At 73.5% G+C, this 54851-nt stretch carries 45 protein-coding genes, 1 rRNA gene and 2 riboswitches; of the genes, 28 read left to right on the top strand and 18 right to left on the bottom strand.

Features of this window, described 5'->3' with window-relative positions; translation table 11 throughout:
• From rrf to ACFVU7_RS20975, 12 genes are all read left to right on the top strand, one after another.
• A 5S ribosomal RNA gene (gene rrf, locus ACFVU7_RS21030) occupies nt 1-87 on the top strand; the annotation flags it as partial.
• 100 nt (nt 88-187) lie between these two features.
• The gene (locus ACFVU7_RS21025; RefSeq protein WP_049653270.1) at nt 188-808 is read left to right on the top strand and encodes a CDP-alcohol phosphatidyltransferase family protein; all 621 of its coding nucleotides are present in this window, start codon (nt 188-190) and stop codon (nt 806-808) included.
• Between the two features lie 124 nt (nt 809-932).
• On the top strand, nt 933-3428 hold the full coding sequence (locus tag ACFVU7_RS21020) for a mannose-1-phosphate guanyltransferase (RefSeq protein WP_049653268.1): 2496 nt from the start codon (nt 933-935) through the stop codon (nt 3426-3428).
• Nucleotides 3429-3624: 196 nt separating this feature from the next.
• Entirely contained in the window at nt 3625-4704 is a 1080-nt protein-coding gene (locus ACFVU7_RS21015; protein ID WP_380780574.1) for a DUF881 domain-containing protein, read from the top strand.
• Nucleotides 4701-5033, top strand: a complete 333-nt coding sequence (locus tag ACFVU7_RS21010; RefSeq protein ID WP_030062488.1) for a small basic family protein — start codon at nt 4701-4703, stop codon at nt 5031-5033. Before ACFVU7_RS21015 ends, ACFVU7_RS21010 begins: the two co-directional genes overlap by 4 nt.
• Before the next feature lie 280 nt (nt 5034-5313).
• Nucleotides 5314-6219: a DUF881 domain-containing protein gene (locus tag ACFVU7_RS21005; protein ID WP_388046411.1), complete on the top strand. Its 906-nt coding sequence runs from the start codon at nt 5314-5316 to the stop codon at nt 6217-6219.
• Nucleotides 6220-6787: 568 nt separating this feature from the next.
• Complete coding sequence (locus ACFVU7_RS21000) at nt 6788-7330, top strand: FHA domain-containing protein (RefSeq protein ID WP_049653265.1); 543 nt, start codon at nt 6788-6790, stop codon at nt 7328-7330.
• 179 nt (nt 7331-7509) lie between these two features.
• Nucleotides 7510-8205 carry a MerR family transcriptional regulator gene (locus tag ACFVU7_RS20995; RefSeq protein WP_198959445.1) on the top strand — a complete coding sequence of 232 codons (696 nt, stop codon included), beginning with the start codon at nt 7510-7512 and terminating at the stop codon, nt 8203-8205.
• Between the two features lie 97 nt (nt 8206-8302).
• The gene (locus tag ACFVU7_RS20990) at nt 8303-8779 is read left to right on the top strand and encodes a bifunctional nuclease family protein (protein ID WP_030303568.1); all 477 of its coding nucleotides are present in this window, start codon (nt 8303-8305) and stop codon (nt 8777-8779) included.
• Nucleotides 8780-9002: 223 nt separating this feature from the next.
• Nucleotides 9003-9647 carry a MerR family transcriptional regulator gene (locus tag ACFVU7_RS20985; RefSeq protein WP_049653260.1) on the top strand — a complete coding sequence of 215 codons (645 nt, stop codon included), beginning with the start codon at nt 9003-9005 and terminating at the stop codon, nt 9645-9647.
• A 94-nt stretch (nt 9648-9741) separates the two neighbouring features.
• Nucleotides 9742-10464 (top strand): vancomycin high temperature exclusion protein, encoded by a 723-nt coding sequence (locus ACFVU7_RS20980; protein ID WP_388046396.1) that lies wholly within the window; start codon nt 9742-9744, stop codon nt 10462-10464.
• 72 nt (nt 10465-10536) lie between these two features.
• Complete coding sequence (locus ACFVU7_RS20975; protein WP_388046394.1) at nt 10537-11964, top strand: DNA polymerase IV; 1428 nt, start codon at nt 10537-10539, stop codon at nt 11962-11964.
• 141 nt (nt 11965-12105) lie between these two features.
• Here the strand turns inward: ACFVU7_RS20975 and ACFVU7_RS20970 are convergent, their stop codons facing one another.
• Entirely contained in the window at nt 12106-13602 is a 1497-nt protein-coding gene (locus ACFVU7_RS20970) for an MFS transporter (protein ID WP_063780197.1), read from the bottom strand.
• A gap of 215 nt (nt 13603-13817) precedes the next feature.
• Nucleotides 13818-15098, bottom strand: a complete 1281-nt coding sequence (locus tag ACFVU7_RS20965; protein ID WP_388046392.1) for a PRC and DUF2382 domain-containing protein — start codon at nt 15096-15098, stop codon at nt 13818-13820.
• Nucleotides 15099-15249: 151 nt separating this feature from the next.
• Nucleotides 15250-15353: riboswitch (glycine riboswitch) on the top strand.
• Nucleotides 15354-15590: 237 nt separating this feature from the next.
• Between ACFVU7_RS20965 and gcvP the strand changes: the two genes are divergently transcribed.
• Nucleotides 15591-18491, top strand: coding sequence for an aminomethyl-transferring glycine dehydrogenase (gene gcvP, locus ACFVU7_RS20960; RefSeq protein WP_074004467.1), 2901 nt, complete (start codon nt 15591-15593; stop codon nt 18489-18491).
• Nucleotides 18492-18609: 118 nt separating this feature from the next.
• On the opposite strand, the gene ACFVU7_RS20955 is transcribed toward gcvP, so the two are convergent.
• Together ACFVU7_RS20955 and ACFVU7_RS20950 are read right to left on the bottom strand one after the other, a co-directional pair.
• Nucleotides 18610-18801, bottom strand: a complete 192-nt coding sequence (locus ACFVU7_RS20955; RefSeq protein WP_049659119.1) for a DUF5999 family protein — start codon at nt 18799-18801, stop codon at nt 18610-18612.
• Nucleotides 18802-19213: 412 nt separating this feature from the next.
• Nucleotides 19214-19786, bottom strand: a complete 573-nt coding sequence (locus tag ACFVU7_RS20950; RefSeq protein ID WP_074004468.1) for a hypothetical protein — start codon at nt 19784-19786, stop codon at nt 19214-19216.
• Nucleotides 19787-20164: 378 nt separating this feature from the next.
• On the opposite strand from ACFVU7_RS20950, the gene ACFVU7_RS20945 reads away from it, so the two are divergent.
• Both ACFVU7_RS20945 and ACFVU7_RS20940 read left to right on the top strand, forming a co-directional pair.
• Nucleotides 20165-21670: a glutamate--cysteine ligase gene (locus tag ACFVU7_RS20945; RefSeq protein WP_049655516.1), complete on the top strand. Its 1506-nt coding sequence runs from the start codon at nt 20165-20167 to the stop codon at nt 21668-21670.
• Nucleotides 21671-21765: 95 nt separating this feature from the next.
• Nucleotides 21766-22554 (top strand): CPBP family intramembrane glutamic endopeptidase, encoded by a 789-nt coding sequence (locus tag ACFVU7_RS20940; protein WP_049655508.1) that lies wholly within the window; start codon nt 21766-21768, stop codon nt 22552-22554.
• Here ACFVU7_RS20940 and ACFVU7_RS20935 read toward each other — a convergent pair.
• The 6 genes from ACFVU7_RS20935 to ACFVU7_RS20910 form a co-directional block, all read right to left on the bottom strand.
• The gene (locus tag ACFVU7_RS20935; RefSeq protein WP_375875370.1) at nt 22532-23059 is read right to left on the bottom strand and encodes an HAD domain-containing protein; all 528 of its coding nucleotides are present in this window, start codon (nt 23057-23059) and stop codon (nt 22532-22534) included. The genes ACFVU7_RS20940 and ACFVU7_RS20935 overlap by 23 nt on opposite strands.
• Nucleotides 23060-23159: 100 nt before the next feature.
• Nucleotides 23160-24422: an MFS transporter gene (locus tag ACFVU7_RS20930; protein WP_388046390.1), complete on the bottom strand. Its 1263-nt coding sequence runs from the start codon at nt 24420-24422 to the stop codon at nt 23160-23162.
• Between the two features lie 163 nt (nt 24423-24585).
• Nucleotides 24586-25287 carry a dienelactone hydrolase family protein gene (locus ACFVU7_RS20925; RefSeq protein ID WP_049655503.1) on the bottom strand — a complete coding sequence of 234 codons (702 nt, stop codon included), beginning with the start codon at nt 25285-25287 and terminating at the stop codon, nt 24586-24588.
• A gap of 57 nt (nt 25288-25344) precedes the next feature.
• Nucleotides 25345-26757, bottom strand: coding sequence for a sugar porter family MFS transporter (locus ACFVU7_RS20920; RefSeq protein ID WP_074004470.1), 1413 nt, complete (start codon nt 26755-26757; stop codon nt 25345-25347).
• A 117-nt stretch (nt 26758-26874) separates the two neighbouring features.
• Nucleotides 26875-27612 (bottom strand): FMN-binding negative transcriptional regulator, encoded by a 738-nt coding sequence (locus ACFVU7_RS20915; RefSeq protein ID WP_388046388.1) that lies wholly within the window; start codon nt 27610-27612, stop codon nt 26875-26877.
• A 14-nt stretch (nt 27613-27626) separates the two neighbouring features.
• Nucleotides 27627-28298 carry a pyridoxamine 5'-phosphate oxidase family protein gene (locus ACFVU7_RS20910; RefSeq protein WP_049655499.1) on the bottom strand — a complete coding sequence of 224 codons (672 nt, stop codon included), beginning with the start codon at nt 28296-28298 and terminating at the stop codon, nt 27627-27629.
• Nucleotides 28299-28332: 34 nt separating this feature from the next.
• On the opposite strand from ACFVU7_RS20910, the gene ACFVU7_RS20905 reads away from it, so the two are divergent.
• Together ACFVU7_RS20905 and ACFVU7_RS20900 are read left to right on the top strand one after the other, a co-directional pair.
• Entirely contained in the window at nt 28333-29670 is a 1338-nt protein-coding gene (locus tag ACFVU7_RS20905; RefSeq protein WP_380744731.1) for an aminotransferase class I/II-fold pyridoxal phosphate-dependent enzyme, read from the top strand.
• A 254-nt stretch (nt 29671-29924) separates the two neighbouring features.
• The gene (locus ACFVU7_RS20900; protein ID WP_388046387.1) at nt 29925-31154 is read left to right on the top strand and encodes a GDSL-type esterase/lipase family protein; all 1230 of its coding nucleotides are present in this window, start codon (nt 29925-29927) and stop codon (nt 31152-31154) included.
• A gap of 63 nt (nt 31155-31217) precedes the next feature.
• Here the strand turns inward: ACFVU7_RS20900 and ACFVU7_RS20895 are convergent, their stop codons facing one another.
• Nucleotides 31218-32576, bottom strand: a complete 1359-nt coding sequence (locus ACFVU7_RS20895; protein WP_049652402.1) for an NAD(P)/FAD-dependent oxidoreductase — start codon at nt 32574-32576, stop codon at nt 31218-31220.
• A gap of 191 nt (nt 32577-32767) precedes the next feature.
• Between ACFVU7_RS20895 and ACFVU7_RS20890 the strand changes: the two genes are divergently transcribed.
• From ACFVU7_RS20890 to ACFVU7_RS20880, 3 genes are all read left to right on the top strand, one after another.
• Entirely contained in the window at nt 32768-33523 is a 756-nt protein-coding gene (locus ACFVU7_RS20890) for a HipA family kinase (protein WP_049652400.1), read from the top strand.
• Entirely contained in the window at nt 33520-33936 is a 417-nt protein-coding gene (locus tag ACFVU7_RS20885; RefSeq protein WP_049652398.1) for a DUF3037 domain-containing protein, read from the top strand. The genes ACFVU7_RS20890 and ACFVU7_RS20885 overlap by 4 nt, the downstream gene beginning before the upstream one ends.
• An 84-nt stretch (nt 33937-34020) precedes the next feature.
• Nucleotides 34021-34476, top strand: coding sequence for a MarR family winged helix-turn-helix transcriptional regulator (locus tag ACFVU7_RS20880; RefSeq protein WP_049652396.1), 456 nt, complete (start codon nt 34021-34023; stop codon nt 34474-34476).
• A 40-nt stretch (nt 34477-34516) separates the two neighbouring features.
• Here the strand turns inward: ACFVU7_RS20880 and ACFVU7_RS20875 are convergent, their stop codons facing one another.
• Nucleotides 34517-36643 carry a HelD family protein gene (locus ACFVU7_RS20875; RefSeq protein WP_388046386.1) on the bottom strand — a complete coding sequence of 709 codons (2127 nt, stop codon included), beginning with the start codon at nt 36641-36643 and terminating at the stop codon, nt 34517-34519.
• A 119-nt stretch (nt 36644-36762) separates the two neighbouring features.
• Between ACFVU7_RS20875 and purB the strand changes: the two genes are divergently transcribed.
• Entirely contained in the window at nt 36763-38193 is a 1431-nt protein-coding gene (purB, locus tag ACFVU7_RS20870) for an adenylosuccinate lyase (RefSeq protein ID WP_049652391.1), read from the top strand.
• A 7-nt stretch (nt 38194-38200) separates the two neighbouring features.
• Here the strand turns inward: purB and ACFVU7_RS20865 are convergent, their stop codons facing one another.
• A complete protein-coding gene (locus ACFVU7_RS20865; RefSeq protein ID WP_387828839.1) occupies nt 38201-39682 on the bottom strand; it encodes an MFS transporter in 1482 nt (493 codons plus the stop codon).
• Nucleotides 39683-40033: 351 nt separating this feature from the next.
• A riboswitch (cyclic di-AMP (ydaO/yuaA leader) is annotated at nt 40034-40234 on the top strand.
• Between the two features lie 2 nt (nt 40235-40236).
• Between ACFVU7_RS20865 and ACFVU7_RS20860 the strand changes: the two genes are divergently transcribed.
• Together ACFVU7_RS20860 and ACFVU7_RS20855 are read left to right on the top strand one after the other, a co-directional pair.
• Nucleotides 40237-41217 carry a peptidoglycan DD-metalloendopeptidase family protein gene (locus ACFVU7_RS20860; RefSeq protein WP_388046385.1) on the top strand — a complete coding sequence of 327 codons (981 nt, stop codon included), beginning with the start codon at nt 40237-40239 and terminating at the stop codon, nt 41215-41217.
• A 352-nt stretch (nt 41218-41569) separates the two neighbouring features.
• Nucleotides 41570-43120 carry an APC family permease gene (locus tag ACFVU7_RS20855; RefSeq protein WP_388046384.1) on the top strand — a complete coding sequence of 517 codons (1551 nt, stop codon included), beginning with the start codon at nt 41570-41572 and terminating at the stop codon, nt 43118-43120.
• A gap of 81 nt (nt 43121-43201) precedes the next feature.
• Here ACFVU7_RS20855 and ACFVU7_RS20850 read toward each other — a convergent pair whose 3' ends face one another.
• The 4 genes from ACFVU7_RS20850 to ACFVU7_RS20835 all read right to left on the bottom strand — a co-directional run bounded on the left by ACFVU7_RS20850 (nt 43202) and on the right by ACFVU7_RS20835 (nt 46465).
• Nucleotides 43202-43921 (bottom strand): DUF2470 domain-containing protein, encoded by a 720-nt coding sequence (locus tag ACFVU7_RS20850; RefSeq protein ID WP_388046383.1) that lies wholly within the window; start codon nt 43919-43921, stop codon nt 43202-43204.
• A 166-nt stretch (nt 43922-44087) separates the two neighbouring features.
• Nucleotides 44088-44516 (bottom strand): RidA family protein, encoded by a 429-nt coding sequence (locus tag ACFVU7_RS20845; protein WP_380667869.1) that lies wholly within the window; start codon nt 44514-44516, stop codon nt 44088-44090.
• Between the two features lie 28 nt (nt 44517-44544).
• Nucleotides 44545-45294 (bottom strand): IclR family transcriptional regulator, encoded by a 750-nt coding sequence (locus tag ACFVU7_RS20840; RefSeq protein ID WP_380741340.1) that lies wholly within the window; start codon nt 45292-45294, stop codon nt 44545-44547.
• Nucleotides 45295-45325: 31 nt separating this feature from the next.
• The gene (locus ACFVU7_RS20835; protein WP_388046381.1) at nt 45326-46465 is read right to left on the bottom strand and encodes a sugar kinase; all 1140 of its coding nucleotides are present in this window, start codon (nt 46463-46465) and stop codon (nt 45326-45328) included.
• Nucleotides 46466-46707: 242 nt separating this feature from the next.
• Between ACFVU7_RS20835 and ACFVU7_RS20830 the strand changes: the two genes are divergently transcribed.
• The 5 genes from ACFVU7_RS20830 (at nt 46708) to ACFVU7_RS20810 (ending at nt 53419) form a co-directional block, all read left to right on the top strand.
• Complete coding sequence (locus ACFVU7_RS20830; protein ID WP_241853052.1) at nt 46708-48009, top strand: alanine racemase; 1302 nt, start codon at nt 46708-46710, stop codon at nt 48007-48009.
• Nucleotides 48009-49682 carry an amidohydrolase family protein gene (locus ACFVU7_RS20825; protein WP_388046379.1) on the top strand — a complete coding sequence of 558 codons (1674 nt, stop codon included), beginning with the start codon at nt 48009-48011 and terminating at the stop codon, nt 49680-49682. Before ACFVU7_RS20830 ends, ACFVU7_RS20825 begins: the two co-directional genes overlap by 1 nt.
• Complete coding sequence (locus ACFVU7_RS20820) at nt 49679-50356, top strand: bifunctional 4-hydroxy-2-oxoglutarate aldolase/2-dehydro-3-deoxy-phosphogluconate aldolase (protein WP_388046377.1); 678 nt, start codon at nt 49679-49681, stop codon at nt 50354-50356. The genes ACFVU7_RS20825 and ACFVU7_RS20820 overlap by 4 nt, the downstream gene beginning before the upstream one ends.
• 193 nt (nt 50357-50549) lie before the next feature.
• Nucleotides 50550-52154: an alpha-amylase family glycosyl hydrolase gene (locus ACFVU7_RS20815; protein ID WP_388046375.1), complete on the top strand. Its 1605-nt coding sequence runs from the start codon at nt 50550-50552 to the stop codon at nt 52152-52154.
• A 212-nt stretch (nt 52155-52366) separates the two neighbouring features.
• Nucleotides 52367-53419: a hypothetical protein gene (locus ACFVU7_RS20810; protein ID WP_387976182.1), complete on the top strand. Its 1053-nt coding sequence runs from the start codon at nt 52367-52369 to the stop codon at nt 53417-53419.
• 224 nt (nt 53420-53643) lie between these two features.
• Here ACFVU7_RS20810 and ACFVU7_RS20805 read toward each other — a convergent pair whose 3' ends face one another.
• Complete coding sequence (locus ACFVU7_RS20805) at nt 53644-54783, bottom strand: CaiB/BaiF CoA transferase family protein (protein WP_388046409.1); 1140 nt, start codon at nt 54781-54783, stop codon at nt 53644-53646.
• Nucleotides 54784-54851: the final 68 nt, after the last annotated feature.

The following is a 54851-nucleotide window of genomic DNA, read 5'->3' as shown; positions in this document are numbered from 1 at the left end:
GGTTACATTCCGAACCCGGAAGCTAAGCCTTACAGCGCCGATGGTACTGCAGGGGGGACCCTGTGGGAGAGTAGGACGCCGCCGAACAATTCTTCTAGAGAAGCCCCCGCCGGGTGAACCGGTCGGGGGCTTCTCTGTTGTAGGGTCAACATGCAATTGTCGTCACACGGGACAGGAGGCCCCCCGGGTGGAGGTCCAGGAGACGCGGGTCCAGACCGATCGCGTCCTCACCATCCCCAATATGCTGAGCATGGGCCGGCTGGTCGGTGTTCCGCTCTTCCTCTGGCTCATCCTGTGGCCGGTCTTCGACGGGCCCAACAATGACGGTTGGGCACTGCTGATCCTGATGTTGAGCGGGATCAGCGACTACCTGGACGGGAAGCTCGCCCGCCGGTGGGGGCAGATCAGCCGGGTGGGGCAGCTGCTCGATCCGCTGGCCGACCGGCTGTACGTGCTGTCCACGCTGGTCGGGTTGACGTGGCGTGGGATTCTGCCGTGGTGGCTCACCGCGATCCTGTTGGCCCGTGAGGCATTCATCGCCGGCCTGCTGCCGATTCTGGCCCGGCGCGGTTACGGACCGCTCCAGACGAGTTTCCTGGGGAAGGCCGCGACCTTCAATCTGATGTACGCGTTTCCGCTTCTGCTGCTCGGCAGTGTCGACAGCTGGATCGCCCGGCCGGCCGAGGTGGTGAGCTGGGCGTTCATCTGGTGGGGGACGACCTTGTACTGGTGGGCCGCGATTCTTTACGCAGTCCAGGCGCGGCAGATCGTCCGGGGGAGCACCGCGGGCCCGGCGTCCACAGTCTGAGACGTGATCTGAGAGAAGCCCCACGCCTCCTCGGTGCGTCGGACGATACCTTCCGGGTAGAGAACCTTCTGGAACGCTTTGATGGACCTGCCGGTCCACCACCGCGAAGGAGGACGCACCCGTAATGAAAGCCGTTGTAATGGCAGGGGGCGAGGGCACCCGACTCCGCCCGATGACCTCCAGCATGCCGAAGCCGCTGCTTCCGGTCGCCAATAGGCCGATCATGGAGCACGTGCTTCGGCTGCTGAAGCGGCACGGCCTCTCCGACACCGTCGTCACCGTGCAGTTCCTGGCGTCGCTGGTCAAGAACTATTTCGGTGACGGCGAAGAGCTGGGCATGCATCTGACCTATGCCCACGAGGAGACGCCACTGGGCACTGCGGGGAGTGTCAAGAACGCCGAGGACGCGCTCAAGGACGATTCCTTTCTGGTGATCTCCGGTGACGCGTTGACCGACTTCAATCTCTCGGAATTGATCGACTTTCACCGCAGTAAGAACGCTCTGGTCACCGTCTGTCTCACGAGGGTGCCGAATCCGCTGGAGTTCGGCATCACGATCACGGACGAGGAGGGGAGGGTCGAGCGGTTCCTGGAGAAGCCGACCTGGGGGCAGGTCTTCTCCGACACGGTGAACACCGGTATCTACGTGATGGAACCCGAGGTCTTCGACTACGTCGCGGCGGGCGAGTCCGTCGACTGGTCGAGTGACGTCTTCCCCCAGCTCCTGAAGGAGGGCAAGCGGGTCTACGGGTACGTCGCCGAGGGCTACTGGGAGGACGTGGGCACCCACGAGAGCTACGGCAAGGCCCAGGCGGACGTCCTGGAGGGCAAGGTCGACGTCGAGCTCGACGGGTTCGAGATCTCCCCGGGGGTCTGGGTCGCCGAGGGCGCCGAGGTGGACCCGGAGGCGGTGCTGCGCGGGCCGCTGTACATCGGGGACTACGCCAAGGTCGAGGCCGGCGTGGAGATCCGCGAGCACACCGTGCTGGGCAGCAACGTGGTCGTCAAGCGCGGCGCGTTCCTGCACAGGGCGGTGGTGCACGACAACGTGTACGTCGGGCCGCAGAGCAATCTGCGGGGCTGCGTGGTCGGCAAGAACACCGACGTGATGCGGGCCGCGCGGATCGAGGACGGCGCGGTGATCGGGGACGAGTGCCTGGTCGGCGAGGAGTCGATCATCGGAGCGAACGTCCGGGTCTACCCGTTCAAGACCATCGAGGCCGGCGCCGTCGTCAACACCTCGGTGATCTGGGAGTCGCGCGGCCAGGAGCACCTGTTCGGGGTCCGAGGCGTCTCGGGCATCCTGAACGTCGAGATCACCCCGGAGCTGGCCGTCCGGCTGGCGGGGGCGTACGCGACGACGCTGAAGAAGGGTGCCACCGTCACCATCGCGCGTGACCACTCGCGTGGTGCGCGTGCGCTCAAACGGGCGATGATCTCGGCGCTCCAGACCTCCGCGATCGACGTCCGCGACCTCGAGAACGTGCCCATGCCGGTGGCCCGGCAGCACACGGCGAGGGGGAGCGCGGGCGGGATCTTCCTGCGGACCACGCCGGGTGTGCCGGACTCGCTGGACATCCTCTTCTTCGACGAGCGCGGGGCGGACCTCTCGCAGGCCGGCCAGCGCAAGCTCGACCGCGTCTACGCGCGCCAGGAGTTCCGGCGGGCCTTCCCCGGTGAGATCGGGGACCTGACCTTCCCCTCCAGCGTCTTCGACTCCTACGCGGGAAACCTGCTGCGGACGGTGGACACGACCGGAGTGCGGGAGGCCGGGCTGAAGGTGGTCGTGGACACCGCGCACGGCAGCGCGGGCCTCGTCCTGCCGAGCATCCTGGGCCGACTCGGGGTCGAGGCGCTCACCGTCTCCAGCGGGCTGGACGAGGCGCGGCCGACCGAGGACGCGGAAACGCGGCGGGCCGGCCTGGCCAGGCTCGGTGAGCTGGTCGCCTCCTCGCGGGCGGCCTTCGGGGTGCGGTTCGACCCGGTGGGCGAGCGCGTCGCGTTCGTGGACGAGCTCGGGCGGGTGATCGACGACGACCGGGCCCTGCTGGTGCTGCTGGACCTGGTCGCCGCCGAGCGGCGCAGCGGGCAGGTGGCACTGCCGGTGACCACCACCCGGATCGCCGAGCAGGTCGCCGCGTACCACGGCACCCAGGTCATCTGGACCACGACGACGCCGGACGACCTCGCGAAGGCGGCCTCCGCCGAGGGCACGGTGTTCGGCGGGGACGGGCGCGGCGGCTTCGTGGTGCCCGAGTTCAGCGGGGTGCTGGACGGCGCCGCGGCGTTCGTCCGGCTGGTCGGCCTGGTGGCGCGGACCCAGCTCACGCTGAGCCAGATCGACGCCCGGATCCCGCAGGCGCACATCCGGCGCCGGGACATCGCGACGCCGTGGGCCGCCAAGGGCATGGTCATGCGCTCGGTGGTGGAGGCGGCCGGCAGCCGTCGGCTGGACACCACCGACGGCGTCCGGGTGGTCGAGGCGGACGGGCGCTGGACGCTGGTGCTCCCGGACCCGGCCGAGGCGGTCACCCACCTCTGGGCGGAGGGCCCCGATGACGAGGCCACCGAGGCGCTGCTGGACGAGTGGGCGGCCGTGGTCGACGGAGCGGGACGGTGACGAACCGGGACTGAGCACGATCAGGAGCTGAGCTCGGAACCGCCTCGGACGGCGGGGCGCGCGGTGTGACCCGCGCGCCCCTCTGTCCGTTTTCACATCATTCGGAATATTCCGTCACATTCCGTCATGTGTGCAGCGTGTGTGCAGCTCAGGGGCCGTGCACGGGCCCCCTCGACGACATGGGACGATGGTCTCCATGCCAGCGACGCCGACGCCGAGTGCCCCGAACGGACGGTACAACCGCCCGGACGCCTCGATGTCCTTGCTGACCAACGTGATGGACCACAGCCTGGACGAGGGCTACGCGGAGGCGGCCGCCGCGCGCGGCGGTGCCCGCGACAGCCGGATACCCGGGACCCTGCCGGGGCTGCTGACGCTCGGGGCGGGGCTGGCGCTGGTCGGCGCGGTGGTGACGGTGGGCGCGGTGAACGCGCACAAGGCCGAGCCCTCGCTGGCCAAGGAACGGGACGCGCTGATCCACCGGATCAACGACAGCAACACCTCGGCCGACCGGTTGCAGAAGCAGGTGCAGGAGCTGCGGCTCAAGGTCGACAGCACGCAGCAGCAGGCGCTCGCCTCGGGCGACGCCGATCCCGGCGGGGTGAGCGGGGCCGTGGGCCTGGGCCAGGTCACCGGGCCGGGCGTGAAGCTGGTCCTGGAGGACGCCGCGGGCACGGGCAGCGGCGGCAACGTCGACCCGAGGGCCGGGCAGGGCTTCTCCAACAGCGGCCGGCTGCGGGACCGCGACCTGCAGCTGGTGGTGAACGGCCTCTGGGGATCCGGGGCCGAGGCGATCGCGATCAATGGCCAGCGGCTGACCGCGCTGTCCGCGATCCGGGCCGCGGGCGAGGCGGTGCTGGTGGACAACCGGCCGCTGGTGCCGCCGTACAACATCCAGGCGATCGGGGACGGCTCGAAGCTCCTCACCGCCTTCGAGAAGGACATGGCCGGGCAGTACCTGCGGCTGCTCCAGGAGCAGTACGGCATCAAGTCGACGCTCTCCGTGCAGAAGAACCTGACGCTGCCGGCGGCGGTGGGGGTGACGCTGCGGACCGCGCAGCCGGTGACGCCCGAGGCCTCGCCCCCGGCGACCGCGGGCGCAACGGCGCCGGCCGGAGCCGGAACCCAGGAGAGCCCCGGCGCGTCCGTCTCACCGTCGGCCTCGCCTTCCGCTTCCGCCTCGTCGGCCCCGACCAGCGGTGCTTCCACCGCCAAGCGGCGTCCGCCGACCGGAACCACCAAGACCACGACAGGGACAGGAGCAGCCAGACCGTGATTGCCGTACTGGGTCTTGTGATCGGGGTGGTCGTCGGCCTCTTCGTCCAACCCGAGGTGCCGGACGCCGTCGTGCCGTACCTGCCGATCGCGGTGGTGGCGGCGCTGGACGCCGTGTTCGGCGGCGTCCGGGCGATGCTCGACGGGATCTTCAACGACAAGGTGTTCATCGTCTCGTTCCTGTCGAACGTGGTGGTCGCGGCACTGATCGTCTTCCTCGGTGACCAGCTGGGCGTCGGCTCGCAGCTGTCCACCGGCGTGGTCGTCGTCCTCGGCATCCGCATCTTCTCCAACGCGGCCGCGATCCGGCGCCATGTCTTCCGTGCCTGAGCCGGGCCGCGAGCCCGCGGCGGAGGACGGGCGGGAGGCGGCGGTGGCCGGGCCGGCCGCCGGGAAACCGGCTGGAGAGCCGGGCGGGAAAGCGGTCGAGAAGGCGGTTTCGAAGCCCGTCCGGGAGGTCGTGGACGCACCTCGGACGGACGGTGCGGCGGACGCGGACGAGGCTGCCGGGACGGCCGGGGAGACCGCCGAGGCCGTGGAGCCCGTCGTCGCCTCGGCGGAGAAGTCTGACGCTAAGGCTGAGCTTGAGGCCGGTTCGGTGCCCGAGCCGATGCTGCGGCTCACGAAGGTCACCGCGCCGGCCCCCGGGGCCGAGCCGAAGACCGGGGCGAAGCCGGAGTCCGCGCCTGCCGCTGAGCCCGAGCCCACGCCCGAGCCCGTGCCGGACCCGGAGCCCGCACCGGAAGCGGAGTCCGAGCCGGAACCCGAGCCCGAGCCCGTCGCGGACCGGAGTGCCGGCCGGCGGCGCCTGAAGGCGGCGCTCTGGCCGCCGCGGCTGTCGCGCGGGCAGCTGGTGGTGGCGCTGCTGCTGTTCTCGCTCGGCCTGGGGCTGGCGATCCAGGTGCGGTCGACCAACGACCACCACAGTCAGCTCCGCGGGGCCCGCCAGGAGGACCTGGTGCGGATCCTCGATGAACTGGACAGCCGTCAGCAACGTCTTCAGCAGGAGAAGGCGGAGTTGGAGCAGTCCCTGGCGAAGTTGGAGAACAGCTCCAACCAGGCCAAGGAGGCCCAGGAGCAGACCAGGAAGAAGGCGACGGAGCTCGGCGTGCTCGCCGGCACCGTCAAAGCCACTGGTCCGGGCATCGTACTCACGGTCGATGATCCCCAAGGGCAGGTGAAGGCAGATATGCTGCTGGACACCCTGCAAGAACTTCGAGCGGCGGGGGCGGAGGCGATTCAGATCAACGATGTGCGCGTGGTGGTCAACACCTACTTCACCGACCTGTCGGCCGGTGGGGTGCAGATCGACGGGAAGAAGGTCTCGCAGCCCTACCGCTTCACGGTCGTGGGGAACCCGCAGGATCTGACACCCGCGCTGAACATCCCGGGAGGTGTCGTCCGCACGCTGGAGAGCCACCAGGCGCGGGCGACGATCGCCCAGCAGCAGAAGGTGGTCGTCGACGCCCTCGTGGACCCGAAGTCGCCGCAGTACGCCAAGCCGGCTTCGAAGTGACGGGGCGCCCGGCGAACGGCCCGTCAAGGGCGGGCGGCACCCGCTGCGGGGCGCCGCCGTCACATGGGCGAGACTGGTTCGCACCAGTACGCTCCGGAGCAACAACCGCAGTACCAACCGCCGGAGTACCACTCCAGCGGGCCCGAGCCGCAACGACCGGGCCCGCAGCATGTCCGAGGTTCTCACCCTGCCCCGCGGGCGGGTCTGTCACACGCAAGGGGATTCGCCCGTGAGTTTCTTCTCGAAGTTGTTCGGTCGTAACAAGGGCCGTGACGCCGCCGCCGTCGAGGCGCCCACCGCGCGTCACCGCCGACCGGAGGACGAGCCCGCAGTGCCGGGCATGCGCCCGGCCCCCGAGGCCGCGCCGTACGCAGGTCAGCAGCTGTACCGGGACGGCGGCGCCGCCCAGTACGCGGGGAATCAGGCGGGCTACGGCGCGTCGGTTGACCCCTCCGGCGAGCCGCGCATAGGTTTCCCGTCAGGACCCTCAACCTCTGGTGGAGGGTTTGCCCCGGATCCGTACGCCGGGCACAACCCGTCGGGTGTGCCGCGCCAGGAGGCTGTGAACATGGCTGGCCCCACTCCGTGCCCCAGGTGCGGCAACCGGAACCCGGCCGCGGCCCGGTTCTGTTCCAACTGCGGCACGGCGCTGCGCGGCGGCCTGCTTCCGGAGGGGGCGGCGGAGACCACGTCGACCATCTCCATCTCCGGCCTGGAGTCGTACGACCCCACCACCACGACCGGCACCGGCGCCACGCCGGCCCTGTCGGCCGAGGTGCTGTCGGCGATCGACGCGCTGCCGCCGGGCTCGGCCCTGCTGATCGTGCAGCGCGGTCCGAACTCCGGCAGCCGGTTCCTGCTGGACTCGGACGTCACCACGGCGGGTCGCCACCCGCAGGGTGACATCTTCCTCGACGACGTCACGGTCTCGCGCCGCCACGTGGAGTTCCGCCGCACCCCGGCCGGCTTCAGCGTCGCGGACGTGGGCAGCCTCAACGGCACCTACGTGAACCGGGAGCGGATCGACGAGGTGCCGCTGAACAACGGCGACGAGGTGCAGATCGGGAAGTACCGGCTGGTGTTCTTCGCCGGCCACAACCGGGGGTACTGAAAACGACGTCGGCAGGAGCCCGAGTGAATACGAATACCCCTTCCTCTTCTCTCGGGGCGGCCACCCCAACCCCGCCCGGTCCGCAGGCGGACCGCGGCGGACGCGGGGTGGTCGCGGGCCCGCGGCAGCCGGTCCGGGCCGAGCGGCCCGCCGGCCGTCGGCGCGGCGGTGACGAGCTGCTGAGCATCGGCGCGGTGCTGGCCTTCCTGCGCGACGACTTCCCCGAGGTCACCATCTCCAAGATCCGCTTCCTGGAGGCGGAGGGACTGGTCGAGCCGCAGCGCACGCCCTCGGGGTACCGCAAGTTCAGCCCGGCCGACGTCGAGCGGCTGGCCTACGTCCTGCGCATGCAGCGGGACCACTACCTGCCGCTGCGGGTGATCCGGGAGCACCTGGACGCCATCGAGCGCGGTGAGAACCCGCCCGCGCTGCCCTCCGCCGCCGACACCCGGCCCGGTCCGCTGGAGGAGGCGGACCGGGAGCTGGTGGCCGGCGGAGAGGTGCCCTCCGGCGTCCGGCTGGGGCGCGCCGAACTGCTCGCGGCGGCTGAGGCCGGGGAGCCGGAACTGGCCGAGTGGGAGTCCTACGGGCTCGTCGCCCCGGGACCGGACGGCGGCTACGACGGCGAGGCGCTCCAGGTGGCCCGGCTGGTCGCGGAGCTCGGCCGGTACGGGCTGGAGCCCCGGCACCTTCGCGCCATGAAGGCCGCGGCGGACCGCGAGATCGCGCTGGTGGAACAGGTGGTGGCGCCGTTGCGCCGGCACCGGAACCCGCAGACCAGGGCGCACGCGGAGGCCACCGCCCGGGAGCTCGCGACGCTGTCCGTACGGCTGCACGCGGCCATGGTCCAGGCCGGGATGCGGACGCGCGGATAGCGCGTGCCGCCCGCGGCGCGCCCTGGCCGCACCGCGCTGACCAGCGGCGTCGGCCCTGCGCTTTCATATCCGGGAGCGGAGCCATAGGGTTGCCTGTGTGAATGAGCTCGACGTCGTGGGTGTCCGAGTGGAGATGCCTTCCAACCAGCCGATCGTGCTGCTGCGGGAGGTCGGGGGAGATCGCTATCTGCCGATCTGGATCGGCCCCGGCGAGGCGACCGCGATCGCCTTCGCCCAGCAGGGCATGACGCCGGTGCGCCCGCTGACGCACGACCTCTTCAAGGACGTCCTGGAGGCGCTCGGTCAGCAGCTCACCGAGGTCCGGATCACCGACCTGCGGGAGGGCGTGTTCTACGCCGAGCTGGTGTTCGCCGGCGGGGTCGAGGTGAGCGCGCGGCCGTCCGACGCCATAGCGCTGGCGCTGCGCACCGGCACGCCGATCTACGGGAGCGAGGAGGTGCTCGCCGAGGCGGGCATCGCGATCCCGGACGAGCAGGAGGACGAGGTCGAGAAGTTCCGCGAGTTCCTCGACCAGGTGTCGCCCGAGGACTTCGGCGGCAGCGGCCCGCAGTAGCGGGGCCCGACCGTGCGGCCTTTCGGCCCATCGTTTTGCCAAAATCCGTCCATCTACCCACACTAGGGGCACGAAAAACCACTCTCCTGAGTGAAGTGGTTTGTCTGGCCCGGCGTGGCGATCGTTGACGGGTCATAGGGGACTGCCTACCGTCAGGAGTGGCTGTCCGGGTGGCCGATGCCCGCAGTCGGGTTGCCCGCAGCACAAGTGGACGGAGGCAGGCATGAGCAGCACCGGCGATGACGCGGCCGTGGGAGGCCGGTGCGCCGTGCACATGCCGCGCACCGCTCGCACCGTCACGGATTTCCCCCGGGTCGGCAGGTTCCCGGCCGTACAGGCGGGCCAGCCGGCCATCGAACGGCTGGCCCCGACGTCCGACCTGCTCGGCTTCCGGGGCCCGACGGCCTGTGCGGCGGCCGGCATCACCTACCGTCAGCTGGACTACTGGGCCCGCACCGGACTGCTGGAGCCCAGCGTCCGCACCGCGTACCCGTCGACCAGCCAGCGGCTCTACAGCTTCCGCGACATCCTGCTGCTGAAGATCGTGAAGCGGCTGCTCGACGCGGGTGTCTCGCTGCAGAACATCCGGGTGGCGGTCGCCCACCTCCAGGCCGCCGACCAGGCCGACCTGGCGGGGATGACGCTGATGTGCGACGGCGCGACGGTGTACGAGTGCACGACGCCGCAGCAGGTGGTGGACCTGCTGAAGGGCGGTCAGGGGGTCTTCGGCATCGCGGTCGGAGCGGTCTGGCAGGAGCTGGAGCTCACCCTCGGGCGGCTGCACGCCGAGCGCACCGACACCGGCGAGACGATGGTCGGGCACGACCCGGCCGACGAGCTGGCCCAGCGGCGCAACCGGGCGGTCTGAGCAGGCGTTCGACGGGGCCGCGGGCCCGGACGGGGAACCGTTCGGACCCGCGGCCCCGTCGTGTTCCCCGGTTGACGTGATCGAGGGAGGGCACGTGGGAGTCGGTACCGGTATATCGGGGCTGCTGCGGCGCAGGGCCGGACTGCTGGGGGCCCGGCTGCGGCAGCGGCGGACGCAGCGCAGGGTGTTCCAGGTCGGAACGGTGCTCTGCTCGCTGGCGCTGGCGCCGAGCGCCTGGGTGTGGTTCGCCGCGGGGGACCGGGTGGGCACCGTGGAGAGCGCGCCCGCCGCGCCGGTCGCGGTGGTCTTCGGGGCCGGCCTGTACCAGGGCAAGCCCTCCCCGTACCTGGAGCACCGGCTGGTCGCGGCGGTGGACCTGTACCGGGAGGGGAAGGTGCAGGCGATCCTGGTGACCGGGGACAACGGGCGGGTCGAGTACTCCGAGCCCGACGCGATGTACGACTACCTGACCCGGAACGGCGTTCCCGAGGACCGGGTGGTGCGGGACTACGCGGGCTTCGACACCTGGGACTCCTGCACCCGGGCGCGCCGGATCTTCGGGGTGGACCACGCGGTGCTGGTCAGCCAGGACTTCCACGTCCGCCGGGCGCTGGCGCTGTGCGAGGCGGCGGGCATCCGCTCGTACGCGGTCGGGGTGCCGGAACTGCACGACGCGACCTGGCTGTACGGCGGGCTGCGGGAGGTCGCCGGGGCGGGCAAGGCGGCGGCCAACGCCTGGCTGCGGCCGGACCCGGTGTTCCTCGGGCCCCGGGAGGACGGCATTCCGAAGGCGCTGGCGGAGGCCGCGAAGCAGTAGCGACGGGGGCCGGGAGCGGGGCCTCCGGCCCGGTTCGTACGCACTGTCGGACCCGTACGCGATGATCGGCGGGTGCGATCTCTGCCGAGCATCATCCACCTCGACATGGACGCCTTCTTCGCGGCGGTGGAGCAGGCGGCCAAGCCCAGCCTGCGTGGCAAGCCGGTGGTCGTCGGCGGGCTCGGCGGACGCGGGGTGGTCTCCACGGCCTCGTACGAGGCGCGCAGGTTCGGGGTGCACTCGGCGATGCCGATGGCGCAGGCGCGCCGGCTCTGCCCCAACGCGGCCTTCCTGGCGGGGCGGTTCGAGGCCTACCGGCAGAACAGCGAGATCGTGATGGGGCTGCTGCGGCAGCTGTCCCCGCTGGTGCAGCCGCTCAGCCTGGACGAGGCCTTCGTGGACCTGGAGGCAGGCCCGTACGGACCGGCGCTGCTGGAGGCGGACCACGAGACCGGCGAGCGGCTGGTCCTCGCGCTCGCAGAGGACCTACGGGCGGACATCCAGCGGGCGACCGGCCTGACCGGCTCGGTCGGGGCGGCCGGGTCCAAGCTGATGGCCAAGATCGCCTCCGAGCAGGCCAAGCCGGACGGACTGGTCATGATCGAGCCCGGGCAGGAGCGGGCCGTGCTCGGCCCGATGCCGGTGCGGGCGCTGCCCGGGATCGGGCCGGCCACCGAACAGGTGCTGCGCCGGGCCGGGCTGAGCACGGTGGCCGACCTCGCGGAGGCGGGGGAGGCGGAGCTGGTGCAGCTGGTCGGGCGGGCGCACGGCGCCGGGATCTTCCAGATGTCCATAGGGCTGGACGAGCGGCCGGTGATCGCCGACCAGGACGCCAAGTCCGTGTCGGTGGAGGACACCTACGAGGTGGACCTGGCCGACCGGGAACGGGTGCTGCGCGAGGTGGAGGCCCTGGCCGGCCGGTGCGTACGGCGGCTGCGGGCGGCCGGGCGCTCGGGGCGGACGGTGGTGCTCAAGGTCCGGCGGTTCGACTTCTCGACGCTGACCCGCTCGGAGACGCTCGGCGGGCCCACCGACGACGAGGCGGTGATCACCGCGACCGCGCGCCGGCTGGCCGAGCAGGTGGAGATCACCGGCGGGGTCCGGCTGCTCGGCGTGGGCGTCGCCCAACTCGCCGACTACACCCAGGAGGACCTGTTCGCCCAGGCGCTGCGGGAGGAGGCCGCGGAGCACGCGGAGGCGGCGGCCGAGGCCGAGGAGGCCGAGGCGGAGCCGGAGGCGGTCGTGGTGCGGCGGTGGGTGCCCGGACAGGACGTCCGGCACGAGGAGTTCGGTCCGGGCTGGGTGCAGGGCAGCGGCGTCGGGAGGGTCACCGTACGGTTCGAGACGCCGTGGGACGGGCCGGGGCGGGTACGGACCTTCGCGGTGGACGACCCGGCGCTCGAACCGTCCCGGCCGCTGCCGCTGCGCCGGGACGAGGGGCCGGACGAGGGGCCGGACGGTGTGTCGGAGGGGAACGGCGGGCCGGGGGAAGGAGCCTGAAACGCGAAGCGGCCCCACCCGGTGGGGGAGTACCGGGTGGGGCCGATCACCGTGCCGGACCCCGTGCGTTCGTGATGCCCTCACGATGTACGGGGACCGGGCCCCGCGCCCTGTCCCTGAGCGCGGGGGCCGGACGCCTCGTCAGGCGTCGGTCTTGACCAGCTCGGGGCTGGAGTCCTGCTGGGCCGAGCCGCCGACGACCGTCGCGGTGGCGGCCGACTTGGTGCCGCGGATCAGGAACGGGACGACGCCGGCGACGACGCAGACCACGGCCGCGGTCCAGAACGCGTGCTTGTAGGCGTCCAGGGTGGGCAGCGACAGCGGGATCTGCGGCGGCAGCTTCATGGTGTCGCCGGTCAGGATGGCGGCCATGACGGCGGTGCCGATCGCGCCACCGACCGTGCGCAGCACGGAGTTCATGCCGTTGGCGATACCGCTCTGCTCGACCGGGACGGCGCCGTTGATGTAGGCCGGCATCGCGGCGAAGGCGAGGCCCACGCCGAGACCGAAGATCGCCGAGGCGGTGTAGATGTCGCCCTCGTGCCCGTGGCGCACGGCCAGGTAGGCCATCGCGATGGCGCCGAGGACGCCACCGAGGACCAGCGGCAGGCGCGGGCCGCGACGGGCGATCAGCAGGGCGCCGACCGGGGCGGCGACCATCGAGCCGATCGCGGACGGCAGCAGCAGGAGGCCGGCGTGCAGCACGCTGGCGGTGAAGCCGTAGTGGGTCAGCTTCTCCGGGGTCTGGGCGAAGTTGCTGATGACCATGAAGGAGCCGTACATGCCGAAGCCGATGAGCAGGCCGGCCACGTTGGTGAAGGCGACGGCCGGACGGGCCATCATCTTCATGTCCACCAGCGGGTGCGCGACCTTGGTCTCGATGATCCCCCAGATCAGGGCGACCACGGCGGCGACGGCGAACAGGCCGAGCGTCTTGTTGGAGGTCCAGCCCCAGTGGTTGCCCTGGCTGACCGCGACCAGCAGCGCGGAGAGCCAGCCGGCCAGGGTGAGGGCACCCAGCGGGTCGGCGCCGCCCTCCTTGTCGGTCACCGGGTCGGTCGGGACGCGGAAGGCGACCAGGGCGATCGCGATCAGGCCGAAGACCAGGCCCATCCAGAAGATCGACTTGTAGTTCCAGTGCTCCAGCAGGAGACCGGTCGCGACCAGGCCGAGGCCGGAGCCGACGCCCATCGAGGCGCTGATGGCGGCGACGCCGCCGGTCACCTTCTGCTTGGGCAGCTCGTCACGGACGATGCTGATCGCCAGCGGCAGGACGCCACCGCCGGCGCCCTGGAGGACACGGGCGACGACCAGCCAGGTGAAGGAGTGGGTGCTGACCGCCAGCGCCGAACCGGCGACCAGGCCGGCCAGCGAGATCAGCAGCATCGGCTTGCGGCCCCGGAGGTCGCCGAAGCGGCCCAGGAGGGGAGTCAGCACGGCTGCGGAGAGCAGGTTGGCGGTCATCAGCCAGGTGACGCTGGACGCGGAGACGTGCAGTTCCTTGGCCAGCGAGGGCAGGATCGGGACGACCGCGGTCTGCACCACGCTGAACGACAGCATCGCCAGGATGAGGGCCGGCAGGACCCGGGCGCTGCTCTGCTTCTCGGCCGCGGTGGTGGGCTGTGGTGCCTCACTCACGGTTGCTTCCTCCCGTACATAGTGAATGAACTGAAGTAACCATGCAGGGAGATACTTCAGAGTGTCAAATATCGAGTGGTTAAGTTTTGGCAAAGGTGAACGGTCGGGTACGTGACAAGGGCCGTGGTGGGGGTGGCGGGGGCGGGGAGGGGCGCCTGCAGTGGGTGTGCGAGAGGGCCCCGGACGGTGTCCGGGGCCCCTCTTCGCGGGTGGTGTCAGACGAGCGGGCGCAGTGCGGCCGGGCGGGGTGAGTCGGTGGCGGGGGGTGAGGCGGGGGGCGGGGTCGAGCCGGCCGGGGAGGTGTTCTGGGTGGCGGTGGTGTCGTGGACCTCGACGTGCTCGCGGCGGAGCTCCTCCCGGACCACCTCCTCCGTCGTGTAGCGCTCGACGACCAGGCGGACCCGCTCGACGGGCGCGAGGTACTTGCGGACCACCGCGCGCTCCTCGCGGAGGGTGACCTCCTCGACGGCCTCGGCGATGTCCTTCTCGCTGAGCGTGGCGCGCTCGGCGTCGCTGACCGGCATCCGCTCGACCCGGACGCGCTCGTGGACCACGGGGATGCGGCGCTCGACCTGTTCGGTCGTCACGTACTTGCGCAGCTTCGCGGTGCCGAGGGTGTGCCACTCGGTGGTGACCTCCAGCCGCTCCTCGCGGCAGGTGATCTCGACCGGGCCGCTGGGGGCGGACGGGGCGCCGTCGGCGTGCGCGGCGCTGACGGTCGCCGCCGGGGCGGGCGTAGACGCGGGCGCGGGCGCGGGGGCGGGCTGCGACTGCGGCCTCGGCTCCACGGTGGGTGCGACGGGCGCGGCCGCCGGGGTGGCGGTGGTGGCCTCGGGGGTGCTGAGCATCCGCATGTCGGCCTCCGGGGCGGTTCTGGTGCTGTCGGCGACCGCGGCGGTGACGGCGGCGGTGGGCGGGGCGGTGGCGACGGGGGCTCTGGCCGGGGCGGGCTCGGGAACGGGCTCGGGGGAGCGCTCGGGGGTGTGGAAGGTGAGCGACTTCGCCGGGGCCGCCGCGGTCGTCGTGGCGGCGGCGGCCGCCGCCGTGGTGCCGAAGTCGAGGTCGGCCTGCTTGGGCCGGCTCCCGTTCTCGTGGCTCGGGCGGCCGTCCATCGGGGTGTCGAGCCCGTAGTAGCGGTACAGCTGGAGCTCCTGGGCGGGGGACAGGTGCTGGCCGACGCCGAAGTCCGGCGACTCCTTCACCAGCGACTTGTCGTACGGCACCCGGAGCTCGTCGCCGGCGAACTCGCTCGTGGTCAGCGGGACGAAGGCGTCCCGGCCGAAGATGCCGGTCCGGACCGCGGCCCACTCGGGCCGGCCGGTGGCGTCGTCCAGGTAGACCTCGTCGACCGTGCCGATCTTGTCTCCGTTGCGGTCGACGGCCTTGTGACCGATGAGGTCCCGGGGGTCGATGTCGGTCTGCACTCTTTCCTCCCGTGCGCTGAGCTTGCGGAACTCCCGCAGGAAGGCGGCCGGAGCACCCGTTCCGTCCGCCACTTCACACCAAAAGCCATGAATCGGACGGACGCGAGCGGGGTGCGCCGGACGGGCTGCGCGCTGGACCGTCCGGGGGACGCGCGTAGACCCCGAACGACCTGACGCACCCGTGATCGGGGGGCCTCCCGCTGGTACCCTGGGCGACGACCGCAGAGCCCGCTCGGGAGAGTCTCCGACTGCGAAAGCCGCTGGTCGGAGCGCCGAAGGAGCAACTCCTCCCCGGAATCTCTCAGGCATCCGTACCGTGTGGGGTAGGTCACTCTGGAAAGCAGGGCAGGAGCGTCGGCGCGGAAGCCGGCGATCACCACCCTCACCGACGGTGCAAGCCGACGGAGCGCCCACAGCGCCCCGTGCGGGTGAAGCTCTCAGGTCCCGATGACAGAGGGGGAGGCCTGTCGGGTCCGCCCGCCCAGGTTCGTCCGCTGTCCGCAGCGGCGAGGCCGGCCGGCGTGCGTACCCCCGCCGGTCCGTGACCAGGAGGCCTCGACCACCATGAACGCCCAGCCGAACGCGGGACGCCCCACCGGCGCCTCGACCCTCACCGAGCTTGAGCTGGCCAGCCCCTTCGAGAACCGCCACATCGGCCCCGACGCCGCCGCGCAGGAGAAGATGCTGGCGTCCGTCGGCTACGGCTCGCTGGACGAGCTCGCCGCCACCGCGGTGCCCGAGGCGATCCGCTCCATCACCGCCCTGGACCTGCCCGCGGGCCGGACCGAGGCCCAGGTCCTCGCCGAGCTGCGCGAGCTGGCCGGCCGCAACCAGGTGCTCCAGCCGATGATCGGCCTGGGCTACTACGGCACCTTCACCCCGCCGGTGATCCTGCGCAACGTCATGGAGAACCCGGCCTGGTACACCGCCTACACCCCGTACCAGCCGGAGATCTCGCAGGGCCGCCTGGAGGCGCTGCTCAACTTCCAGACCCTGGTCTCCGACCTGACCGGCCTGCCGACCTCCGGCTCCTCGCTGCTGGACGAGGGCACCGCGGCCGCCGAGGCGATGGCGCTGGCCCGCCGCGTCACCAAGGTCAAGGGCGGCGTCTTCCTGGTCGACGCCGAGACCCTGCCGCAGACCGTCGCGGTGATCAACACCCGTGCCGTGCCGACCGGTGTCGAGGTCGTCGTCGCCGACCTGTCCGAGGGCATCCCGGCCGAGATCGTCGAGCGCGGCGTCTTCGGTGTGCTGCTCCAGTACCCGGGCGCCACCGGTGTGGTCCGCGACCTCACCGCGGTGATCGAGCAGGCGCACGGCCTAGGCGCGATCGTCGCCGTCGCCGCCGACCTGCTCGCGCTGACCCTGCTCAAGTCCCCGGGTTCGCTGGGCGCCGACATCGCCTGCGGCACCTCGCAGCGCTTCGGCGTGCCGATGGGCTTCGGCGGTCCGCACGCCGGCTACCTGTCGGTGCGCGCCGAGTTCGCCCGCTCGCTGCCCGGCCGCCTGGTCGGCGTCTCCGTCGACGTCGACGGCAACCGCGCCTACCGCCTGGCGCTGCAGACCCGCGAGCAGCACATCCGCCGCGAGAAGGCCACCAGCAACATCTGCACCGCCCAGGTGCTGCTCGCCGTGATGGCCTCGATGTACGCCGTCTACCACGGCCCCGACGGCCTGGCCGACATCGCCCGCCGCACCCACCGCTACGCCGCGGCCCTCGCCGAGGGCCTGCGGGCCGGCGGCGTCGAGCTGCTGCACGGCGAGTTCTTCGACACCGTCACCGCCGTCGTCCCGGGCCGCGCCGCCGAGATCGCCGCCGCCGCCCGCGCCAACGGCATCAACGTCCACCAGGACGGCGCGGACCGGATCTCCGTCTCCACCGACGAGACCACCACCCGCGAGCACCTGGCCGGCGTCTGGGCCGCGTTCGGCGTCCCCGCCGTCGAGGTCGCCGAGGCCGCCGACGCGCTGCCCGCCGCGCTGCTGCGCGAGGACGAGTACCTGACCCACCCGGTCTTCCACAGCCACCGCTCGGAGACCGCCATGCTGCGCTACCTGCGCCGCCTGTCGGACCGGGACTACGCGCTGGACCGCGGCATGATCCCGCTGGGCTCCTGCACCATGAAGCTCAACGCGACCACCGAGATGGAGGCGGTGACCTGGCCGGAGTTCGGCCAGCTGCACCCCTTCGCGCCGATCGACCAGGCCCAGGGCTTCCTGACCCTGATCCGCCAGCTGGAGCAGCAGCTGGTCGAGGTGACCGGCTACGACGCCGTGTCGATCCAGCCGAACGCGGGCTCGCAGGGCGAGCTGGCCGGTCTGCTGGCCGTGCGCGCCTACCACCACGCCAACGGCGACACCCAGCGCGACGTCTGCCTGATCCCGTCCTCGGCGCACGGCACCAACGCGGCCTCCGCGGTGATGGCCGGCATGCGCGTGGTCGTGGTGAAGACCCTGGTCGACGGCGACGTGGACGTCGAGGACCTGAAGGCGAAGATCGAGCAGCACCGCGACAACCTCGCCGTGCTGATGGTCACCTACCCGTCCACCCACGGCGTGTACGAGACCCAGATCACCGACATCTGCGCCCTGGTGCACGAGGCCGGCGGCCAGGTGTACGTGGACGGCGCCAACCTGAACGCCCTGGTCGGCCTGGCCAAGCCGGGCAAGTTCGGCGCGGACGTCTCGCACCTGAACCTGCACAAGACCTTCTGCATCCCGCACGGCGGTGGCGGCCCGGGCGTCGGCCCGGTCGCGGTGCGCGCCCACCTGGCGCCGTACCTGCCGAACCACCCGCTGCAGCCGGAGGCCGGCCCGGCCACCGGCGTGGGCCCGATCTCGGCCGCGCCGTGGGGCTCGGCGGCCATCCTGCCGATCTCCTGGGCGTACGTCCGGCTGATGGGCGGCGAGGGCCTCAAGCACGCGACCCAGGTCGCGGTGCTGAACGCCAACTACATCGCCAAGCGCCTGGCGCCGCACTTCCCGGTGCTCTACACCGGCCCGGGCGGGCTGGTCGCGCACGAGTGCATCATCGACCTGCGCCCGCTGACCAAGGAGACGGGCGTGACGGTGGACGACATCGCCAAGCGCCTGATCGACTACGGCTTCCACGCGCCGACGATGTCCTTCCCGGTGGCCGGCACGCTGATGATCGAGCCGACCGAGTCCGAGGACCTGCACGAGATCGACCGCTTCTGCGACGCGATGATCACCATCCGGGCCGAGGTCGACAAGGTCGGCTCGGGCGAGTGGGCGGCCGACGACAACCCGCTGCGCAACGCCCCGCACACCGCCGCCACGCTGGCCGGCGACTGGGCGCACGGCTACTCGCGGCAGGAGGCGGTCTTCCCGGCGGGCGTGAACCCGGCGGACAAGTACTGGCCGCCGGTGAGCCGGATCGACGGCGCGTACGGCGACCGCAACCTGGTCTGCTCCTGCCCGCCGCTGGACGAGTACGGCGTCTGACCCGACCGGGCCCAGGAGGTCCGGGTCGGACGGCAGGGCCCCGGCGGAGTTCTCCGCCGGGGCCCTGCCCGTCTGCGCTGGTCGGCGGCTGCCCCCGCCGTACGGTCGGACCGGGTGGTCAGGCCGCGTGGGCGACGGGGCGGCGCGGGGCGATCACCCGGCCGTCGGGCAGCAGTTCGCCGGTGTCCTCGAACAGGACGACGCCGTTGCAGAGCAGGCTCCAGCCCTGCTCCGGGTGACGGGCCACCGATACGGCCGCCTCGCGGTCCTCGGACTCGGCCGTCGGGCACTCAGGACGGTGCTGGCACATGCGTACCCTCGCTTCGCTCTGCGATCCTCCCCGTGGTGCGGTCGCCGGAGGTGGTGCCGTCCGGGGCCGCCGCGGTGGTCGGATCCTGTCCGCGCGCCGGCCAAGTGTGGGCCGGCGCCCAAGTGGGTAGGACAGGGGGTCCTTCCACGCTGGTTCCCAGTGTCGGCATCCCGGGAGCCGCGCGCAGGGATTTCGTGACATGCGCCACAACTCCCGGGTAGAGATCACCCGTTCAGGTGGGGCCGACGGGAAAAGGCGCACCGGTGGGTCAGTCGGGACATGGCCCATTGGGGCCATGCCGAATGGCCCGGACGGGTGGTCACCGTTCGGGTGAGGGTTTGGGAGCGGGCGCGCGGGCGCGGTCGAGGGCCGCCGGGCGGGTGGGCCCGGCGGCCCGTGGGGCGTCGGCGGGTCAGGAGGTGCCGAGCAGCAGCGGCCCGGCGAGCGGGGCGCGGGCGAGCAGCGGCAGCAGTTCGGCGGCCGGCCGGGCGCGGTGCGCGGCGACGCCGAGCGGGGCCGGGGCCAGGGGGATCAGGAGGTCGCCGTCCGGGTCGGCGTCGGGGTTGTGCAGCCAGAGCGCCGTGGCGTACTGGCCGGGGAAGGTCAGCAGCCGGGGCTGCCGGCGGGTCCGGGAGCCCTGGGCGAGCTGCCAGGCCTCGCGCAGGGCCCGGACCGTCGAGTCGAGGTAGGGGCCGGCGGTGAAGTGGGAGAAGCTGTGGCCCTCGGCGCTCTGCACCACCTCGGCGGCGGCGGCCACCTCGGCGCCGTCCTTGATCAGGAAGCGCCAGCCGGTGCGGCGGGCGGCCGGCAGCTCCGGGCGCGGGCCGTTCAGGACGTGCACCGCGAGCGGGTGGGCGGGGAGCAGTGGGCCGGTCGGATGGCGCAGTGCTGCGGCGGCGGGCTGGCGCAGCGCGGTCTCCGAGTCGAGCGCGCCCAGGACGGCGCGCAGGGCGCTCGGCGGGGGCTGGGGGGTTTGCAGAGTCATGGCGGGGTCCGCCTCTCCAAGCGAGATCGGCGTGCGAGTGCGGCATACCGGCGTGGCGGGGCGACGCGTCGTCGGTGACGGGGCCGGGCCGTGTCCGGTTGTGCAGGATCGCGGTGCCGGCGCGGTCGCCGCCTCGACGAGGGCTTTCGGGGCGAGGCGGACCGGCCGGAGCGCTGTGCGAATTCGAACAGGTGCGCAGGGTGATCTGTTTATCACAGGCTGTGGTGTCGGGCAAGTCCACAGTTCGTCTGATTTTCCGTCAGATGCCTTGCATTGCAAGCCAGTACGCACGTTCGGGTATCGATCTTCGCGGTGGGCATCATGCTTGCACGGTCGGTCGACCGGGTGCTCGACGGGGTGGCTCTGGAGGAGGGGACCGTGGGCGAGAAGGTCGTGGCGACTCGGGCGGAACTGGCGGACCGGCAGCTCTACCGGCGCAAGCTCCACACGTGTCTGGACGTGCTCGGACGGATGATCCGGGAGGACCGCTTCGACCGGCCGCGGGCGGTGATGGGCCTGGAGATCGAGCTCAACCTGGCCGACGAGCAGGGCCTGCCGGCCATGAACAACGCGCAGGTGCTGAGCGCGATCGGCTCCAGCGACTTCCAGACCGAACTGGGGCGCTTCAACATCGAGGTCAACATCACGCCGCACCGGCTCTGCGGGCACGTGTTCGAGGAGTTGCGCGAGGAGATCGACACCGGGCTGCGCTACGCCGACCGGCAGGCGGCCGAGGCGGGCGCCCGGATCGTCATGGTGGGCATCCTGCCGACCCTGGAGCACGCCCACACCGGGCTGGACGCGATGAGCCACAACCAGCGGTACAGCCTGCTCAGCGACCAGATCCTGGCCGCCCGCGGGGAGGACATCGCGCTGGACATCGAGGGCGTTGAGCACCTCCAGCTGGAGTCGATCACCATGGTGGCCGAGGCCGCCGCCACCTCGCTCCAACTGCACCTCCAGGTGACCCCGCAGCGGTTCTCCTCGGTGTGGAACGCGGCCCAGGCGATCTGCGGGCCGCAGCTCGCGCTCGGCGCCAACTCGCCCTTCCTGTTCGGGCGGGAGCTGTGGCGGGAGACCCGTCCGGTGCTCTTCCAACAGGCCTGTGACACCCGTACGGCGGAGCTCAAGGCCCAGGGCGTGCGCCCGATCACCTGGTTCGGCGAGCGCTGGGTGGACTCGGCGTACGACCTGTTCGAGGAGAACCTGCGGTACTTCCCCGCGCTGCTGCCGATCTGCGACGACGAGGACCCGATGAAGGTGCTGGCCTCCGGCGGCGCGCCCAGGCTCGCCGAGATGCGGCTGCACAACGGCACCATCTACCGCTGGAACCGCCCGGTGTACGACATCGCGGGCGGGGTGGCGCACCTGAGGGTGGAGAACCGGGCGCTGCCGGCCGGGCCGACGGTCGCCGACACGCTCGCCAACGCCGCCTTCTACTACGGGCTGGTGCGGGTGCTGGCCGAGCAGCCCCGGCCGATCTGGACCCGGCTGCCGTTCGAGCGGGCGGACGAGAACTTCCAGCAGGGCGCCCGGTACGGCATCGACGCGGTGTTCCAGTGGCCGCGCTCGGGGCGGGCCGGGCGCGGCGGCGGGCTGCAGACCGTGTCCGCGGTCGACCTGGTGCTCAACGAGCTGCTGCCGATGGCCTACCAGGGGCTGGACGAGTGGGGCGTGGAGCCCGCCGACCGGGACCGCTACCTGGGCATCATCGAGCAGCGCTGCCTGCGCCGCACCAACGGCGCGTCCTGGCAGACCGCGACCTTCCACCGGCTGCGCGAGCAGTACGGGATGGACCGGCCGGCCGCGCTCGCGGCGATGACCAGGCGCTACGCCGAACTCATGCGCGGCGGCGAGCCGGTGCACACCTGGCCGGTGGGCTGAGCCCTCCCCGTCGGGGCGGTCCGGCGGCTGTGTCAGGATGATCGCTCCGGCGGTCGGCCGACGGCCGGAGCGACCGCCCGTCCGCTGGAGCCCCCGTGACCACCGTCCCGACCGCGCCGGAGACCGCGAAGCCCACCCGTCGGCTGTTCGGCGCGGAACTGCTGATCGTCCTCGGCCTCTCGCTCGGGGCCAGCGGGATCAGCGCGCTGATCAGCTTCACCGGCTCGCTCACCGAACCGCTCAAGCTCGGCCAGCAGGTCGCCACGCTGAACGGCTCGCGGGCGCCCGGGCGGCCCTGGCTGGACCTGGTGTGGCAGCTGTACTACATCGGGCGCGGGCTGATGCCGGTGGTGCTGGTCGGGTACCTGCTGGTGCGCGAGGGCGTCGCGCTGCGGGTGCTGGGCTTCGACCTCGGGCAGAAGCTGCGCGACCTGGGGCGGGGCGCCGCCGTCGCGGCCGCGATCGGCGGGTCGGGGCTGGCGCTCTACCTGGCCTCGCAGGCGGCCGGGTACAACCTGACGGTGGCGCCGTCCGGGCTGCCGGACGTGTGGTGGCGGGTGCCGGTGCTGCTGCTGTCGGCCTGGCAGAACGCGATCCTGGAGGAGGTCGTCGTCCTCGGCTACCTGCTGCGCCGGGTGGGGCAGGTCGGGTGGTCCTGGCCGGCGGCGGTGGCCGCGAGTTCGGTGCTGCGCGGCTCGTACCACCTCTACCAGGGGGTCGGCGGGCTGGTCGGCAACATGGTGATGGGCGCGGTGTTCTGCCTGCTGTACCGGCGCTGGGGGCGGGTGATGCCGCTGGTGGTGGCGCACGCGCTGATCGACACGGTGGCCTTTGTCGGGTACGCGCTGCTGGCCGGGCACGTCAGCTGGCTGCCGACCCCTTGAGCGACCGCGCCCGGCCGCGCGGCGGACGGGCGAGCAGCCGGTCGACGTGTCGGCGTTCCAGGCCCTCGCCGGGGTCGACGGGCAGCAGCAGGCGGTCCCGGCGCAACCGGGAGCGGCGGACCAGCCGCGGCGGGATGACGTCGTCCACCCAGGCGAACGGCCGGCCGGCGGCGTAGCGCAGCAGCGGGGCCCACTTGGCGGCGGAGAACAGCTCCATCAGCGGGACGCGCGGGTCGCCGGGCTGCGGGACGTAGCCGGTGAAGGTGACCACCGGGAGCGGGTCCAGGCCGATCGCCGGGGCGATGTGGGTGTTCGCGTTCTCCTCCCACGTCGTCGCCCAGACCAGGTCGTACGTTCCGGCGAGCTCGCGCAGCCAGGTGCCGTGCCGGGCGGACAGCAGGACGGTGTAGCCGAACAGGGTGTGGGTGTCGAACCCGGCGTCCGGGTGGGGGCGGACCGGGTTGAGGACGCCGTCGACGTCCAGGAACAGCAGTGGCTTCGGCACCGGTGGCCCCTCGGAGACGGTGGTGTTTCCTGACACTTCGGACGTCACCCGCGCACCGGCGGTTGCCCACGGGCGGGCGCACGCGGGGCGCACAGGGGGCTCACGGAGCGGGCGCGGGCTCGCTGACGGGCACCGGTGCGTCCGTCGTGCCCCGACGGCTCAGCCGGCGTACCTGCGGGTCCAGCAGGACGACCGCGCTGAGCACCAGACAGGCGGCGGCGCACGCCCAGAGCGCGCCCGACAGGCCGAGCGCCACGGCGGCGGGGCCGGCCAGCGCGGTGCCGACCGGGGCCAGCGAGTAGGAGCCGAGCTCGTCGTACGCGGTGACCCGGGAGAACATCTCCTCGGGTATCTCCTGCTGGAGCGCGACCATCCAGTTGACGCCGAAGACGGTCACGCCGACGCCGGACAGGAACATCGCGACGACCAGCAGCGGCAGCGGCGCCTCGGCGGCGAGGGCCAGGGCGGGCACGCCGAACAGGAAGACCCCCCAGTTGCCGACCAGCAGGATCCGGCGCGGCCGCCAGCGCGTCATCAGCACGCCGGTGGCCACCAGGCCGACGCCGTAGGCGGCCATCGCCAGGCCCCAGGCGCCCGCCCCGCCGAGCCGCTCCTTGGCGGCGGTCGGCCCGTACACCGACTCGACCGCGTTGATGCAGGCGACCAGCACCGAGAACTGGAGCACGATCACCCAGAGCCAGCGGCGGGAGGCGAACTCCCGCCAGCCCTCGCGCAGGTCGCGCAGCATGCTGCTGCCGGAGGACGCGGGGGCCTTCTCCGGCTCCAGGAAGAAGCGGAGGGCGGCGGCGACCAGGAAGCACAGGGCGTCCAGCGCGAGCACCCAGCCCGGGCCGACGAGGGCGGTGAGCGCCCCGCCGAGGGCGGCGCCGCCGATCTGGGAGGCGTTGAGGCCCATCCGGAAGACCGCGAAGGCGCGGGCGGCGTGCTCCTGGGGGACGGCCTGCATGATCATGCCGCCGGAGGCGGGGGAGTAGAGGGCGTAGCCGGCCCCGCCGGCCGCGGAGAGCGCCAGCATCTGCCAGAGCCGGACGTCACCGGTCAGCACCAGGGCGGCCAGGGCGGCCTGGGAGACCCCGCTGAACACGTTGGCGGCGACCATGATCAGGTGGCGCGGCAGGCGGTCGGCGAGGGTGCCGCCGACCACCATCAGCAGGACGGTGGGCACCAGCCGGGCGGCGGTGACGTAGCCGACCTCTGTCGTGGTGCCGCCGGTGCCGAGCACGGCGAAGGCGGTGGCGATGGGGGCGCCGGCGTTGCCGAGGCCGCTGACCACGGTGGCGGCGGTCTGGATGCGGAAGTTGCGGCTCGCCCAGGCGAAGCGGCGTGAGGGTGGGGTCGGCACCCGGAGACTATGCCGTGGGGGCGTACGGGTGTCCATCCGGTTGTCGTACCGGGGCGTCGGAAGGGTGGGGTTTCAGCCGAGCTTGCCCCGTCGGCCGAGTCCGCCCCGTCGGCCGAGGTGGCCCCGTACGTCGAGGTCTGCTCCGTCGGCCGTGCCGGCCCCGTCAGCCGAGGTGGCCCCAGAGGAAGGTGACGGTGCGGCGCCAGGCGATCCGGGCCTGGAGCGGGTCGTAGGTGCCGATCAGGTTCTCGTCGTTCATGAAGGCGTGCCCGGCCGGGTAGAAGTGGATCTCCGGGCGGACGTCGGTGGCCTCGCCGATCCGGATCGCCGCCTCGTCCACGGCGGCCATCGGGATCGAGCCGTCCAGCTCGCCGAAGTGGCCGAGCACGTGGGCGGTCAGGCCGCGGTAGTCGAAGTCCGGGTCGGGCGGCAGGCCGTAGAACGGGACCACGGCGGCCACCCTGTCGCCGGCCCGGGCGGCCAGCAGCAGGGCGAAGCCGCCGCCCATGCAGAAGCCGACCACGCCGACCGCGTCGCCGACCACGCCGTCCAGCGCGAGCAGGTGGTCGACCGCCCCGGCCAGGTCCTCCACCGCCCGGTCGACCGGCAGCTCGCGCCGGAAGCGGGCCGCCTCGGTGCCGTCGTGGGTGGTGGCGCCGCCGAACAGGTCGGGGGCGAGGACGGTGAAGCCCTCGGCGGCGAAGCGGTCGGCCATGTCGGCGATGTGCGAGGTCAGGCCCCACCACTCCTGCACCACCACCAGGCCCGGTCCGACGCCCTGCGGCGGGCGGGCCAGGTAGCCGTGCGCGGTACGGCCGTTGCTCGGGAAGGTGACGTTCTGCCGGGAGCCGCCCTGGTCAGGCATGGCTTCCTCTCGGTGGGTCGGGCCGCGAGCGGCGGGAGTTCGGCGGGGCGGTCCGGGTCAGCCCATCTCCTCCAGGGCGCGTCCCTTGGTCTCCTTGATGCAGAAGGCCACGAACGGGATGGAGAGCAGCGCGAAGGCCGCGTAGATGACGTACGTCGCGGAGAGGTTCCAGTCGGCGAGGTCCGGGAAGCTGACGGTGATCGCCCAGTTGGCGATCCACTGCGCCGAGGCGGCGACGGACAGCGCCAGCGCGCGGATCCGGTTGGGGAACATCTCGCCGAGCAGGACCCAGACCACCACGCCCCAGGAGAAGGCGAAGCAGAGCACGAAGACGTGCGCGGCGACCAGGGCGACGGTGGCGTGGGTGTTGTCCAGGGTGGCGGTGTCGCCGGTGCCCTCCCGGTAGGAGAACGCCCAGGCGGCGGTGCCCAGCGCGGCCGCCATGCCGATCGAGCCGGCCAGGGCGAGCGGCTTGCGGCCGATCCGGTCCACCAGGGCCATCGCGATCACCGTGCCGATCACGTTGATGATCGAGGTGGAGAGGCTGATCAGCAGCGAGTTGGACTCGTTGATGCCGACCGACTGCCACAGCAGGGACGAGTAGTAGAAGATCACGTTGATGCCGACGAACTGCTGGAACACCGAGGCGCCGATGCCGACCCAGACGATCGGCAGCAGGCCGAAGCGGCCGCCCATCAGGTCCTTCATCCGGGGCTTGTGGCTGGACTCCAGCACCGAGCGGATCTCCGCGACCCGGGCGTCCAGGTCCACGCCCTCGCCCTCGACCTCGACCAGCACCTTGCGGGCCTGCTCCTCGCGGTGGTCGGCGATCAGGAAGCGCGGCGACTCCGGGATGGCGAGCGCCATCAGCCCGTACACCAGGGCCGGGATGGCCTCGACGCCGAGCATCCACTGCCAGGCCTGGATGCCGCCGAGGTGGTTGGTGGACTCGCCGCCGGCGGCCTGGTTGAGGGCCCAGTTGGCGAGCTGGGAGACGGTGATGCCGAGCACGATCGCCATCTGCTGGAAGGAGGCGAGCCGGCCGCGGTACGCGGTCGGGGCGACCTCGGCGATGTAGGTCGGGGCGATCACCGAGGCGATGCCGATCGCGATGCCGCCGACCACGCGCCAGGTGGCGAGGGTCTCGATGTTCGGCGGGAACATCGAGCCGATGCCGCTGGCCGCGAACAGGGCGGCGGCCAGCAGCATCGTGCGGACCCGGCCGAGGCGGTCGGCGAGCCGGCCGGCGATCACCGCGCCCACCGCTGAGCCGAGCAGCGCGATCGCCACCACGAAGGCGGTGGTGCCGTGGCCGACCCCGAAGTGCTTCTGGATGCCCGTCACGGCGCCGTTGATCACCGCGCTGTCGTAGCCGAACAGGAAACCGCCCATGGCGGCGGCCGCCGAGATGAACACCACGTGGCCGAGGTGGGCCTCGCCGGCCGCCCGTTGGCTGTTGACTGAGGACACGCGCGCTCCCGGGGGTGGACGGGCCCGCTCTGACGCCGAGTGGGCAGGGCTCGTCTCACATTCGAGCAGCGCGGCGGCCGACCTGCCCGAGGGGGCGGCCGACCGGGTGATCCGGGGTCAGTCGGCGGCGCGCGGCCGCTCGGTGCGCCGGTCGACGGTGCGCGGGAGGTCGGCGCGGGGGGCGTCGCCCACGGGGCCGGCCGCGCCCCGCGGCCCGTCGGTGCGCCGCCGGTGACGGCGGAGCAACTGGGCCCGGGCGGCGGCGTACTGGTCGCGGCCGCGCCCCCGGCCGTCGGCGCGTTCGGCGAGCCGGTCGGCGATCGCGTACTGCGCCTCGGCGGGCTTCTTGTCGTCGTACTTGAACTTGGCCCGCACCTCGTCGACGGTCAGCCGGAGCCCGCGCAGGCCGGGCAGCTGCCGGGCCAGCTCGCCCTCGCCGGGCACCACCCGGACCTCCGGCGTCTCGGGCTGGAAGTGCGCCAGCTGGCGGTTGAGGATCTCGGCCTTGCCGGCCGCGGACTCCACCACCTCGGCGGTGCAGTGGAAGTGGACGGAGGCGTAGTAGCTGGTGGGCGTGCCCGGTGCGCCGCGCCAGTGGCCCGGGGCGAAGGCGTAGCCGTCGGTGACCGCGAGGGTGACCTTCGGGTCGGCCCGGACGGCGGCCAGCAACGGGTTGGGCGCGGCGAGGTGGAGCAGGATCTCGCCGCGGTCGGCGTCCAGCAGGAAGTGCGTCGGGACCAGCACCGGCCCCTCGCCGCGCCCGCCGTTGGCGGCGAGCAGGCCGAAGTCGCGGCCCTCGGCCAGCCAGGCGCGCCACTCGGCCTCGTCGCCGCGGTCCCAGGATCTGATCAGCACGGGTGGGCCTCCCGTCAGCGGGGGTAGCCGCGCAGGTGCGCGGGGAGCGGGACGGCGGTGCCGGGGTGCGGCTCGGGGGTGCCGTGCACGGTGGTGACCGGGATCAGCCCGGACCAGTACGGCAGGCCGGTGTCCTCCGGGTCGTCGGCGGCGCCGTCCTCCCGGGTCTTGGCCGAGACCTCGTCCAGCTCCAGCCGGACGACGGCGGTGGCGGCGAGCTCCTTGGCGTTGGCCGGACGGACCTCGGCGGAGCGCCCCGGTATCGCGTGGTCGACCAGGGCGGCGAGCGCGACGTCCAGCTCCTCGGGGTCGGTGACCTGGTGCGCGGTGCCGTGGGCGACCACCGAGCGGAAGTTCACCGAGTGGTTGAACGCGGACTTGGTCAGCACCAGCGCGTCGACCTGGGTGACGGTGACGCACACCGGCATGCCCTGCTCGCCGGAGGCGTTGCGCATCGGGCGGCTTCCGGTGGAGCCGTGGACGTAGAGCCGGCTGCCGACCCGGGCGAAGATCGTCGGCAGGACCACGGGGGCGCCGTCGACGACGAAGCCGAGGTGGCAGATGTAGGCGCTGTCGAGGATGGCGTGGATCGCCTCCTGCTCCCAGGTGGCCCGGTCCCGGTAGCGGGTGGGGGTGGTCCTGGGGGTGCGGGAGTAGCTGGGCGAGTCTTCCGGGTTGGCCGACATGACATCCTCTATGTACTAGTGCATACTTAGCTTTGTGCTAGGAGACTATCCGCTGAAAGGGCGACGCGCCAGCGAAATCGCGGCCCACGTCGAGCAGGGCGTGAGCAGCGGGCAGCTCGCCCCGGGAACCGCGCTGCCCCCGCTGCGCGACCTCGCCGCCGAACTGGGCGTCAACCCCAACACCGTCGCCGCCGCCTACCGGCTGCTGCGCGACCGCGGCGTGATCGAGACGGCCGGCCGCAAGGGCAGCCGCATCCTGCCCAGACCCGCGCTCACCCCGCGCGACCAGATCCGCATCCCCGTCCCGCCGCACGCCCGCGACCTGTCCACCGGCAACCCCGACCCGGCCCTGCTGCCCGACCTCGCCCAGGCCCTCGCGGCCGCCGCCGAGGCCGCGCGCACCGACCCTGTGCTGTACGGGCACGCCGGCGTCGACCCGCGGCTGCTCGCGCTCGCCCGCGCCTCCTTCGAGGCCGACGGCCTGCCCGGCGGCCCGATCGCCGTCGCCTCCGGCTCGCTGGACACCGTCGAACGGATCCTCGGCGCCCGGCTGCGCCCCGGCGACGCGGTGGCCGTCGAGGACCCGGGCTGGGGCAGCCTGCTCGACCTGCTGCCCGCGCTGGGGCTGAAGCAGGTGCCCGTCCGACTGGACGACGAGGGCCCGCTGCCGGGGTCGCTGGCCGCCGCGCTGGCCGAGGGCGTCCGGGCCGTGGTGGTCACCAGCCGGGCGCAGAACCCGACCGGTGCGGCGCTCACCGCGCGGCGGGCCGAGGCGCTCAAGGCCGTCCTGGCCGAGCACCCCGGGGTGCTGCTGATCGAGGACGACCACGGGCACGGCATGGTCGACCAGCCGTACCACCCGCTGGTCGGGGCGGGCACCCGGCACTGGGCGGTGGTGCGCTCGGCGGCCAAGGCGTACGGGCCGGACCTGCGGGTCTCGGTGGCGGTCGGGGACGAGGAGACGATCGGACGGGTGACCGGCCGGCTGCGGCTGGGCGCCGGCTGGGTCAGCCACCTGCTGCAGCGCACCGTCGCGGAGCTGTGGAGCGGCGACGCCGCGCCGGCCGACCGGGTGGCCGCCGCGTACCGGGCCCGGCGGGACGCGCTGCTGGACGAGCTGGCGGCGCGCGGGATCGCGGCGCACGGGCGGAGCGGACTGAACGTCTGGGTGCCGGTGCCGGACGAGACCTCGGTGCTGGCGGCGCTGGTGCAGCGCGGCTGGGTCGCGGCGCCCGGCGCGCGGTACCGGATCCAGTCGCCGCCCGGGCTGCGGTTCACCACGGCGAGGCTGGAGGCGGCCCAGGCGCGGGAGCTGGCGGAGGACCTGGCGGCGGTGCTGGGGGCGGGCGGGGGCGGGTCGCGGCTGGTGTGAGTCGTGGTCGGGCCCTGGGGTGCGGGGCGGGTGGGGCAGGTGTGGCGGGTGTGAACCGCGGGCGGCGCCTGGGCGTCGCCCGCCCGGTTGGTCTGAACCCGGCGGTAACAAAAGCGGAAACCTCCCGCAGACGCCTAGCGGTGGTGGGCGCGCGCATGTCATCTTCATCGCGCCACCGGCCGGCGGCCCACCCTCACCCAGGCGTCCTCCCGTTCCCCGTTTCCCCGGGAGGACCGAGCCGCAGGAGTTCCGCAGTGCCCGAGAACTGTTCGAGCAGCGCCCGCAGTGCCCGCAGCACCGGCAGCGCCCCTCGCCCCGGCCGACGGCTGCTCGCCGCGGCCCTGGCCCTCCCGATCGCCGTCGCGGGCCTGGCCGTCGCCTCGCCGGCCTCCGCCGCTCCGTCCGCCCCGGCCGCACCGGCTGTCGTGCCGTCCGGGCCCACCGCCAGCGTCACCCTCGGCGACAGCTACATCTCCGGCGAGGCCGGCCGTTGGAAGGGCAACGCGGCCGGCACCGGCGGCGGCCGCAACGGCACCGACCGGGCCTGGACCGGCAGTTCGTACGACCCCTCGCGGGTCTACGGCGCCACCGCCGCGAGCGGGTGCGACCGCTCGGACGTCGCCGAGGTGCTCAGCGCCTCGACCGGGGCCCAGAACGAGATCGACCTGGCCTGCTCCGGCGCCGTCAGCGCCAACGTCTTCCGTGCCGCCAACGGCGGGCAGTCGCTCAAGGGCGAGGCCCCGCAGGCCGACCAACTCGCCACCGTGGCACGGCAGAACAACGTCAAGCTGATCACCCTGTCGATCGGCGGCAACGACCTGGGCTTCTCGGACGTCATCTCCACCTGCGTGCAGGACTACCTGATCTGGTACTCCTACTGCCACGACTCCGCGCAGTCCGGGATCGACGCCAAGATGCCCGCCGCGATGGCCGGGGTCGGCAAGGCGATCGACGAGATCCGCGCGGTGATGGCCGGCGCCGGCTACGCGCAGTCGGACTACCGCCTGGTGCTGCAGTCCTACCCGTCGCCGATCCCGCGCGGCGCCGAGATGCGGTACCCGGAGAGCGGCTGGACCCGCTCCAACACCGGCGGCTGCCCGTTCTGGGACGGCGACGCCGACTGGGCCCGCGACTCGATGGTGCCGCAGATCTCCCAGGCGCTGGCGGGCGTCGCCGCCGCCAAGGGCGCGCAGTTCCTGGACCTGTCGGACATGCTGCAGGGCCGCGAGGTCTGCTCGACGGCCACCCGGCAGCCGACCGCGAGCTCCGGCCCGTCCGCGACCACCAGCGAGTGGGCGCGCTTCCTGGACGGCGGCCTCAACTCCACGCAGGGCGTGCTGCAGGAGTCGATGCACCCCAACTACTACGGCCAGCAGGCGGTCGGGCGCTGCCTGACGCTGCTGTGGGCGCGCCCGAGCGGTGACTACGCGTGCCGCAACACGGCCGGGCAGGACGCGGGCGGGATGTACCTGACCGCACGGTGAGCACACGGTTCGGCGCCCCCGCGGCCTCGGCCGTGGGGGCGCCGAACCGCCGTTCCGCCGTGCTCAGCCCTTGGCGAGCAGGGACTGGGCGTGCGCGATGACCTGATCCTTCGTCAGGTACGCGTCGGTGTACTCGAAGTCCTGCAGCCGGGCGGGCTGGCGGGCGAGGAAGCCGGTCCGGACGAAGTCGTCGCCGGCGGTCGCGTTGAGCAGCCAGTTGGCGCCCACCCGGAACTTGGCCGCGTTGGTGCGCATCGCCATCAGGTGGTAGCCGCGCGCCACCAGCTGGGCGGGCACCCCGCGCAGCTCGATGCCGAGCGGCTTGGAGACCGCGTCCTTGCCGCCGAGGTCGACCACCAGGCCCAAGTCCTTGTGGTAGTACGGCTCCAGGGGCTGGTTGCGGAGCGAGGCGATCACGTTGTTCGCGACCGCGCGGCCCTGGCGGGCGGAGTGCTGGGCGGTCGGCGGGCAGACCGCGCCGTCGCCCTTGGCGAGGTCGGGGACGGCGGCGGCGTCGCCGAGCGCGAACACGCCCTCGAACTGCGGCACCCGCATCTCCGCCGTCACGGCGAGCCGGCCGCGGACCGTCTCGGCGTCCAGGGTGCCGATCAGCGGGCTCGCGGCCACCCCGGCCGTCCAGATCAGGGTGCGGCAGGGGAGCACCCGGCCGTCGGTGAACTTGACCGTCTCGGCGCCGACTTCGGCCACCGAGACGCCCAGCGACACTTCGATGCCGCGGTCGCGCAGCACCTCCAGGGCGGCCTCGCCGAGCGGGTCGCCGAGCTCCGGCATCAGCTTCGGGGCGATGTCGATCAGGTGCCACTTGATCTGCCGGGCGTCCAGACGCGGGTAGCGGTGGGCGGCGGCGGTGGTCAGGCGCTGGAGGCAGGCGGCCGTCTCGGTGCCCGCGTAGCCGCCGCCGACCACCACGAACTGGAGCCGGGACTCGCGCTCCTTCTGGTCCAAGGTGGCCGAGGCGAGGTCGAGTTGGGCGATCACGTGGTCGCGGACGTAGGCCGCCTCGGCGAGCGTCTTCATGCCGCGGGCGTAGTCGGTGAGGCCGGGGATGTCGAAGGTGCGGGTGACGCTGCCGGGGGCGAGCACCAGGACGTCGTACTTCTGCGCCACCACCTCGTCGGTGATCTTGCGGACGACGCACACCTTGGAGGCCGGGTCCACACCGATGGCGCCGCCGGGGACGATGTGGGTGCGGCGCAGCGTACGGCGCAGCGAGACGGCCACGGACTGCGGGGTGAGGACGCCGGCCGCGACATGGGGGAGGAGGGGGAGGTAGAGCTGGTAGCTGAACGGCGTGACCAGCGAGATCTCGGCCTCCGACGGTGACAGCTTGTGTTCGAGGCGGCGGGCGCACTCCAGGCCGGCGAAGCCACCGCCCACGATCAGGATCCGAGGTCGTTCCATCGCTCATCCCTTTGCCGTGAAGGTCCCCATTACTGTCCGCCACACTCGCACGGAGCAGCGGGGGCTGCCACCGGGGCGGGGCCGTGGGGGTGGGGTGGAGGAGGGCGGGGAGAAAAGGGAGAAGAGGGAGAACGGGGTGGCGGCGGGAGGGGGAGAGAGGAAAGGGCGGCGACACCGATAGGCTGTCGGCCGTGCTACCCGAGGTGACGGCGATCCGGTACGTGACGCCACTGCGAGAAGGCGGCTCGATGCCGGGCCTGGTCGAGGCCGACGATCGGCGGCTGTACGCGCTGAAATGGGTCGGTGCGGCGCAGGGCCGCAAGGCGTTGGTCGCGGAGGTGCTGGCCGGGGAGCTCGGCCGGCGGCTCGGGCTGCCGGTGCCGGAGCTGGTGACGGTCGACCTGGACCCGGTGCTCGCGCGCAGCGAGCCGGACCACCAGATCCAGGACCAGATGAGGGCCAGCGGCGGGACCAACCTCGGGATGGCCTTCGTCAGCGGCGCGCTCAACTTCGACCCGCTCTGCTTCGAGGTGGATCCGGAGCTCGCCGGGCAGGTGCTCTGGTTCGACGCGCTGATCGGCAACGTCGACCGTTCCTGGCGCAACCCCAACCTGCTGGTGGCGACCGGCGGGCTGCGGCTGATCGACCACGGCGCGAGCCTGATCTTCCACCACAACTGGCCGGGTGCCGCCGCCTGGATCCGCCGTCCGTACGACGCCTCCGACCACGCGCTGCTGGGGGCCCGGCCGGACCTGGCGGCGGCCGACAAGGCGCTCGCGCCGCTCGCCGAGGCGGCGATCGAGGGCGCGGTGGCGCAGATCCCCGAGGTCTGGCTGGTGGACGAGTTCGGCTTCGACTCGCCCGACGAGGTGCGCGCCGCGTACCGGACCCAGCTGACCGAGCGACTGGCCGGTCCGCGCGACTGGCTGCCGGAGGTGCCCGCATGACCGAGTTCACGCTGTCCGTGCTGCCGGCCACCGTCGAGCTGCACGACTACGAGTACGCCGTGATCCGCGCGGTGCCGAGGGTCGAGCGCGGCGAGTGCGTCAACGTCGGGGTGCTGCTGTACTGCCGACAGGAATCGCACCTGGCCGCCCGGACCCACCTGGACCAGGCCCGGCTGTTGGCGCTGGACCCGGTGGCGGACGTGCAGGGCGTGCGGCGGGCGCTGCAGGGGATCGAGGCGGTCTGCCACGGCGGCCCGCAGGCCGGTCCGGCGGCGGGGGACAGCGCCGGGCAGCGGTTCCGCTGGCTGACCGCGCCGCGCAGCGCGATCGTCCAGCCGGGGCCGGTGCACACCGGGCTGACCGCGGACCCGGAGGCGGAGCTCCGGCGGCTGTTCGACCAGCTGGTGCTCTGACACCGGAGGGTTCCGGGGCGGCTCGCGGACGGTTGCCGTGGTCAAAGCTTGAGTTACTGAAGCACCTGGTCGTACTCTGGCCCCATGGGTTCGACAGCGACGACGACCGTACCGACCAACGCCGAGTTGATGGAGGCGCTGGCCTCCGTCGGTGCCGCGTACTTCCAGGACTTCGCGGCCGCCGCGGCCCGGCACGGGCTCTCCTCCTCGCAGGCCAAGGCGCTGGGCGCGGTGCAGGAGCCGGTGCCGATGCGCGCGCTGGCCGGGAGGCTCGGCTGCGACGCCTCGAACGTCACCGGGATCGTGGACCGGCTGGAGTCGCTGGGCCTGGCCAACCGGGAGGCGGCGGCCGGTGACCGCCGGGTGAAGATCGTGGTGATCACGGCCGAGGGCCGGGAGATCCTGAACCGCATCCGCGGCGAGATGGCCCGGACCCACCAGGCCTTCGAGGCGATGACCGACGAGCAGCGGATCGCCCTGCACTCGATCTGCTCCCAGGTGCTGCCGGTGCTGGCCGGTCGTACGGGCGGCGCGCAGTAGGACCCCGCGCCGCCCGTACGCCACCAGTGCTTCGTCCCGGTCAGAGCAGCCCGGCGAGTTCCGGTGGCAGCGGCCGGTGGTGGAGCAGGGTGAGTGAGCGGGTGGTCCGGGTCAGGGCGACGTAGAGGTCGCGCGGGGCGAGCGCGGCCGGCTCGACCACCACGACCGCGTCGAATTCCAGCCCCTTGGCGTCCGCGACCGTGAGCGCGTCCAGCTCCCCGGCCAGGGCGTCCGGTGCGATCACGCCGAGGGTGCCCGGGCCGACGGGCAGCCGGGCGAGCGCGGCGGCGAAGCCGCCCGCCGGGACGCGGACCGCGCGGGGCCGCTCGGTGCCCGGGCGGATGGACTCGGGCGGCCGGTGGCCGGGTACGGCGGTGCGCAGCACGGCGGCGGCGAGGGCCATGACGGGCTCCGGCGTGCGGTAGTTGACGGTGAGCCGTTCCTCGCGCCAGCGGCCGGGCAGGTGCGGGTCGAGCGTCTCGGCCCAGCTGCGGGCGCCGGCGGGCGAGCCGGTCTGGGCGAGGTCGCCGACGATGGTGAGCGAGGTGGTCGGGACGCGCCGCAGGACGGCGCGCCAGGCCATCGCGGACAGCTCCTGCGCCTCGTCCACGACGACGTGGCCGTACGCCCAGGTGCGGTCGGCGGCGGCGCGTTCGGCGGTGGAGCGGTACGGGCCGTCGTCGCGGAAGCGCTCGGCCAGGGCGGCGGAGTCCAGCAGCACGTCGTCGGTCTGCCCGGTGATGGTCAACACGCCCTGGGCGAAGGCCAGTTCGTCCGAGTCTTGACCGGTGGGGGCCGGGGGCCCCTCGGCGCCCAGGAGTTCGGCGGCCTCGTCGAGCAGCGGGACGTCCTCGGCCGTCCACTCGGAGCCGGGCGGGCGGAGCAGGGCGGTCGCGTGCTCGGGGGCCGCTGCGGCGAGCAACTCCCGGTCGGTGAGCAGGCGTTCGAGCAGCTGCTGCGGGGTGAGCCGGGGCCAGAGCGGGTCGAGCGCGGCGCGGACGTCCGGCCGCTCCCACAGCTCGCGCGGGGCGTAGTGCGCCTCCTCGTCGTCGTACGGGCGGCCGAGGGTGAGCGCCTGGCCGATCGCGAGGGCGTCGAGCAGGGTGCCCAGGTAGAAGGCGCGGGCCCGGTTGTGCGGCAGTCGCAGGCCGCGGGCGGCGTCCCGGGCCTCGGCACAGGCCCGGGCGGAGACCCGCAGCCCCTCGCCGAGGTCCAGGCCCTCGGCGGGGGCCGTCTGGTGGGCGGCCACGGCGGCGCGGAGCACCCCGGCCATCCAGGGGCCGCCCTTGGCGAAGGCGGCGGCGGGGTCGTCGGTGCCGGTGGCGGCGAGGCCGGGGAGGAGTTCGGCGACGGTGCGGAGCACCACCTCGGTCTCGCCGAGGGCGGGCAGCACCTCCTCGATGTACCGCAGGAAGCCGGGGTTGGGGCCGATCACCAGGACGCCCCGGCGCTCCAGCGCGGCGCGGTGGGTGAACAGCAGGTAGGCGGCGCGGTGCAGGGCGGCCAGCGTCTTCCCGGTGCCGGGGCCGCCCTGGACGACCAGGGCGCCGCGCAGCGGGGAGCGGATCACCCGGTCCTGCTCTGCCTGGATGGTGGCGACGGCGGTGCCCATCCGGCCGGTGCGTTCGCGGTCGAGGGCGGCGAGCAGGGCGGCTTCGCCGACCAGGGTGCGGCGGCCGGACTCGTCCAGCCCGGCGAGGTCGAGCGCCTCGTCGTCCAGGCCGGTGACGGTGCGGCCCCGGGTGTGCAGGTGGCGGCGGCGCACCACCGGGCCGGGGTGGACGGGGGTCGCGGTGTAGAAGGGACGGGCGGCCGGGGCGCGCCAGTCGAGCAGCAGCGGTTCGTACGTCTCGTCGGTCAGGCCGGTGCGGCCGATGTAGTGGACGGTGCCGTCGCGCTCGTCGAGCCGGCCGAAGCAGAGTCCGCGCTCGACCGCCTCCAGTCGGGCGGTGTGGCGGGCGGCTTCGCGGGCACGCACCTCGCGCTCCAGCCGGGCCTGGTGGGTGCCGCCGGATCCGGCGCCGTCGTGGGCGCCGTCGGCGGTGCGACGGGCCCGTTCGCGCTCGGTGTCCAGCCGGGCGTAGAGCCGGGTGAGGTGGGCCTGCTCGGTGCGCAGGGCCGCGGCGAGGGCGCTGGAGTCCCGCGCGGTCACTGGCGGTTCGCTCATCGGTGTGGTATCCTTGCGGTGAGAAGGCTGCGGGGCGTCATCTGAAAGGCGCTCAATTGACCCAGCCTACCCCACTCCGCCGACGTCCGGCGTGACCTCGGCTGTTACTCTTGCGAAGCGTGAGCGCGAAGCCCCAGATCCCCAATGTCCTGGCCTCCCGGTACGCCTCGGCGACCCTGGCCCAGCTGTGGTCCCCCGAGCACAAGGTGGTCCTCGAGCGCCACCTGTGGCTCGCCGTCCTGAAGGCCCAGCAGGACCTCGGCGTCGAGGTTCCGGCGACCGCCGTCGCCGACTACGAGCGGGTGATCGACCAGGTCGACCTCGGCTCGATCGCCGCCCGTGAGCGGGTCACCCGCCACGACGTGAAGGCCCGGATCGAGGAGTTCAGCGAGCTCGCCGGGCATGAGCAGATCCACAAGGGAATGACCTCCCGGGACCTGACCGAGAACGTCGAGCAGCTGCAGATCCGCCAGTCCCTGGAGCACGTGCGGGACCGCACGGTGGCCGTGCTGGTGCGCCTGGCCAAGCTGTCCGCCCAGCACGCCGAGCTGGTCATGGCCGGCCGCTCGCACAACGTGGCCGCGCAGGCCACCACCCTGGGCAAGCGGTTCGCGTCGATCACCGACGAGCTGCTGGTCGCCTTCCGCCGCCTGGAGGAGCTGATCGCCCGCTACCCGCTGCGCGGGATCAAGGGCCCGGTCGGCACCGCCCAGGACATGCTCGACCTCCTCGGTGGCGACACCGACAAGCTGGCCGAGCTGGAGCGCCGGGTCGCCGGGCACCTCGGCTTCGAGAACGTGCTGACCAGCGTCGGCCAGGTCTACCCGCGCTCGCTGGACTTCGAGGTGCTCACCGCCCTCGTCCAGCTGGCCGCCGCGCCGTCCAGCCTGGCCAAGACCATCCGCCTGATGGCCGGCCACGAGCTGGTCACGGAGGGCTTCAAGGAGGGCCAGGTCGGCTCCTCCGCGATGCCCCACAAGATGAACACCCGCTCCTGCGAGCGCGTCAACGGCCTGGCCGTCATCCTGCGCGGCTACGCCTCGATGACCGGCGAGCTGGCCGGCGACCAGTGGAACGAGGGCGACGTCTCCTGCTCGGTGGTGCGCCGGGTCGCGCTGCCGGACGCGTTCTTCGCCTTCGACGGCCTGCTGGAGACCTTCCTGACCGTCCTCGACGAGTTCGGCGCCTTCCCCGCCGTGATCGAGGCCGAGCTGGACCGCTACCTGCCGTTCCTCGCCACCACCAAGGTGCTGATGGGCGCGGTGCGCGCGGGCGTCGGCCGGGAGACCGGGCACGAGGTCATCAAGGAGCACGCCGTCGCCTCCGCGCTGGCGATGCGCGCGGGCGCCCGGGAGAACGAGCTGCTGGACCGGCTGGCCGCCGACGAGCGGATCCCGCTGGACCGGGCCGCGCTGGACGCGCTGCTCGCCGACCGGCTGTCCTTCACCGGCGCGGCCGGCGCCCAGGTCGCCGAGGTGGTCCGCCAGGTGGAGGCCGTCGCGGCCGCCTACCCGGAGGCCGCCAAGTACGCGCCCGGCGACATCCTCTGACGTCTCGTCAGCCCTGAGTCGAGGGCCCCGCCGCCGGACCGGTGGCGGGGCCCTCGCGCGTCGTGGGGACGTGGCCCGGGTCCAGCGGCGGGGTGGTGGTGCCGCACGGCCAGTCGCAGTTCGGCTCGGCCACCTGCTGGTCGTCGGCGGCGAGCACGTTGCCCCGTACGGTCGCGAGGGCGATCAGCCCGCCGGCGGCCAGCAGGCCCGCGCAGATCAGCATCGCGGTGTGGAAGGCGGAGTCGACCGAGGAGGGCACCCGGTAGGCGTCGCCGCTCAGCCCGGCCAGCGCCGGGAGGGCGGCGACCGCGAGCAGGCCGGCCGCGCGGGCGGCGGCGTTGTTGACCCCGCTGGCGATGCCCGCGTGCCGGACCTCGACGGCGGCCAGCACGGTCGCCGTCAGCGGTGCGACCAGCAGCGTCATGCCGCAGCCCATCACCGTGACGGAGGGCAGCACGTCCACCCAGTAGGAGGAGTCCGGGCCGACGCGCAGCATCAGCAGCACGCCGGCGGCGCACAGCAGGGGGCCGACGGTCAGCGGGATGCGCGGGCCGATCCGCTTGCCGAGCCGCCCGGCGCGCGCGGACAGCAGCAGCATCAGCACGGTGATCGGCACCAGTGCGAAGCCCGAGACCAGCGGCGAGAAGCCGGACACGATCTGGAGCTGCACCACCAGCAGGAAGAAGACGCCGCTGAACGCCGCGTACACGCACAGGGTGACCAGGTTCACGGCGGTGAACAGCCGGGAGGAGAACAGTCCGAGCGGCAGCATCGGATCGGGCGCGCGGCGCTCGACCGCCACGAAGGCGACGCCGAGCGCCACTCCGAGCACCCCGCTGACCCAGACGGCGGGGGACAGGCCCTCGCCGGCCGCCGTCAGCGCGTAGGTGATCGCGCCGAGGGCGAGGGCGGCGAGCACGGCGCCGAGGACGTCGAAGCGGCCGGAGGCGCCCTCGTCCCGGCTCTCCGGCACCGACCGGGTGGTGACCGCGATCACGGCGGCGGCGAGCGGCAGGTTCAGCAGGAAGATCCAGCGCCAGCCGGGGCCGTCCACCAGCCAGCCGCCGAGGAAGGGGCCGACCGCCGCCGACACCCCGCCGAGGCCGGACCAGAGCCCGACCGCCGCCGAGCGGTCGTCAGGGTGGAAGACGGCCTGGAGCATGGCGAGCGAGCCGGGGGTGAGCAGCGCCCCGCCGATGCCCTGGACGGCGCGGGCGGCGATCAGCACGTGGATGTTCGGCGCGGCGGCGCAGGCCGCGGAGGCGACGGCGAACCAGACCACGCCGATCAGGAAGACCTTGCGCCGCCCGTAGCGGTCGCCGAGCGCGCCGCCGAGCAGGATCAGGCCCGCCAGGGTGAGCAGATAGGCGTTCAGGGTCCATTGCAGGGACGCGAGGGAGGCGCCGAGGTCGGCGCCGATCCGGGGCAGCGCGACGTTCACCACGGTGCCGTCCAGCATCGCCATGCTGGAGCCGAGCACCGTCGCCATTAGTACCCAGCGACCCTGCGCGGTGCCCAGGCGCAGGGTGCCGGCCTCGGAGGTGGCCACGGGCGAATCCTGCGCTGCCGAGGCGCACGTGACAAGGGTCACCGGTGGGTGTGTTGGCGGCTGGCGGTGCGTGAGCGGACGGGTGCGCGGCGTGGCCGATCTCGGCGCAGGGTCGTGGATCAGTGGCGGGGGGTGAATGGGTTGTGTACGCACCGTGGGCCCGGGCCTGCGGAGGGTCACTGGGACAGGGGGGATCGTTGCCGTTTCAAGAGATCGACATTGCTTCACCCGAACGGATGGGTTTTAGTTCAGCGACCGCCCGGCCAGTCCGGACGGATCCGCCGGGTGGAACGCCGAGTCCTGCCGCTGCCCGGTGGTTCGAAACGAACTCTGTACGGCAGGAGCGGGGGACCCACAGGTAAGTCGCCGGACCGGAGTTCGCGCCTCAGGGCGCGGGCGTCCAGGACCGGCTTGGGGTGAAGCCGCGCAAGCGGCCGGGCAACTCCAGCCCGAACCCGACAGCTCACCTCGCAGGCGTCGGAGAGGAAAATTCCATGCCTGCACAGGCTCGTCGTATCGCCCTGCCCCGCGCCGCCCGCATCGGCATCGCCACCGCCGTCACCGGTGTGTCCTTCGCCCTCCCGCTCGTCACCGCGATGAGCGCCCAGGCCCACACCCCGGCCGCTCCGGCCGCCGCCTCCACCGAGGCCAAGCAGGCCACGCAGGCTGCCGCTCCGGCCGCCCAGGCCGCGCAGGAGAGCTATCGCGTCGTCAGCGGTGACACCCTGTCCAAGATCGCCGACGCCAGGAACGTCGAGGGCGGCTGGCACGCGCTGTACGAGCAGAACCGCTCGGTCGTCGGCGCCGACCCGAACCTGATCTTCCCGGGCCAGCAGCTCGCGCTGTCCGGCCACGCCGCCGCGCCGGCCGCCGACGCCGCCCCGGCGAAGCCCGCCGCTCCGGCCAAGCCCGCCAAGCCGTCCGCTCCGGCGACCCAGGCCGCCAAGCCGCAGGCCCAGGTCCAGGTGCAGACCGAGGCCGCCAAGCCGTCCGCGCAGCTCGAGACCCAGCTCCAGGTCGCCGTTCCGGCCCAGGCCGTGACCGCGACTCCGGTCGCCGCCGCCACCTCCGGCTTCGTCGCCCCGCTGGCGAGCCCGCGGCTCGGCACCGCCTACGGCGTGGCCGGCTCGATGTGGGCCTCCGGCCACCACACCGGCCAGGACTTCGTCGCCTCCACCGGCACCCCGCTGCGCGCCGTCGCCAACGGTGTCGTGGTCAAGGCCGGCAACGGCGGCGCCTACGGCAACGAGGTCGAGATCAGGCTCGCCGACGGCCACTACGCCGAGTACGCGCACCTCTCCTCGATCGGCGTGAGGATCGGTCAGACCGTCACCGCCGGCCAGCAGATTGGCCTCTCCGGCGCCACCGGCAACGTGACCGGCCCGCACCTGCACTTCGAGATCCGCAACGGCTCGGAGTACGGCTCGGACATCAACCCGGTCGCCTACCTGCGCGCGCACGGCGTCGCGCTCTGACCCCGAGGGCTTCGAGCTCCGGGGTACCAGGAACCACCGCCGTTGCGGGCGAACCGATCGCCCGGGATGGTCCTGTCGGGTGACCGCTCGACCGGGTGATCGCCGCACGGCGGACATGGGCGCGGGACACGCCCAGGCCGGCCCGGCCGCATGAGGACCTCCTCGTGCGGCCGGGCCGGCCGCTTTCGTTCCCGGGCCCGCCGGGGTGTTCGAGCGATCGAACGAAGCGTCAACTCCGGTGTCCCGCAGGGTGGTCGCCGGGATCTCCGGGCGCCTCCGGGGCGCCATGCTGGCGGACGGTCAGCGCCCGGCCGGTCCGGCGGTCGGGCGGGCCGGGAGGCGAGGAGGCCGGATGGCGGTCCGCAGCGGGGGCGTGGCGGGGGAGACGGCCGGGCGGGAGCGGCCCGGGGCGGGCGGGGTCGACCGGCTGAAGGCGGACTCGGTCGGCCTGGTCGGCGTGGTGTTCATGGCGCTCGCCACCGCCGCCCCGATCACCGCGATGACCGGCAACCTGCCGATCATCGTCGGTCAGGGCAACGGCGCGGGCGCGCCCGCCGCGTACATCGTGGCGACCGTGGTGCTGACGGTGTTCTCGGTCGGCTACGTGGCGATGGCCCGGCACATCACCGCGGCCGGCGCGTTCTACGGCTACGTCTCGCACGGGCTGGGGCGGGTGACGGGGATGGCCTCGGGGCTGCTCGCGGTGCTCGCGTACGTCGTCACCGAGGCCGCGGCCCTCGGCTTCTTCGCGTACTCGCTGCGCGGGCTGGTCCGTTCGCAGCTGGGGGTGGACGTCGGCTGGGGCTGGTACGCGCTGTTCGGGGCGGCGGTGATCGGGGTGATGGGCTGGTTCGACCTGCATCTGACGGCCAGGGTGCTCGGGGTCGCGCTGGTACTGGAGATCGGCGTCCTGTCGGCGGTCTCACTGGCGGTGCTGCTCTCCGGCGGCGGGCCGGACGGGCTCGCGGCCGGGACCCTGAACCCGCTGAACGCGCTGAAGGGGGTGGGGAGTTCGGGGACTTCGGCGGCCGGGCTCGGACTGTTCTTCGCGTTCTGGTCCTGGGTGGGCTTCGAGTCCACCGCGATGTACGGCGAGGAGTCCCGCGACCCGAAGCGGGTGGTGCCGCGGGCCACGCTGATCTCCGTGATCGGGGTCGGGCTGCTCTACGTCTTCGTGTCCTGGATGATCGTGTCCGGCAACGGGGTCGAGCGGGCGGTCGCGGTGGCGGGCGGCGCGGTGCCGGGGAAGGACGGCAACAGCCTGTTCTTCGACCAGCTCGCCGCGCATCTGGGGGCCTGGGCGGTGAAGGTCTTCCAATGGCTGGTCGTCACGGGCTCGTTCGCCTGCGCGATGGCCTTCCACCAGTGCGCGGCCCGGTACCTGTACGCGATCGGGCGGGAGGGGCTGCTGCACCCGGCGCTCGGCCGCACCCATCCGCGGCACGGCTCGCCGCACATCGCCTCGGTGACGCAGTCGGTCATCGCGGTGGGGCTGGTGGCGGGGTTCCTGGCGGCCGGCATGGACCCGTACGCGCACCTGTACACGCTGCTGGCACTGCTCGGGACGATGGCGATCCTGGTCGTGCAGACGCTCTGCTCCTTCGCCGTGGTCGGGTACTTCCACGTGCGCGGACGGCACCCGGAGACGGCGCACTGGTTCCGGACGCTGGCCGCGCCGCTGGCGGGCGGGGTGGCGATGGCCGGGGTGGTGGTGCTGCTGGTGCTCAACCGGGACGCCGCGGCGGGGGAGGCGGCGCACACGCTGCTGTTCCGGCTGATCCCGTACCTGGTGATCGGGGTGTTCGCGGGCGGGATCGGGCTGGCGCTCGCGGTGCGCCGGTGGCGGCCCGGGCTGTACGCGCGGATCGGGCGGGTGGTGCTGGAGGACGCGGTCGAGCGGTGACCGGGCCGGGGCCGCGGTGGCCGGCGGGCCCGGGCGTTCGCGCCGGGCGGGCCCGGGCGTTTGTGCTGGGCGGGCCCGGGTTCAGCGCCGGTGGACCGGCAGGCCGTACTGGGCGGCGGCCAGCAGCTCGTGCATCCGGTGGCCGAAGTCGTCGGTGTCCCGGGCGGGTTCGGGGAAGACCAGGCGGACGTCGCGGTGGCCGTGCGAGTGGTCCAGGCGCAGCACCAGGCCGTGGCGGTCCAGGGCGAGCGGGCGGACCTCCGGGGCGTGGGCGAGCACGGCCGGGTCGAGCAGCCGGGTGAGGACGTCGAGCGCCTCGGCGTGGTCGTCGGCGAGGTGGGTGAGCAGCATGGCCTCGTACCGGGCCAGCGGGTCGGGGGTGGCCAGGGCGAGGTCGGCGGCGGTGATCGCGCCGGTGGCGTACGGGGTGGCGAGGACGGCGTGGGCGACGTCCACCCGCAGGTGCACGCCGAGGCCGTCGTCGGTGAGGTGGGCCGGCCACAGCCGGCCGGCCAGGGTGAGGCGGGCGCGGACGCGGTCGCGGACGGCGACGGGGGCGATGTCGGTGACGTCGAGGACGACGGCGAGGCCCTCGGCGGCGCCGACGGCGGCCGTGGTCAGCGGGTCGTCCAGGGCGGCGCGCAGCCGCAGCCGGGAGCCGTGCACGGAGACCGGGGTGTCCAGGTGGTGGTGCTCGCCCAGGGCGCGGACGGTGAGCGAGGAGGTCGTGCCGAGCAGGCTGTGGATCCGGTCGGCGGTGCTGGGCTCGGGGACCTCGGTGTCGCCGGTGGGCAGGCTCATGGACGGACCTCCAGTTAGTTAGGTGAGCCTAACCTAATGTGCGACTGGGGGTGTGGCAAGCAGGCGGTGGGGCGAGCGGGCGGTGGGGCGAGCGGGCGGGCCCGGGCAGGCGGAAGGGCCCGGACGCGTGGGTGGCGTCCGGGCCCTTCCGTCGGGCGGGGCCGGGTCAGCCGATGACGGCCTGGGCGTCGATCTCGACCAGCATCGGCTCCTGCGGCAGCTCGACGAAGACGGTGGTGCGGCACGGCTTCACGCCGCCGGGCTTGACGTTCTCGTCGATGAACTCGGCGTAGACCTCGTTCATCAGCGGGAAGTCGGCGCGCTTGGTGAGGTAGACGCGGAACATCACCACGTCCTCGATGGTGGCGCCGCCGGCCTCGACGATGGCCTTGACGTTCTCCAGGGTGCGGCGGGTCTGCGCCTTCACGTCGCCGTGGTGCAGGTACTCGCCGGTGGCCGGGTCCTGCGGGCCCTGGCCGGAGACCTGGAGGAACGGGCCCTTGCGGACGCCCTGGGAGAACATCCAGGCGGGGGCGGGGGCGCCGTCGGTGCGGATCTCGGTCTTCTCGAAGGTCTGGGGGTGCTCGGCGGACATCGGGTTCCTTACGTTGTGTGACGATTCGTCAGTTGTGGTCGGGGCGGCCGCAGTCGGCCGAGACGGCGCGGGTGGTGGCGAGCAGCTGCGGGAGCAGGTCCAGCACCTGCTCGTACGGCAGGACGACGTCCGGGACGGAGATCGAGGCGGCGGCGACCACCCGCCCGCTGGCGTCCCGGACGGGCGCGGCCACGCAGTTGATGAAGGACTCGTGTTCGGCGTGGTCCTGCGCCCAGCCCTGGGCGGCGACCCTCTCCAGCTCGGCGAGCAGCGCCTCGGGGGTGGTCAGGGTGCGCTCGGTGTGCCGGACGAAGTCGATCCCGGCCACCACCCGGCGCCGCTCCGGCAGCGGCAGGTCGGCCAGCAGCACCTTGGAGACGGCGGCGCTGTGCAGGGCGGCGCGCAGGCCGATCCGGGAGTACATCCGCACCGGGTGGCGGGAGTCGAACTTGTCGATGTAGACCACCTCGCCGCCCTCGTACGCGGCCAGGTGCACGGTCTGGCCGGTGGCGGCGTTCAGCTCGGCCAGGTGCGGGGCGGCGATCCGGCGCACGCCGCGCTGCTCCAGGGCCAGACCGGAGAGCGCGAAGAGGCCGGCGCCCAGGTGGTAGCGGTAGGCCGCGTCGCGATAGACGAACCGTTCCTCTTCGAGGCTCTGCAGCAGTCGGAGCACGGTCGTCTTGTGGACGCCGAGCACCTCGGCGAGCTGGTCGAGGGAGCGCTCGCCCTCGCCGAGCTCGGCGAGGATGCGCAGGGCGCGGGTGACGGTCTGACTCATCGTGCTCCGCTTCGAGGGCTGGGGTTCCCGCTCATTGTGCCCGGGCCCGGTCGGCCGACGACGACCGGTCGGCGCACGGCGTCCGGTCGGTCGGGCGTGCGACGCCGGCGGGCAGGGACGGGCCGGTGATGCCCTCCGGGGTGACCCGGGTGGCGGCCCACTGGGCGGGGGAGGCGTCGAGCAGGGCGGCCACCACGGCGGCGTCCGGCAGCTCGGCCTGGTCGCCGGGGGCGGTCAGCGCGCAGGCGGCGCTCAGGTGGCCGAGCCGCAGTCGGCGCCGCTGGTCCAAGCCCCGGACGGTGCCGGCCAGGTAGCCGGCCGCGAAGGCGTCGCCGGCGCCGGTGGCCTCGACCACCTCGACCGCGAGGGCCGGCTCGGTGACCGCCGTACCGTCCTGCTCCAGGGCGGTGACCTGCCGGGCCGCGTCCTTGACCACGACGGTGGCCGGGGCGGGGAAGCGGCGGCGGAGCTCGGCCGGGTCGCCGGTGCCGAAGGCGGCCTCGGCCTCGTCGGCGCCGAGCAGCAGCAGGTCGGCGGCGTCCAGCAGCGGCGGCAGGACGGCCGGGTCGCGGTCGAGCCAGAGCGAGGGGCGCCAGTTGAGGTCGAAGCTGACCAGGCGGCCCGGACGGCGGTCGGCGAGCAGGGCGCGCAGTAGGGCCAGGCAGTCGTCGGAGAGCGCGGCGGTGATGCCGGACAGGTGCAGCAGCCGGGCGCCGGCCAGCAGCGCGGCGGCGGCCGGGTCGGCGAGCAGGCCGGGCGAGAGTGCGGCGGCCGCGGAGCCGCGCCGGTGGTAGTGCAGCCGGCTGCGGCCGGGGCCGAGGTCGTGGCGGTCGCCGGTGGTGCCGCCGACCTCCTTCAGGTAGAGGCCGGTCGGGCGGTGCGGGTCGACCGCGACCGCCGAGACGTCCACGCCGCGGGCGGCGACCTCGGCGAGCAGCCGGCGGCCGAAGCCGTCGTCGCCGACCCGGCTGATCCAGGCGGTCGGCACGCCGTGCGCGGCCAGCGCGCCCGCCACGTTGGACTCCGCGCCGCCGACCGAGAGCCGGAAGTTCTCCACCGACTCCAGCGGGCCCGGGCGGTCCGGCAGCAGGACGGCCATCGACTCGCCCACGCACACGGCCGTCGGGGGAGCGCCGGGGCGGGTCGGGCCCTGGGTGTCCTGTCGCGGCATGTGCGGGGCTCCTCGTCTGCGGCCGTTCCGTCGAGAGCGGGCCCACCGGGCCGACTCCGTGGCGCGTGAACGCCGCGTTCGTCCGTGAGCACCGCGTTCTCCGCGAGCACCGCACGTGAGCCGACCCCGTCGACCGGGAGCCCGGTCCGTTGACCGTGATCCGGCGCCGATGCTAGAACCGTGTTGCCAGCATGTGCAACCCTCGTTGCGCATGTTGCAACCTGTGCGGATGGAGGAACACGGTGGAGCAGACCTTCGCAAGCAGCGGTACCGGGCCGGGGATCGCCCGGGGAGCGGTGGCGGCCCTGGCCGACGAACCGCTCGACTGGCGGTTCAAAGCCGCTCCGCCGCAGTCGTGGGGCCGCAGCACGCGGGAGTGGCTCGCCACCGGCCCCACCCTCTCCTCGCTCGGCACCCCGCTGCTCACCCTCGACGGCGCCGCCCTCGACCACAACGTCCGCACCATGGCCGACTGGTGCGCCAAGGCGGGCGTCGCGCTCGCCCCGCACGGCAAGACCACCATGGCGCCCGCCCTCTGGCAGGCGCAGCTCGACGCCGGAAGCCACGGCATCACCCTCGCCAACCTGCCGCAGGTGCGGATCGCCCGGGCCTTCGGGGTCCAGCGCATCCTGCTCGCCAACGCCCTGCTCGACCCGGCCGGACTGGCCTGGCTCGCCGACGAACTCGCCGCCGACCCGGACTTCGCCTTCCTCTCCTGGGTCGACTCCGTCGAGAGCGTGCGGCTGATGGACGAGGCGCTGCGCGCCGCCGGGGCCGAACGGCCGGTCGAGGTGCTGGTCGAGCTCGGCGGCCCCGGCGGGCGGACCGGCGCCCGCGGTGCGGACGCCGCCGTCGAGGTCGCCGCCGCGGTGCTGCGCGCCCCCACCCTGCGGCTGGCGGGCATCGGCGGCTACGAGGGCGCGATCGCGCACGACGCCTCGACCGAGGGACTGGCCGCCGTCCGCGGCTACCTGCGGGAGCTCGGCGAACTGCACGGCCGGCTGGCGAGCGCCTATCCGGACGGCACCCCGCCGGTGGTCTCGGCCGGCGGCAGCGCCTACTTCGACCTGGTGGTCGAGGAGTTGGCGAACCTGCCGGAGTCGTTCACGGTGCTGCGCTCGGGCGCGTACATCGCCCACGACGACGGCTTCTACCGGGGCATCTCGCCGCTGGCCCGGGACGGCGGGCGGACGCCGTTCCGCGGCGCGCTGCACGGCTGGGCCCGGGTCGTCTCCCGGCCCGAGCCGCAGCTCGCGCTGCTGGACGCCGGCAAGCGCGACCTGCCCTTCGACGAGGGCCTGCCGGAGCCGCAACGGGTGCGCGGCGGCGCCGAGTTGACCGGTACGGCGGCCCGGATCACGGCACTCAACGACCAGCACGCCTTCCTGCGCGACGCGGGCGACCTCGCGCCGATCGGCGCCGTGCTGCGGCTGGGCGTCTCGCACCCCTGCACCGCCTTCGACAAGTGGACGGCGATCCCGGTGCTGGACTCCGCGGACGCGGCCGAGCCGAAGGTCACCGGCCTGGTCAGGACGTTCTTCTGATGCCCGGGGAGAGAGCGGCCCGCGGGGGCGCGACGGTCTTCCGGGGCGCCACCGTGGTGGACGGCACCGGCGCGGAGCGCTACCGGGCGGACGTCCGCATCGCCGACGGCCTGATCGTCGAGATCGCGGAGATCGCCGAGTCCGGTGAGGGCGGCGGGACCGGCGGGATCGGCAAGGGCGTCGGCGCGGCCGAGGTGGTGGACGCCGACGGGCTGGTGCTGGCCCCCGGCTTCATCGACATGCACGCCCACTCCGACCTCGCCCTGCTGCGCGAACCCGAGCACCCGGCCAAGGTCACCCAGGGCGTCACCTGCGAGGTCCTCGGCCAGGACGGCCTGTCCTACGCCCCGGTGGACGACACCACGCTGCCCGCGCTGCGCCGCCAACTCGCGGGCTGGAACGGCGATCCGGACGGCTTCGACTGGGACTGGCGGGACGTCGCCGGCTACCTCGACCGGATCGACCGCAGCGGCGTCGCCGTCAACGCCTGCTACCTCGTCCCGCACGGCACGCTGCGGATGCTCGTCATGGGCTGGGCCAACCGTCCGCCCACCCCCGGCGAACTCGACCGGATGCGGCAGGTGCTGGCGAAGAGCCTGCTGGACGGCGCGGTCGGCATGTCCAGCGGCCTCAGCTACACCCCCGGGATGTACGCGGACACCGCCGAGCTGGTCGAGCTGTGCACCGTCGTCGCGGCCTACGGCGGCTTCCATGCCCCGCACCAACGCTCGTACGGTGAAGGGGCGTTGGAGGGCTACGCGGAGATGGTGGAGATCGCCCGGCGGAGCGGCTGCGCGCTGCACCTGACCCACGCCACGATGAACTTCGGGGTCAACCGGGGCCGGGCCGGCGAGCTGCTGGAGCTCCTCGACCGGGCGCTCGCCGACGGCGTCGACCTCACCCTGGACAGCTACCCCTACCTGCCCGGCTCCACCACCCTGGCCGCCCTGCTGCCGAGTTGGGCCACCGAGGGCGGCCCGGCCGCGACGCTGGCGCGGCTCGACGACCCCGCGCAGTGCGCGAGGATCCGGTACGAGGTGGAGGAGAAGGGCAGCGACGGCTGCCACGGCGTGGTCACCGACTGGGCGACGATCCAGATCTCCGGCGTCGGCTCGGCCCCGCTCGCCGGGACGGTCGGCCGCACCGTCGCCGAACTGGCCGTCGAGGAGCGGCGGACCGGCACCGAGGTCTTCCTGGACCTGCTGCGCCGGGACGGGCTGGCCACCACCATCCTCCAGCACGTCGGGCACGAGGAGAACGTCCGGGCGATCATGCGCCACCGCGCGCACACCGTCGGCAGCGACGGACTGCTGGTCGGCGCCCGGCCGCACCCGCGCGCCTGGGGCACCTTCCCGCGCTACCTCGGCCACTACAGCCGGGAGTTGGGAGTTCTCACGCTGGAGGAGACGATCGCCCGGATGACCGGCCGCCCCGCCGCCCGGCTGGGACTGGACCGGCGGGGCCGGATCGCCCCCGGCCACCACGCCGACCTGGTGCTCCTCGACCCCGGGAAGGTCCGGGACGCCGCCACCTTCGAGGACCCCCGGCTGCCCGCCGAGGGCATCGAGTACGTGTACGTCAACGGCAGCGCCGTCGTCCGGGAGGGCCGCACCACCGGCGCCCGACCCGGGCGTGCCCTGCGCCGAACCGACCGAGGAACCCTGGCCATATGACCGAGCCGTCCGCCCCGACCGACCCCTCCTCCGACCCCTCCGTTCCGACCGGGCTTTCCGTCCTGCGCGACGAACCGGTGATCGCGGTGGTCCGCGCACCCCGGATCCCGGACGCCGCCGCGCTCTGCGCCGCCCTCGCCGAGGGCGGCATCAACCTGACCGAATTCACCTACACCACACCGGATGTGACGGACCATCTGTTCCGGGCCTCGAAGGCCGGCTGGCGGGTCGGCGTCGGAACGGTGCTGACCGCCGAGCAGGCGCGGCGCGGGGTCGAGGCGGGGGCGTCCTTCCTGGTCACCCCCGGTTGCCGCCCCGAGGTCGCCGAGGCGGCGGCCGTCGCCGGGGTGCCGGTGGTACTCGGGGCGCTCACCCCGACCGAGGTGGCGCACGCGGTGGACCTCGGGGCCGCCGCCGTCAAGATCTTCCCGGCCCGGGCGTTCGGCCCCGGCTACTTCAAGGACCTGCGCGGCCCGTACCCCGACGTGCCGCTGGTGGCCTCCGGCGGGGTGAACGCGGGCAACGCCGCCGAGTTCCTGGCGCACGGCGCGCTCGCGGTCTGCGCGGGGACGGACGTGGTGCCGCCGGACGTGGTCGCGGCGGGGGACTGGGCGGAGATCACCCGGCGGGCCCGGGCGTTCACGGCGGCCTGCGCCGGGGCGGCGGGGGCGTAGCGGGCCACCGGTGTTCGCGGCGGGGGCGTAGCGGGTCGTCGGCGCTCGCGGCGTGGCGAGGCGGGCTGTCGGGACGGCCGGGATTGGACGAGAATCGGGGACACCCGGCTCGGCCCCGGCCGAGCCCGTCCCGGCCCAGCCCCCTCCCCGCCCGGCCAGCCCCGGGCCCCGGACCCGGCAGGAGGAACCGCCCATGACCTCGACCCGCCCCGGCCCCGACTGGCTCGCCGACGCCGTGCTGTACCAGATCTACCCCCAGAGCTTCGCCGACTCCGACGGCGACGGCATCGGCGACTTCGCCGGCATCGCCGAGCACCTGGACCACCTCGCCTGGCTCGGCGTCGACACCGTCTGGCTCAACCCCTGCTTCGCCTCGCCGTTCCGCGACGCCGGGTACGACGTCGCCGACTACCTCACCCCGGCCCCGCGCTACGGCAGCACCGAGGACCTGGCCGCCCTGGTGGAGGCCGCCCGGGGCAAGGGCATCCGGGTTCTGCTGGACCTGGTGGCCGGGCACACCTCCGACCGCCACCCCTGGTTCCTGGCCTCCGCCGAGGACCCGTCCGACCACCGGTACATCTGGTCCGACCACCCGGTGGACGGCTTCGTCGCCTCGCCCGGCAGCCGCCCCGGCTGGTACCTGCCGAACTTCTTCGACTGTCAGCCAGCGCTCAACTTCGGCTACGCGCGCGGCAGTTCCGAGGAGCCCTGGCGGCAGGCGGTGGACGCGGACGGCCCGCGCGCCAACCGGGCGGCGCTGCGCGCGATCATGGCGCACTGGCTCGGCCTCGGGGTGTCCGGCTTCCGGGTGGACATGGCCTACTCGCTGGTCAAGGACGACCCGGGCAAGGTGGAGACCGCCAAGCTCTGGACCGAGCTGCGCGACTGGCTGGACCGCGCCCACCCCGAGGCCGTCCTGCTCGCCGAGTGGGGCGACCCGGCCGCCGCCGTCACGGCCGGCTTCCACGCCGACTTCTTCCTGCACTTCGGCGGCGCGGACCACGGCCTGCCGCTGCGCTCGCTCTGGAACAACAACGGCGGGACGGTCGAGGAGTTCTGGCACCAGGAGGCCTGCTACTTCGAGGCCGAGGGCCGGGGCACCCCGCAGCCCTTCCTGGATGCCTGGCGCTCCGCCGCCGAACTCACCGAGGGCGGCGGGCAGATCGTGCTGCCCACCGCCAACCACGACTTCTCCCGGCTGGCCACCGGTCCGCGCACCGCGGAGCAGCTCGCCCCGGCCTTCGCCTTCCTGCTCACCTGGCCCACCCTCCCGGCGGTCTACTACGGCGACGAGATCGGCATGCGCTACCTGCCGGGCCTGCCCGACACCGAGGGCAGCGTCCTCGGGCCGCGGTTCAACCGGGCTGGCTCGCGCACCCCGATGCAGTGGACGCCCGGCCCCACCGCCGGCTTCTCCAGCGCCCCGCCCGAGCGGCTGTACCTGCCGGTGGACCCGGACCCGCACCGCCCGGACGTGCTCTCCCAGCGTGCCGACCCGACCTCGCTGCTGCACACCGTCCGGCGGCTGATCGCGCTGCGCCGGGCGCACCCGGGGCTGGGCGCGGCCGGCGGGGTGGAGGTCCGGCACACCGGCTACCCGCTGGTGTACACCCGGGCCGGGCGGTACCTGGTGGCGGTCAATCCGCGCCGGGAGCCGGCGTCCGTCCGGCTGCCGGGCCTGCCGGAGGGCGTCCCGTCGGCGCCGGGCGTCCGGCCGCTGGAGGTGCAGGGCGTGCGGGTCGCGGACGGGGAGCTGCGGGCGGACGGGTTCTCGTACGGGGTGTTCGAGCTGGGCTGAGCGCGGGCGGGGCGGTCGGGCCGAATGCGGCTGCGGTAGCCGGGCCGAGCGTGGTGCGGTAGCCGGGTCCTGTTCGGGGCCCGGCTTCCGATCGGTGTCGGATAGTTGTAAGCTACATCGATAGATGGTTGCATTTACCACCCTCATTGGTTGCATTTGCCACCTTCATGATCAAGCTGACAGACACGCCACCGGAGGACGGTACGAACGCCATGAGCACACCCCGGAACCCCGCCGCAGCGCCCACCCTGGGGCACTCGCTCAAGCACCTGGCCATCCACCTGATCACCCCGCTGCTGATGTGCCTGGGCATGGCGCTCGCCTACCAGGGCGCCTTCCACCAGCCCGAGCCCCACCACCTCAAGGTGGCGGTGGTCGGCACCACACCGCAGGCGCAGGGCCTGGCGCAGGCCATCCAGGGCAAGGCCGGGAACGCGCTCGACGTCCGCACCGTGGACGACCGGGCCGCCGCCGAGCAGCAGCTGCGCGACCGGGACCTGGTGGGCGCCTTCGTGCCGGACGCCAAGAGCCCCGAGCTGATCGTCGCCAAGGGGAACTCGGACACCTCGGTGGTGGCCGCCACGGCGGTGTTCACCAACGTCACCGACCGGCAGGGCGTGCCGCTGCACGTCACCGACCTGACCACCCCGGCCGCGGGCGACCCGACCGGACAGGGCCTGTTCTTCCTGCTGGTCGCACTGAGCATCGGCTCCTACGCCAGCGTCGCGGTGATCGGCGCCGCCGGCGCGGGGCTGAGCATGGCGGTCCGGGCGCTGGTCGGGGTGGCGGTCTCGCTGGCGGTCAGCGTGATCGGCATCGTCACCGCCGGGCCGGTCTTCCACGTGGTCGACCACGACTACGCGGCGATCTGGGCGCTGGGCTGGCTCTACTCGGCGGGCATCGTGCTGATCGGCATCGGCCTGCACAGCTTCCTGAAGAAGTGGACCACGCTGGCCCTGATGGTGCTGTTCGTGATGCTGAACTTCACCTCCTCCGGCGGCATCTACCGGCCCGAGCTGCAGAACGGGTTCTTCGGCGGCCTGCACGGCTTCTGGACCGGCGCCGGCTTCCTAGAGGGCGCGCGCAGCATCATGTACTTCGACGGCGGCGCGGGCCTCGGCGGGCACGTCGTGACCCTGCTGGCCTGGCTGCTGCTCGGCGGGGCGGCGCTGGTGGCCGCGGCGATGTACGAGGGCCGCGGGCGCCGTCCGGTCGAGACGCCGGCGGAGGCCGAGGAGGAGATGGAGGAGGCGGTCGCGGTCTGACCGCGCCCCTCGGAAGGCTTCACCGGGTGCCGCGGGCATCGGCACCGGGTGGGGATCGGCGGCCCGCGCCCGGCCCTGGACAAGCCGGACGCGGGCCTCGGCGTCCCCCCGTACGTCCCTAGCGGTATGCCGCCTGCCCGGTGAGGGCCTGGCCGGCCACCAGGGTGTGGATCTCGCCGGTGCCCGTCGGGGTCACCCTGGCGTGCGGGTGCGGTGCGGGGTGCTCATGGGCGGTCCTCGGGGTCCCTGTCGTACGGGTCGGTCGGGTAGGTCGGGGCGTCCTGGTCGTGCGGGGCGTCCAGCCAGGCGGTGAGCTCGGCGGTGTGCTCGCCGAGCCGGGGCGGGGGCAGGTGGTAGCGGGGCGGGGTGCGGGAGAGGCCGATCGGGTTGGCGACCAGCTCCAGTGGGCGGCCGTCCGGGCCGGGCAGCGGCGCCCGCGGGTGCAGGCCGAGCGAGTCGGCGAGGGCGAAGGCCCCGGCCAGGTCGTTGACCGGTCCGCAGGGCACGCCGAGCGGGGTGAGCACGGCGAACCACTCGGCGGCGGTGCGGCGTTCGAGCCGGGCGGTGAGCTCGCGGGCCAGCGCGCCCACGTGCGCGACCCGGTCGGCGTTGGTGGCGAAGCGCGGGTCGGCGGCCAGTTCGGGGGCGCCCACGCCCCGGCAGAGCGCGGCGAACTGCCGGTCGTTGCCGACCGCGACGACCAGCGGGCGGTCGGCGGCGGTGAACACCTCGTACGGGGCGATGGAGGGGTGGCGGTTGCCGAGGATGCCGGGCACGGAGCCGGCCAGGGTGTAGCCGGCGGACTGGTTGACCAGGCCGGAGAGCAGGGAGGAGAGCAGGTTCAGCTCCACCAGCTGGCCCCGGCCGGTGGTCTCGCGCTCGCGCAGCGCGGCCAGCACGCCGACCGCCGCGTGCAGTCCGGTCAGGACGTCCACCAGCGCGACGCCGGTCTTCACCGGCTCGCCGGGGGCCGGGCCGGTGACGGACATCAGTCCGCCGACGGCCTGCACCAGCAGGTCGTAGCCGGGCAGTCCGGCGCCCTCGCCGGAGCCGAAGCCGGTGATCGAGCAGTAGACCAGCCGCGGGTTGAGCGCCTCGGCGCGGTCCGGGCCGAGGCCGTGGCGGGCCATCGTGCCGGGGCGGAAGTTCTCCACCAGCACGTCGGCGCGGCGGACGAGTGCGACGGCGCGGGCGTGGTCGGCCGGGTCGCGCAGGTCGAGGGTGAGGGAGCGCTTGTTGCGGTTGACGGAGAGGAAGTAGGTGGCCTCGCCCTGGGCGTGCGGCGGGCCCCAGGCGCGGGTGTCGTCGCCGGTGCCGGGCTGCTCGACCTTGATCACGTCGGCGCCGAGGTCGGCCAGCAGCATGGTCAGGTAGGGCGCGGCGAGGACCCGGCCGAAGTCGGCGACCAGGACGCCGTCCAGCGGGAGCCCGG

Origin of the sequence: Kitasatospora sp. NPDC058046, assembly GCF_042885595.1 — a bacterium.
Taxonomy (GTDB): domain Bacteria; phylum Actinomycetota; class Actinomycetes; order Streptomycetales; family Streptomycetaceae; genus Kitasatospora.
The sequence above is the reverse complement of the archived record's forward strand: the minus strand, read 5'-3'. Positions and strand labels throughout refer to the sequence as shown.

Bases quoted from the DNA above. Each gene is read 5' to 3' on its own strand.
- ACFVU7_RS21020 (WP_049653268.1), top strand. From the start codon at position 933: ATGAAAGCCGTTGTAATGGCAGGGGGCGAGGGCACCCGACTCCGCCCG.
- ACFVU7_RS21015 (WP_380780574.1), top strand. From the start codon at position 3,625: ATGCCAGCGACGCCGACGCCGAGTGCCCCGAACGGACGGTACAACCGC.
- ACFVU7_RS21005 (WP_388046411.1), top strand. From the start codon at position 5,314: ATGCTGCGGCTCACGAAGGTCACCGCGCCGGCCCCCGGGGCCGAGCCG.
- ACFVU7_RS21000 (WP_049653265.1), top strand. From the start codon at position 6,788: ATGGCTGGCCCCACTCCGTGCCCCAGGTGCGGCAACCGGAACCCGGCC.
- ACFVU7_RS20985 (WP_049653260.1), top strand. From the start codon at position 9,003: ATGAGCAGCACCGGCGATGACGCGGCCGTGGGAGGCCGGTGCGCCGTG.
- gcvP (WP_074004467.1), top strand. From the start codon at position 15,591: ATGAACGCCCAGCCGAACGCGGGACGCCCCACCGGCGCCTCGACCCTC.
- ACFVU7_RS20955 (WP_049659119.1), bottom strand. From the start codon at position 18,801: ATGTGCCAGCACCGTCCTGAGTGCCCGACGGCCGAGTCCGAGGACCGC.
- ACFVU7_RS20950 (WP_074004468.1), bottom strand. From the start codon at position 19,786: ATGACTCTGCAAACCCCCCAGCCCCCGCCGAGCGCCCTGCGCGCCGTC.
- ACFVU7_RS20925 (WP_049655503.1), bottom strand. From the start codon at position 25,287: ATGCCTGACCAGGGCGGCTCCCGGCAGAACGTCACCTTCCCGAGCAAC.
- ACFVU7_RS20910 (WP_049655499.1), bottom strand. From the start codon at position 28,298: ATGTCGGCCAACCCGGAAGACTCGCCCAGCTACTCCCGCACCCCCAGG.
- ACFVU7_RS20895 (WP_049652402.1), bottom strand. From the start codon at position 32,576: ATGGAACGACCTCGGATCCTGATCGTGGGCGGTGGCTTCGCCGGCCTG.
- ACFVU7_RS20885 (WP_049652398.1), top strand. From the start codon at position 33,520: ATGACCGAGTTCACGCTGTCCGTGCTGCCGGCCACCGTCGAGCTGCAC.
- ACFVU7_RS20880 (WP_049652396.1), top strand. From the start codon at position 34,021: ATGGGTTCGACAGCGACGACGACCGTACCGACCAACGCCGAGTTGATG.
- ACFVU7_RS20875 (WP_388046386.1), bottom strand. From the start codon at position 36,643: ATGAGCGAACCGCCAGTGACCGCGCGGGACTCCAGCGCCCTCGCCGCG.
- ACFVU7_RS20865 (WP_387828839.1), bottom strand. From the start codon at position 39,682: ATGGCGACGGTGCTCGGCTCCAGCATGGCGATGCTGGACGGCACCGTG.
- ACFVU7_RS20860 (WP_388046385.1), top strand. From the start codon at position 40,237: ATGCCTGCACAGGCTCGTCGTATCGCCCTGCCCCGCGCCGCCCGCATC.
- ACFVU7_RS20855 (WP_388046384.1), top strand. From the start codon at position 41,570: ATGGCGGTCCGCAGCGGGGGCGTGGCGGGGGAGACGGCCGGGCGGGAG.
- ACFVU7_RS20850 (WP_388046383.1), bottom strand. From the start codon at position 43,921: ATGAGCCTGCCCACCGGCGACACCGAGGTCCCCGAGCCCAGCACCGCC.
- ACFVU7_RS20845 (WP_380667869.1), bottom strand. From the start codon at position 44,516: ATGTCCGCCGAGCACCCCCAGACCTTCGAGAAGACCGAGATCCGCACC.
- ACFVU7_RS20840 (WP_380741340.1), bottom strand. From the start codon at position 45,294: ATGAGTCAGACCGTCACCCGCGCCCTGCGCATCCTCGCCGAGCTCGGC.
- ACFVU7_RS20835 (WP_388046381.1), bottom strand. From the start codon at position 46,465: ATGCCGCGACAGGACACCCAGGGCCCGACCCGCCCCGGCGCTCCCCCG.
- ACFVU7_RS20825 (WP_388046379.1), top strand. From the start codon at position 48,009: ATGCCCGGGGAGAGAGCGGCCCGCGGGGGCGCGACGGTCTTCCGGGGC.
- ACFVU7_RS20820 (WP_388046377.1), top strand. From the start codon at position 49,679: ATGACCGAGCCGTCCGCCCCGACCGACCCCTCCTCCGACCCCTCCGTT.
- ACFVU7_RS20815 (WP_388046375.1), top strand. From the start codon at position 50,550: ATGACCTCGACCCGCCCCGGCCCCGACTGGCTCGCCGACGCCGTGCTG.
- ACFVU7_RS20810 (WP_387976182.1), top strand. From the start codon at position 52,367: ATGAGCACACCCCGGAACCCCGCCGCAGCGCCCACCCTGGGGCACTCG.
- ACFVU7_RS20805 (WP_388046409.1), bottom strand. From the start codon at position 54,783: ATGCTGCTGGCCGACCTCGGCGCCGACGTGATCAAGGTCGAGCAGCCC.